This is a genomic window from Neptuniibacter sp. CAU 1671 (assembly GCF_029222905.1).
Lineage (GTDB): Bacteria > Pseudomonadota > Gammaproteobacteria > Pseudomonadales > Balneatricaceae > Neptuniibacter.
Map to the genome: position 1 here is coordinate 1 of NZ_JARHUE010000005.1, position 57,671 is coordinate 57,671.

At 51.9% G+C, this 57,671-nt stretch carries 57 protein-coding genes (1 of these 57 running past the window's edge); 24 read left to right on the plus strand and 33 right to left on the minus strand.

Annotated elements, in window-relative coordinates:
* Positions 1-262 (plus strand): hypothetical protein (locus P2G53_RS09555; RefSeq protein ID WP_275816601.1); only part of this gene is annotated, 262 nt, incomplete at its 5' end.
* A 137-nt stretch (positions 263-399) separates the two neighbouring features.
* On the opposite strand, the gene tyrS is transcribed toward P2G53_RS09555, so the two are convergent.
* Positions 400-1,695: a tyrosine--tRNA ligase gene (tyrS, locus tag P2G53_RS09560; RefSeq protein WP_275816603.1), complete on the minus strand. Its 1,296-nt coding sequence runs from the start codon at positions 1,693-1,695 to the stop codon at positions 400-402.
* A gap of 172 nt (positions 1,696-1,867) precedes the next feature.
* Between tyrS and P2G53_RS09565 the strand changes: the two genes are divergently transcribed.
* Complete coding sequence (locus P2G53_RS09565; RefSeq protein WP_275816605.1) at positions 1,868-3,241, plus strand: peptidoglycan DD-metalloendopeptidase family protein; 1,374 nt, start codon at positions 1,868-1,870, stop codon at positions 3,239-3,241.
* Positions 3,238-4,347, plus strand: a complete 1,110-nt coding sequence (locus P2G53_RS09570) for an anhydro-N-acetylmuramic acid kinase (protein ID WP_275816606.1) — start codon at positions 3,238-3,240, stop codon at positions 4,345-4,347. Before P2G53_RS09565 ends, P2G53_RS09570 begins: the two co-directional genes overlap by 4 nt.
* Here the strand turns inward: P2G53_RS09570 and P2G53_RS09575 are convergent, their stop codons facing one another.
* The 3 genes from P2G53_RS09575 to argC all read right to left on the minus strand — a co-directional run bounded on the left by P2G53_RS09575 (position 4,348) and on the right by argC (position 6,269).
* Complete coding sequence (locus P2G53_RS09575) at positions 4,348-4,725, minus strand: DsrE family protein (RefSeq protein WP_275816608.1); 378 nt, start codon at positions 4,723-4,725, stop codon at positions 4,348-4,350. It lies immediately after the preceding gene.
* Positions 4,726-4,820: 95 nt separating this feature from the next.
* Complete coding sequence (gene erpA / locus P2G53_RS09580) at positions 4,821-5,171, minus strand: iron-sulfur cluster insertion protein ErpA (RefSeq protein ID WP_275816610.1); 351 nt, start codon at positions 5,169-5,171, stop codon at positions 4,821-4,823.
* A 63-nt stretch (positions 5,172-5,234) separates the two neighbouring features.
* The gene (gene argC / locus P2G53_RS09585; RefSeq protein WP_275816612.1) at positions 5,235-6,269 is read right to left on the minus strand and encodes an N-acetyl-gamma-glutamyl-phosphate reductase; all 1,035 of its coding nucleotides are present in this window, start codon (positions 6,267-6,269) and stop codon (positions 5,235-5,237) included.
* 179 nt (positions 6,270-6,448) lie between these two features.
* Between argC and P2G53_RS09590 the strand changes: the two genes are divergently transcribed.
* The 5 genes from P2G53_RS09590 (at position 6,449) to P2G53_RS09610 (ending at position 11,248) form a co-directional block, all read left to right on the plus strand.
* Complete coding sequence (locus tag P2G53_RS09590) at positions 6,449-8,176, plus strand: chloride channel protein (protein WP_275816613.1); 1,728 nt, start codon at positions 6,449-6,451, stop codon at positions 8,174-8,176.
* Positions 8,173-8,802, plus strand: coding sequence for a thiamine phosphate synthase (gene thiE / locus P2G53_RS09595; protein WP_275816615.1), 630 nt, complete (start codon positions 8,173-8,175; stop codon positions 8,800-8,802). Before P2G53_RS09590 ends, thiE begins: the two co-directional genes overlap by 4 nt.
* A 17-nt stretch (positions 8,803-8,819) precedes the next feature.
* On the plus strand, positions 8,820-10,100 hold the full coding sequence (hemL, locus tag P2G53_RS09600) for a glutamate-1-semialdehyde 2,1-aminomutase (RefSeq protein WP_275816617.1): 1,281 nt from the start codon (positions 8,820-8,822) through the stop codon (positions 10,098-10,100).
* 2 nt (positions 10,101-10,102) lie between these two features.
* On the plus strand, positions 10,103-10,693 hold the full coding sequence (locus tag P2G53_RS09605) for a hypothetical protein (protein ID WP_275816619.1): 591 nt from the start codon (positions 10,103-10,105) through the stop codon (positions 10,691-10,693).
* A 72-nt stretch (positions 10,694-10,765) separates the two neighbouring features.
* A complete protein-coding gene (locus P2G53_RS09610) occupies positions 10,766-11,248 on the plus strand; it encodes a CBS domain-containing protein (protein WP_275816621.1) in 483 nt (160 codons plus the stop codon).
* A gap of 5 nt (positions 11,249-11,253) precedes the next feature.
* Here the strand turns inward: P2G53_RS09610 and P2G53_RS09615 are convergent, their stop codons facing one another.
* Both P2G53_RS09615 and mrcB read right to left on the minus strand, forming a co-directional pair.
* The gene (locus P2G53_RS09615; protein WP_275816623.1) at positions 11,254-11,823 is read right to left on the minus strand and encodes a hypothetical protein; all 570 of its coding nucleotides are present in this window, start codon (positions 11,821-11,823) and stop codon (positions 11,254-11,256) included.
* Entirely contained in the window at positions 11,811-14,066 is a 2,256-nt protein-coding gene (gene mrcB / locus P2G53_RS09620; protein WP_275816625.1) for a penicillin-binding protein 1B, read from the minus strand. Before mrcB ends, P2G53_RS09615 begins: the two co-directional genes overlap by 13 nt.
* A 118-nt stretch (positions 14,067-14,184) precedes the next feature.
* Between mrcB and P2G53_RS09625 the strand changes: the two genes are divergently transcribed.
* On the plus strand, positions 14,185-15,732 hold the full coding sequence (locus tag P2G53_RS09625; protein ID WP_275816627.1) for a bifunctional aminoglycoside phosphotransferase/ATP-binding protein: 1,548 nt from the start codon (positions 14,185-14,187) through the stop codon (positions 15,730-15,732).
* A 13-nt stretch (positions 15,733-15,745) separates the two neighbouring features.
* Positions 15,746-16,093, plus strand: coding sequence for a Rieske 2Fe-2S domain-containing protein (locus P2G53_RS09630; protein ID WP_275816629.1), 348 nt, complete (start codon positions 15,746-15,748; stop codon positions 16,091-16,093).
* Here the strand turns inward: P2G53_RS09630 and sfsA are convergent.
* Both sfsA and P2G53_RS09640 read right to left on the minus strand, forming a co-directional pair.
* Positions 16,090-16,797 carry a DNA/RNA nuclease SfsA gene (gene sfsA, locus P2G53_RS09635; protein ID WP_275816631.1) on the minus strand — a complete coding sequence of 236 codons (708 nt, stop codon included), beginning with the start codon at positions 16,795-16,797 and terminating at the stop codon, positions 16,090-16,092. The genes P2G53_RS09630 and sfsA overlap by 4 nt on opposite strands.
* The gene (locus P2G53_RS09640; RefSeq protein ID WP_275816633.1) at positions 16,794-17,960 is read right to left on the minus strand and encodes an aminotransferase class I/II-fold pyridoxal phosphate-dependent enzyme; all 1,167 of its coding nucleotides are present in this window, start codon (positions 17,958-17,960) and stop codon (positions 16,794-16,796) included. Before P2G53_RS09640 ends, sfsA begins: the two co-directional genes overlap by 4 nt.
* Positions 17,961-18,195: 235 nt before the next feature.
* Here P2G53_RS09640 and dksA point away from each other — a divergent pair, with 235 nt between their 5' ends.
* From dksA to P2G53_RS09675, 7 genes are all read left to right on the plus strand, one after another.
* Positions 18,196-18,624 (plus strand): RNA polymerase-binding protein DksA, encoded by a 429-nt coding sequence (gene dksA / locus P2G53_RS09645; RefSeq protein WP_275816635.1) that lies wholly within the window; start codon positions 18,196-18,198, stop codon positions 18,622-18,624.
* Positions 18,625-18,674: 50 nt separating this feature from the next.
* Positions 18,675-19,562, plus strand: a complete 888-nt coding sequence (gluQRS, locus tag P2G53_RS09650) for a tRNA glutamyl-Q(34) synthetase GluQRS (RefSeq protein ID WP_275816637.1) — start codon at positions 18,675-18,677, stop codon at positions 19,560-19,562.
* Positions 19,563-20,127: 565 nt separating this feature from the next.
* Positions 20,128-21,534 (plus strand): polynucleotide adenylyltransferase PcnB, encoded by a 1,407-nt coding sequence (gene pcnB, locus P2G53_RS09655; protein WP_275816639.1) that lies wholly within the window; start codon positions 20,128-20,130, stop codon positions 21,532-21,534.
* On the plus strand, positions 21,527-22,018 hold the full coding sequence (gene folK / locus P2G53_RS09660) for a 2-amino-4-hydroxy-6-hydroxymethyldihydropteridine diphosphokinase (protein ID WP_275816641.1): 492 nt from the start codon (positions 21,527-21,529) through the stop codon (positions 22,016-22,018). Before pcnB ends, folK begins: the two co-directional genes overlap by 8 nt.
* Before the next feature lie 34 nt (positions 22,019-22,052).
* Entirely contained in the window at positions 22,053-22,847 is a 795-nt protein-coding gene (gene panB, locus P2G53_RS09665) for a 3-methyl-2-oxobutanoate hydroxymethyltransferase (RefSeq protein WP_275816643.1), read from the plus strand.
* 9 nt (positions 22,848-22,856) lie between these two features.
* Complete coding sequence (gene panC / locus P2G53_RS09670; protein ID WP_275816645.1) at positions 22,857-23,705, plus strand: pantoate--beta-alanine ligase; 849 nt, start codon at positions 22,857-22,859, stop codon at positions 23,703-23,705.
* Positions 23,706-24,117: 412 nt separating this feature from the next.
* On the plus strand, positions 24,118-25,299 hold the full coding sequence (locus tag P2G53_RS09675; RefSeq protein WP_275816647.1) for an acetyl-CoA C-acetyltransferase: 1,182 nt from the start codon (positions 24,118-24,120) through the stop codon (positions 25,297-25,299).
* Between the two features lie 45 nt (positions 25,300-25,344).
* On the opposite strand, the gene P2G53_RS09680 is transcribed toward P2G53_RS09675, so the two are convergent.
* Entirely contained in the window at positions 25,345-25,740 is a 396-nt protein-coding gene (locus tag P2G53_RS09680; RefSeq protein ID WP_275816649.1) for a hypothetical protein, read from the minus strand.
* Between the two features lie 82 nt (positions 25,741-25,822).
* Positions 25,823-26,659 (minus strand): 6-carboxytetrahydropterin synthase, encoded by an 837-nt coding sequence (locus tag P2G53_RS09685; protein WP_275816652.1) that lies wholly within the window; start codon positions 26,657-26,659, stop codon positions 25,823-25,825.
* Between the two features lie 118 nt (positions 26,660-26,777).
* Between P2G53_RS09685 and rsuA the strand changes: the two genes are divergently transcribed.
* Both rsuA and P2G53_RS09695 read left to right on the plus strand, forming a co-directional pair.
* On the plus strand, positions 26,778-27,473 hold the full coding sequence (rsuA, locus tag P2G53_RS09690; protein WP_275816654.1) for a 16S rRNA pseudouridine(516) synthase RsuA: 696 nt from the start codon (positions 26,778-26,780) through the stop codon (positions 27,471-27,473).
* Positions 27,470-28,510: a methyltransferase gene (locus tag P2G53_RS09695; RefSeq protein WP_275816656.1), complete on the plus strand. Its 1,041-nt coding sequence runs from the start codon at positions 27,470-27,472 to the stop codon at positions 28,508-28,510. The genes rsuA and P2G53_RS09695 overlap by 4 nt, the downstream gene beginning before the upstream one ends.
* Before the next feature lie 62 nt (positions 28,511-28,572).
* Here P2G53_RS09695 and ilvN read toward each other — a convergent pair whose 3' ends face one another.
* Together ilvN and P2G53_RS09705 are read right to left on the minus strand one after the other, a co-directional pair.
* Entirely contained in the window at positions 28,573-29,067 is a 495-nt protein-coding gene (gene ilvN / locus P2G53_RS09700) for an acetolactate synthase small subunit (protein ID WP_275816658.1), read from the minus strand.
* Between the two features lie 2 nt (positions 29,068-29,069).
* On the minus strand, positions 29,070-30,791 hold the full coding sequence (locus P2G53_RS09705; RefSeq protein ID WP_275816660.1) for an acetolactate synthase 3 large subunit: 1,722 nt from the start codon (positions 30,789-30,791) through the stop codon (positions 29,070-29,072).
* A 420-nt stretch (positions 30,792-31,211) separates the two neighbouring features.
* On the opposite strand from P2G53_RS09705, the gene P2G53_RS09710 reads away from it, so the two are divergent.
* Entirely contained in the window at positions 31,212-31,478 is a 267-nt protein-coding gene (locus tag P2G53_RS09710) for a hypothetical protein (RefSeq protein WP_275816662.1), read from the plus strand.
* An 11-nt stretch (positions 31,479-31,489) separates the two neighbouring features.
* Here the strand turns inward: P2G53_RS09710 and P2G53_RS09715 are convergent, their stop codons facing one another.
* The gene (locus P2G53_RS09715) at positions 31,490-32,278 is read right to left on the minus strand and encodes a response regulator (protein WP_275816664.1); all 789 of its coding nucleotides are present in this window, start codon (positions 32,276-32,278) and stop codon (positions 31,490-31,492) included.
* Positions 32,279-32,353: 75 nt separating this feature from the next.
* Positions 32,354-33,046 carry a hypothetical protein gene (locus P2G53_RS09720; protein WP_275816666.1) on the minus strand — a complete coding sequence of 231 codons (693 nt, stop codon included), beginning with the start codon at positions 33,044-33,046 and terminating at the stop codon, positions 32,354-32,356.
* A 371-nt stretch (positions 33,047-33,417) separates the two neighbouring features.
* On the opposite strand from P2G53_RS09720, the gene P2G53_RS09725 reads away from it, so the two are divergent.
* The gene (locus tag P2G53_RS09725; RefSeq protein WP_275816668.1) at positions 33,418-33,675 is read left to right on the plus strand and encodes a hypothetical protein; all 258 of its coding nucleotides are present in this window, start codon (positions 33,418-33,420) and stop codon (positions 33,673-33,675) included.
* A 43-nt stretch (positions 33,676-33,718) separates the two neighbouring features.
* Here the strand turns inward: P2G53_RS09725 and clpB are convergent, their stop codons facing one another.
* From clpB to rluD, 6 genes are all read right to left on the minus strand, one after another.
* On the minus strand, positions 33,719-36,298 hold the full coding sequence (clpB, locus tag P2G53_RS09730; protein WP_275816670.1) for an ATP-dependent chaperone ClpB: 2,580 nt from the start codon (positions 36,296-36,298) through the stop codon (positions 33,719-33,721).
* Positions 36,299-36,439: 141 nt separating this feature from the next.
* Positions 36,440-36,781 carry a hypothetical protein gene (locus tag P2G53_RS09735; RefSeq protein WP_275816672.1) on the minus strand — a complete coding sequence of 114 codons (342 nt, stop codon included), beginning with the start codon at positions 36,779-36,781 and terminating at the stop codon, positions 36,440-36,442.
* Positions 36,778-37,728 (minus strand): ATP/GTP-binding protein, encoded by a 951-nt coding sequence (locus P2G53_RS09740; protein WP_275816674.1) that lies wholly within the window; start codon positions 37,726-37,728, stop codon positions 36,778-36,780. Before P2G53_RS09740 ends, P2G53_RS09735 begins: the two co-directional genes overlap by 4 nt.
* 211 nt (positions 37,729-37,939) lie before the next feature.
* On the minus strand, positions 37,940-38,563 hold the full coding sequence (locus P2G53_RS09745; protein ID WP_275816676.1) for a M15 family metallopeptidase: 624 nt from the start codon (positions 38,561-38,563) through the stop codon (positions 37,940-37,942).
* Positions 38,556-39,308 (minus strand): peptidoglycan editing factor PgeF, encoded by a 753-nt coding sequence (gene pgeF, locus P2G53_RS09750; RefSeq protein ID WP_275816678.1) that lies wholly within the window; start codon positions 39,306-39,308, stop codon positions 38,556-38,558. The genes P2G53_RS09745 and pgeF overlap by 8 nt, the downstream gene beginning before the upstream one ends.
* 4 nt (positions 39,309-39,312) lie before the next feature.
* Positions 39,313-40,275 (minus strand): 23S rRNA pseudouridine(1911/1915/1917) synthase RluD, encoded by a 963-nt coding sequence (gene rluD / locus P2G53_RS09755; protein WP_275816680.1) that lies wholly within the window; start codon positions 40,273-40,275, stop codon positions 39,313-39,315.
* A gap of 120 nt (positions 40,276-40,395) precedes the next feature.
* Between rluD and P2G53_RS09760 the strand changes: the two genes are divergently transcribed.
* Complete coding sequence (locus P2G53_RS09760) at positions 40,396-41,331, plus strand: outer membrane protein assembly factor BamD (protein ID WP_275816682.1); 936 nt, start codon at positions 40,396-40,398, stop codon at positions 41,329-41,331.
* A 41-nt stretch (positions 41,332-41,372) separates the two neighbouring features.
* Here the strand turns inward: P2G53_RS09760 and nadE are convergent, their stop codons facing one another.
* The 6 genes from nadE to P2G53_RS09790 all read right to left on the minus strand — a co-directional run bounded on the left by nadE (position 41,373) and on the right by P2G53_RS09790 (position 47,953).
* Positions 41,373-42,206 (minus strand): ammonia-dependent NAD(+) synthetase, encoded by an 834-nt coding sequence (nadE, locus tag P2G53_RS09765; protein WP_275816684.1) that lies wholly within the window; start codon positions 42,204-42,206, stop codon positions 41,373-41,375.
* Positions 42,207-42,283: 77 nt separating this feature from the next.
* On the minus strand, positions 42,284-43,369 hold the full coding sequence (gene thiO / locus P2G53_RS09770) for a glycine oxidase ThiO (protein WP_275816686.1): 1,086 nt from the start codon (positions 43,367-43,369) through the stop codon (positions 42,284-42,286).
* A 5-nt stretch (positions 43,370-43,374) separates the two neighbouring features.
* The gene (locus P2G53_RS09775) at positions 43,375-45,462 is read right to left on the minus strand and encodes a prepilin-type N-terminal cleavage/methylation domain-containing protein (RefSeq protein ID WP_275816688.1); all 2,088 of its coding nucleotides are present in this window, start codon (positions 45,460-45,462) and stop codon (positions 43,375-43,377) included.
* 10 nt (positions 45,463-45,472) lie between these two features.
* On the minus strand, positions 45,473-46,705 hold the full coding sequence (locus tag P2G53_RS09780) for a pilus assembly PilX N-terminal domain-containing protein (RefSeq protein WP_275816690.1): 1,233 nt from the start codon (positions 46,703-46,705) through the stop codon (positions 45,473-45,475).
* Between the two features lie 73 nt (positions 46,706-46,778).
* Positions 46,779-47,423, minus strand: coding sequence for a prepilin-type N-terminal cleavage/methylation domain-containing protein (locus tag P2G53_RS09785; RefSeq protein ID WP_275816692.1), 645 nt, complete (start codon positions 47,421-47,423; stop codon positions 46,779-46,781).
* Entirely contained in the window at positions 47,417-47,953 is a 537-nt protein-coding gene (locus P2G53_RS09790) for a GspH/FimT family pseudopilin (protein ID WP_275816694.1), read from the minus strand. The genes P2G53_RS09785 and P2G53_RS09790 overlap by 7 nt, the downstream gene beginning before the upstream one ends.
* A 131-nt stretch (positions 47,954-48,084) precedes the next feature.
* Here P2G53_RS09790 and P2G53_RS09795 point away from each other — a divergent pair, with 131 nt between their 5' ends.
* Entirely contained in the window at positions 48,085-48,498 is a 414-nt protein-coding gene (locus P2G53_RS09795) for a type IV pilin protein (protein WP_275816696.1), read from the plus strand.
* A 3-nt stretch (positions 48,499-48,501) separates the two neighbouring features.
* On the opposite strand, the gene P2G53_RS09800 is transcribed toward P2G53_RS09795, so the two are convergent.
* From P2G53_RS09800 to murJ, 5 genes are all read right to left on the minus strand, one after another.
* The gene (locus P2G53_RS09800) at positions 48,502-48,930 is read right to left on the minus strand and encodes a peptidylprolyl isomerase (RefSeq protein WP_275816698.1); all 429 of its coding nucleotides are present in this window, start codon (positions 48,928-48,930) and stop codon (positions 48,502-48,504) included.
* Complete coding sequence (gene lspA, locus P2G53_RS09805) at positions 48,927-49,451, minus strand: signal peptidase II (RefSeq protein WP_275816700.1); 525 nt, start codon at positions 49,449-49,451, stop codon at positions 48,927-48,929. Before lspA ends, P2G53_RS09800 begins: the two co-directional genes overlap by 4 nt.
* A complete protein-coding gene (gene ileS / locus P2G53_RS09810) occupies positions 49,451-52,273 on the minus strand; it encodes an isoleucine--tRNA ligase (RefSeq protein WP_275816702.1) in 2,823 nt (940 codons plus the stop codon). Before ileS ends, lspA begins: the two co-directional genes overlap by 1 nt.
* Positions 52,273-53,223 carry a bifunctional riboflavin kinase/FAD synthetase gene (gene ribF, locus P2G53_RS09815; RefSeq protein ID WP_275816704.1) on the minus strand — a complete coding sequence of 317 codons (951 nt, stop codon included), beginning with the start codon at positions 53,221-53,223 and terminating at the stop codon, positions 52,273-52,275. The genes ileS and ribF overlap by 1 nt, the downstream gene beginning before the upstream one ends.
* Positions 53,224-53,296: 73 nt before the next feature.
* Positions 53,297-54,859 carry a murein biosynthesis integral membrane protein MurJ gene (gene murJ / locus P2G53_RS09820; protein WP_275816705.1) on the minus strand — a complete coding sequence of 521 codons (1,563 nt, stop codon included), beginning with the start codon at positions 54,857-54,859 and terminating at the stop codon, positions 53,297-53,299.
* 163 nt (positions 54,860-55,022) lie between these two features.
* On the opposite strand from murJ, the gene rpsT reads away from it, so the two are divergent.
* Entirely contained in the window at positions 55,023-55,286 is a 264-nt protein-coding gene (gene rpsT, locus P2G53_RS09825; protein WP_275816707.1) for a 30S ribosomal protein S20, read from the plus strand.
* Positions 55,287-55,346: 60 nt separating this feature from the next.
* On the opposite strand, the gene proB is transcribed toward rpsT, so the two are convergent.
* Both proB and cgtA read right to left on the minus strand, forming a co-directional pair.
* A complete protein-coding gene (proB, locus tag P2G53_RS09830; RefSeq protein ID WP_275816709.1) occupies positions 55,347-56,471 on the minus strand; it encodes a glutamate 5-kinase in 1,125 nt (374 codons plus the stop codon).
* A 29-nt stretch (positions 56,472-56,500) separates the two neighbouring features.
* Positions 56,501-57,671 carry the 3' portion of an Obg family GTPase CgtA gene (gene cgtA, locus P2G53_RS09835; RefSeq protein ID WP_275816711.1) on the minus strand. Its footprint extends 23 nt past the window's final position, so 1,171 of the gene's 1,194 nt are visible here — the last part of the coding sequence; its start codon lies beyond the right edge, outside the window; its stop codon occupies positions 56,501-56,503.

The following is a 57,671-nucleotide window of genomic DNA, read 5'->3' on the forward strand; positions in this document are numbered from 1 at the left end:
CTTAAATGAATTCACTTGGTTGCTTGTCTTGATAATGCTTTGCACTATCCCAACAAGCGCCCACACGAATTATCTGATCAAGTTGTTAAAGAGCGGGCTTGAACTTCCGTCCAAGCGAGGCGCATATTCTACTTCCCGCCTCTTCAAAGTCAACCGTTATTTTTATCCAAATCCAGAATTTATCACGACCGGAAAACGTTTGACTTCAACCTCAGTAAAACGAACAAAAAACAAACAATTTCATTCAGTTACTAAGGCCTGACCTGTACTTCAAAAGCCTGCTTAGCAGTGCCCTCGTCAGGTCAGGGAGGCGCATTCTACACCCCACACTTTTTAGGTCAACAGGAAAATCTCAGTTACTTAAAAAAAGGCGCAACGCGCCTTTTTTTAAGTACGGCATCAGAGAGTAAAGAGGTGATGCTTTTTCTTACCCAGCTTCACAAGGAAGTATTTCTGATACTTAGCCTGTGTCTGAGTAAAGATCTCAGCCGCCCGCATATTGTCATCAACACCATAGGCCTGACCGTTAACCAGCACAGCATTGCGTTGCAACGCATCTTTCACCTGCTTACCGCCCGGTGCCAATCCCGCATCAGACAACAGTGTAGTCAGCGGTGTTTCCGCCAGATCAGCGCCTGAAAGGGCAGAACTTGGCAGACCATCCAGCGCCAGCTGCTCATAATCCTGTTCACTCAAACTGGAAGTATCACCCGAGAAAAGCGCTTCAGTAATCCGTTTTGCGGCCGTCAGGCCCGCCTCACCATGCACCAGCCGTGTCACTTCCTCTGCCAGAATCGCCTGAGCCTGAGGACGACCTTCTCGCTCAGCATCCTCACGTTCAATCTGCTGAATCTGCTCAGCAGGCAGGAAGGTAAAGTAATTAAGGAATTTATAGACATCCGCGTCTGCGGTATTCATCCAGAACTGGAAGAAGTTGTAGGGAGAGGTTTTCGCCGGATCCAGCCAGACCGCACCCGCTTCGGTTTTACCAAATTTTGTGCCATCCGCTTTAGTGATTAGCGGAACCGTTAGCCCGAACACCTGCGCACCATTCTGGCGACGCGACAGATCAATACCACCAACAATGTTACCCCATTGATCTGAACCACCAATCTGCAGAGTACAGCCATGGCGACGATTCAATTCAGCGAAGTCCATACCCTGCAGGAGCGCGTAAGAAAATTCGGTAAAAGAGATACCGGCACCATCACGGTTCAAGCGTTGCTGAACTGACTCTTTATTGATCATCGCATTCACAGAGAAATGCTTGCCAATATTGCGCAAGAAATCGAGCACATTCATATCACCCGTCCAATCAAGGTTATTAGCCACGATTGCAGGATTTTCAACGCCCTCGAATTTGAGGAACTGACTGACCTGACTACGAATCTTTTCAACCCAGCCCGATACAATATCAGGTGTATTTAGCTGCCGTTCCGCCGCTTTAAAGCTCGGATCACCAATTAAACCGGTAGCGCCGCCAACCAATGCAATTGGTTTGTGACCCTCATCCTGAAACCGGGTCAACACCAACAGTGGAACCAGATGACCAAGATGCAGACTATCCGCTGTCGGGTCGAAACCGCAGTACAGGGTCACATTGCCATTGGCCAAGTGTTGTTCCAGCTCGTCTTCGCTGGTCATCTGCGCTATCAGCCCTCGGGCTTTTAGATCTTGTAGCAATGTTGCGCTCATGAGGTATTCAGTTTCCGGTAGTAATAATGGGTGAAAAAAGAGGCCATATTCTAGCGGCAGGAACGGATGCAAACAAATATCTACCTATCGAGTTTGACATTCTGATGCCGACAATATTAAAAGGAGATGGCATAATGTCCGGTTATTACACTTGTTACATCAGGAGCAGAGCGTGTTAGATCGCATCAAGCGCTTTAAAGGCAGCTTTCCAACGATTCATCTTATTGCAGCCAGCGCATGTATTTTTATTGTCAGTATTGTTTTGTTATTGGTGCCCTCTGAAGAAGTATCGGCCACGCGAAGCATCACACTGGATATCAGTGAAAGCACGCCATCCGAAACTACGCTCGAATCTTTACCCCCAACGTCCAACATTGCCGATCTGCCCGCTGAAACAGAAGTGATTCAAGCAGAGGCAGAACCGGTTGCTCCTGAAGCTGTACCGGAAAACTGGGTTAAATATCAGGTTTCCAGCGGCGATAACCTAACAACTTTATTCAAAAAAGCCGGTTTGACTGCACGTGATGTCTATAACGTTGCCAGCGCCACCAAGCCGCATAAAACCTTCAGCCGCATGCACCCGGGCGAAACCCTTGCTTTCCTGATTGAAGGCGGCGAGCTGAAAAAACTGCGTTACATCGAATCTCAGCTGGTAAGCACCCTCATCACTGCACAGGATTCTGGGTTCAGCGTAGAAAAAATTGAGCGAGTCCCTGAAGTTCGGCAGCAATTCACGTCCGGTACCATTGTGAACTCGCTGTTTGTGGACGGTGAACGCGCCGGTCTATCCAACAAAAAAATCATGGAGCTGGCCAGTCTGTTTGGCTGGGATGTGGATTTTGTTTTAGATATCCGCGAGGGCGATAGCTTTAGCGTCATGTATGAAGAACACTTCCTGGACGGCGAAAAAATTGATGAAGGCCCTATTCTGGCAGCGCAATTTACCAACCAGGGAAACACGTTCACAGCTCTGCGCTATACCAATTCAGAGGGCGACAGCAATTACTTCACACCGGATGGCTATAGCATGCGCAAAGCCTTTTTGCGCTCACCAGTTGATTTTGCCCGTATCAGTTCGCGCTTTGACCTGAAACGCAAACACCCTGTGCTTAACCGGATTCGTGCGCACAAAGGCGTTGATTATGCGGCAAGCACCGGCACCCCGATTAAATCGGCAGGTGATGGCAAAATCATTTTCCGGGGCGTCAAGGGTGGTTACGGCAACGTTGTGATTGTTCAGCACGGCAGCAACATCACAACACTTTATGCACACATGAAAAGCTTCAAACGGGGGCAGTCCGTTGGCTCTCGCGTAAAGCAGGGTCAGGTGATTGGTTTTGTAGGTTCCAGCGGTTTAGCGACAGGCCCTCACCTGCATTACGAATTCCGCCTCAACGACGTGCATAAAAACCCACTTACCGTAAAACTGCCTCAGGCAGAACCAGTCGCCAAATCCGAGCGTGGATCTTTCGACCTTGCAGCCAACAAGCTGATGGCTCAGCTGGAAACCTATCAGGCCACCCAAGTGGCTCAGCTCAGCCAATGAGCGATCCGGCTGATCTGTACATCGGCCTGATGTCCGGCACCAGCGTAGATGGCATTGATGCTGCGCTGGTGCAGTTTGAACCCAGCTTCAAATTACTATCCGCCCATTGCGGGCAATATCCCGACACACTTCGTGCTGAAATTCTGAATCTCTGCCAACCGGCAGCAAATGAAGTACAGCGTATTGCGCAAATCGACGGTGTCATCGCTGACTGCTTTGCGAATGCTGCATCTGAACTCATTACGAGCAATAACCGACATCTTATAAAAGCCATTGGCAGTCACGGCCAGACCGTCCGGCACCATCCTGAGTTAGGTTATTCAATGCAAATTGGCGACCCCAGTCGGATTGCAGAAAGAACCGGTGTCACAACGGTGGGCCAATTCCGTCAGCGGGATCTGGCAGCGGGTGGTCAGGGCGCACCGCTGGTACCCGCCTTCCATGCCGCTTTATTCAGGAAACCCGACGCTGAACGGTTTATTCTCAATATTGGCGGCATGGCCAACATCACCCACCTGCCTGGCAATCCAAAATCCCCCGTGACCGGTTTTGATACAGGACCAGGGAATGTACTGCTGGATGGCTGGATAGAAAAACACCTGCAACAACCTTTTGATCTGGACGGACAGTGGGCTGCGTCGGGAGACCGAATTGAAACGCTGCTGCAAAGGCTGATGGATGAACCGTTTTTTGCCGCCGCCGCCCCCAAAAGCACCGGCCGGGAACGCTTTAATCTCGCCTGGCTTGAGTCCCAGCTGTCTGATGAATTTTCAACGTCTGCACCGCAGGATGTCCAGGCCACTTTGCTTGCTCTGACGGCAAAGAGCACTGCAGATGCGATAAAAAAACAATCTCAGCAGCCTGACTTTGAAGTTTATATCTGCGGTGGCGGTGCTCGAAATTCTGCACTGATCAACGCCATAAAAGCGGAACTGCCTGAGCATAAAGTTGCTCTGACCAGTGAGTTGGGCCTTGATCCAGACTGGGTTGAAGCCGCTGCTTTTGCCTGGCTGGCCTGGCGCTGCCTCAGCCAGCAAAGCGGCAATCTGCCGGAAGTAACGGGCGCTGAAGGGCCTCGCATTCTGGGCGCAATCTACCCGGCCTGATTAGAAATAGAGATAACCCGCTGCGCGAAGCTGGCGACCGAGCGCCGGCCCATCGGGCACAGTATCGATAAAGGCAGGCAACTCATCACGTGAAACCCCATTGGCCTGCATCCAGATTTCACACACTTTGACATCAATGACGCGTTTATCATCCAGCGCTTTAGCCAGCGAGATCAGATGTGCATTTTTCTCAGCATTGGCATTCAGGAACGCAAATGTTTCATCCCCGTGCAGTATAAATACCACAGGTTCATGCGAGCGAATTGATTCATTGTCCGCCAGCATCGCGGCCCGTTGAAACAATAACTCAAGCTCTGAAGGGGTGTGCTTGACTAAATAGGCCATCAAACCGGGCTGGTCAGGCACAGGAGATTGCAAGGGAGCTGCTGCGAGAGAAGCAGATAGCAGCATGAGCAGAGGCGCCAGCCATTTCAAAGCAACACCTCCACTTATGCCAGACTATACGAAATATCTTAGATAGAAAAAGAAGAACCGCAACCGCACGTCGTGGTGGCGTTGGGGTTGTTAATCACAAACTGCGAGCCCTGAAGCCCTTCCTTGTAGTCAACCTGTGCGCCAGCCAGGTACTGAAAACTCATTGGATCAACCACCAGCGTAACACCGTCGCGTTCAACCACAGTATCATCTTCAGCAGACTGCTCATCAAAGGTAAAGCCATAGGAGAAACCCGCACAGCCACCACCCGTAATAAAAACACGTAGTTTCAGGCTGTCGTTAGCTTCTTCTTCCATCAGCGTTTTCACTTTACGGGCAGCCGCCTCAGTGAAAACCAGTGGTGTGTTTGGATCTTCTGTTTCGATCATTGCTCTATACACATCGGTTACTAGGACTCAATTATCCACTTAACCAACTAAAATAGTCAAGTATTATGGCATCAAGCCTACCAGATTAAGCCCGGCAGTTTCATCCAGATTCAGCATGATGTTCATATTCTGCACAGCCTGACCTGCAGCGCCTTTTACCAGATTATCGATAACAGACAGCACTACCAGCACATCCTCACCCTGAGGCTGATGCAAACTGACACGGCACATATTGGCACCTTTCACACTGCGTGTTTGCGGATGACTGCCGGCAGGCATCACATCAACAAATGGCTCATCTTTATAACGTGACTCAAACAACGCCTGCAGCCCCATATCAACCGGATCTTTCAGCACCGCATAACAGGTTGCATGAATACCGCGGATCATCGGGGTCAGATGAGGCACAAAAGTCAGTCCTACAGGACGACCCGCCGCGTCAGAGAGACCCTGCTTGATCTCGGGCAGATGACGATGACCCGAAGCGCCATAGGCACTGAAACTTTCGCTGGCTTCGCACAACAGAGAGCTGACTTTAGCGGCACGACCCGCACCACTGACACCTGATTTACAATCCGCAATCAGACGACGATGATCCACCAACCCCTGTTCCAGCAGAGGAATAAACGCCAGCTGCGTTGCGGTCGGGTAACAACCCGGGCACGCGATCAGCTGAGCTTCTTTAATAGCCGCGCGGTTCACTTCAGGCAGACCATAAACCGCAAGCTCAGCCATTTCCGGCTCCGTATGCTCCATACCGTACCAGCGCGACCAGGTATCAAGATCCTTGATCCGGAAGTCTGCACCCAGGTCGATCACCTTCACGCCGCGCTTAACCAGTTCGGGCGCCATTTTCATCGCCACGCCATGAGGCGTCGCAAAAAACACCACTGCACACTCAGCCAGTTGATCTATGTCGGGTACCGTAAATTTCAGGTCATGATGGCCGCGTAGGTTCGGATACATGTCTGCAACAGCAACACCTTCTTCAGAACGCGAAGTAATAACCGTCACCTCAACATTCGGATGGTTTGCCAGCAAACGTAACAATTCAACGCCGGTATAGCCCGTACCGCCTACGATACCTACTTTAATCACGATGACCTCATCAACAGGAATTAAACCAGTGTCTATGATACAAAGCCCTCCGCGCCATGACCACAGATTCCACCCTACCAATAGTGTAAGATAACGCTTTAATGTAGCCTTAAACTCAGGTTTCCGGGCCAGCAGTACCAAATGACGTCTGTGACATTACTTATGCCATTGAGTGTGTAATGCAAAAATACGCCGCCTCTCTGAAATCCTTTCGCCACCGTTTATCCTTTGCTGAGGCACTGCCGCAAATGGTTATTCTGGGCGTGCTCTGCGGCGTGCTCTGCGGTTTGGTTCTGGGCCTGTTTCGGATGGCGCTGGAATGGCCACTGGAGCAACTCTTGCCCAATTGCGATCATGAAGGTTTTGAGAGTTTGCCCGCCTGGCTTCGTTTCAGTTTACCGGTGGCAGGCAGCCTGATCCTGCTTGCATTGCTGGCGCCATTGGCACCTCTGGACAGAAAAGTAGGGGTAGCGCACCTGCTGGAGCGCATCTCATATCACCAGGGTCAACTTCCCCTCAAAAATGCGCTATTACAGTTTATCGCCGCACTGATCGCACTACTGACCGGGCACTCTGCCGGCAAAGAGGGTCCCGCTGTTCATCTGGGTGCCGCCAGCGGAAGTCTGCTGGGCCAGAAATTACGCCTGCCGAATAATACCCTGCGCATTCTGGCAGGTTGCGGAACCGCCGCAGGCATCGCCGCGATGTTCAACACGCCACTGGCGGGCGTCATTTTTGCCATGGAAGTTGTGCTGATGGAATATAGCGTGCTCGGCTTCATGCCAGTCATGGCCGCCGCAGCCGCGGCCACTCTGGTGATGCATCTGCTGCTGGGACCGGAGCAGATCATGAGCGTGCCCGCCATGCAGATCCATTCTCTCAACGAAGTGCCGTATGTGCTTTTTCTCGGTGTCGTGATCGGCCTGCTTGCCAGCCTGTTTATCCGTTTAGTGAGTCTGGTCACCCGCTGGTCCAGCCAACCCCGTTTTCATCTTAGCTACCGTCTGATACTCGCCGGTGTTATGACCGGTGCCTGCGCCATCTATGTGCCAGAAATCATGGGCGTTGGTTATGACACCGTCAGTTCGGCGCTTGAAGGTAAGTTGGTACTCACAACCCTGTTGCTCATTTTGCTGGTTAAAGTGCTGATCACACCGGTTATTATTGGGCTGGGCATTCCCGCTGGCCTGATCGGTCCTACGTTTTTTATTGGAGCGATTGCGGGCAGCGCGCTGGGCATTCTGGGCAGCAGTGCAGTAGAGCAGGAAGTAACTCATCAGGGTTTTTATGCGTTGCTGGGCATGGGCAGCATGATGGCTGCCGTACTCAATGCCCCACTGGCTGCACTGATAGCCATCATGGAGTTAACCTCAAACCCCAACATCCTGTTCCCGGCCATGATTGCCATTGTGGTTGCCAATCTGATTGCCCGATATGTGTTTAATCTGCCCTCGGTGTTTATCGCCATGATGCGTGCTCAGGGTATGGATTTCAGGCTCAAACCGGTGCAGCAGGTGCTGAGTCGAAGTGCAGTGAGCAGCCTGATGCATACTGACATCATCCGCGTAGCGAAATCGATCAGCGCTCAGGAAGCAACAGAGCTTCTGACGCGCAACCCGTCCTGGCTTGTGATTGATGAAACCCCGCAGAGCCTGCTGCCCCCTGCAGATTTGGTGGCATACATGCGTGAACACCCGGACGCTGAACGCATTGAATTGCTGGAGATGCCCGCATTACGACTCGACTGCGGCCAACTGGGCATTCAGGCCACGCTGTTAGAGGCACTGGAAAAACTCACTGCCGAAGAAGTGGACGCCCTCTGTATCACTGGTTTTGAAGGCCGCCTGTCCGGCGTACTGACCCGCGACCAACTGGATACTTTTTACCGACAATATACCCGTTTATGAATTCATCTCTTACCGGGCTTTATGCCATTACCGACGCCAGCCTGATGCCCGACCTGGCCACTATGCTGGATTTTGTTGAGCAAAGCCTGCAAGGCGGCGTCAGAATCCTGCAGTATCGGGATAAGAGCAGCGATCAGCCCCAAAGACTCACACAAGCTTTGGCATTAAAAAGCCTGTGCAATCGCTATGGCGTACCCCTGATCATCAATGACGATATTGAACTGGCTTACCAGTCAGCCGCTGACGGTGTGCATCTTGGTCAGTCCGATGGGCAGGTGAGCGCAGCCAGACAACGCCTTGGCAGCAACGCCATAATCGGAGTGACCTGCCATGATCAACTGCCTTTAGCGCAGGATGCCGTTGCCGCAGGGGCTGACTATGTTGCCTTTGGCGCCTTTTTCCCCTCAAAAAGTAAACCCGATGCCAAACCGGCACCACTGGCGTTGCTCCAGCAGGCAAGTACGCTAATCGACCGCCCAATAGTGGCGATTGGCGGCATAAGTGTAGATAATGCCCCGCAGGTTATTGATGCCGGTGCAGATATGATCGCTGTTATCCACGCACTCTATGCCAGTGCGGCGATCTCCCAGACTGCAGAACAGTTTTCCCGGCTTTTTCAGCGTTAAAACACAGAGAGATACCTATGTCCCGATCCGATGAGCTTTTTCAGGCAGCACAGATCCATATCCCGGGTGGCGTGAACTCCCCGGTACGCGCATTCAAAGGTGTGGGCGGGACCCCGGTATTTTTTAACCATGGCGAAGGCGCTTACCTGTTTGACGAAGATGGCAACAAGTACATCGACTACGTCGGCTCATGGGGTCCGATGATCCTTGGACACTGCAATCCTGACGTGATCAACGCGGTTAAGCAGTCGCTCGAAAAAGGTCTGGGATTTGGCGCTCCCACCGAAATCGAAATCACCATGGCCGACAAGGTCTGCGAGATCATGCCGTCGCTGGAAATGGTACGCATGGTGAACTCCGGCACTGAAGCCACCATGAGCGCGATCCGACTGGCGCGTGGTTATACCGGCCGTGACAAGATAGTGAAGTTTGAGGGCTGCTACCACGGCCACTCCGATTCTCTGCTGGTTAAAGCGGGCTCCGGCGCACTGACACTGGGTGAACCTAACTCCCCCGGCGTACCGGCAGCTCTGGCAGAACACACCATCACCCTGAATTACAACGATATCGACAGTGTACGTACGGCCTTTGCCGAAGTGGGCGATCAGGTCGCCTGCATTATCGTCGAACCGGTTGCCGGCAACATGAACTGCATTCCTCCCGTTGCAGGTTTCCTCGAAGGTCTGCGTGAAGTCTGTGATCAGTACGGCTCCGTGCTGATTTTTGATGAGGTGATGACCGGATTCCGTGTCGCTCTGGGCGGTGCCCAGTCAGTCTATAACATCAAACCTGACCTGACGACGCTGGGCAAAGTGATTGGTGGCGGCCTTCCTGTCGGTGCTTTTGGCGGTAAAAAAGAGATCATGCAGCACATTGCTCCGCTAGGTCCGGTGTATCAGGCAGGCACTCTGTCAGGTAACCCACTGGCCATGGCGGCAGGTTTGGCCATGCTTAACGCCATCAGTCAGCCCGGCTTTTATGAGCAGCTTTCCGCCAAAGTAGAATTTCTAACTGAAGGTTTACAGGCTGTCGCCATGTCCCATGGTGTGCCGTTTACCACCAGCCGGGTCGGCGGCATGTTTGGTCTGTTTTTCACTGAGCAGCCGCAGGTAACAAGCTTCAGTGAAACCATGGCTTGTGATGCAGCGCGTTTCTCCAAATTCTTCCACGGCATGCTTGAGCAGGGTGTGTATCTGGCGCCTTCTGCGTTTGAAGCCGGATTTGTTTCAGCTTCGCATACCCAGGAAGATATTGAGCAAACCCTAGCAGCCGCTGATCAGGTGTTTGCAGCTCTGTAATCATGTTGATCCTGATAGCCGAAACGATTCTGTTGGTCTGCGCCCTGCTATTGGCAGGGCAAAGCTATCGGCGTGCTGAACAAAAACAGGAGACTGCCAGTTTTGTTATCAGCCTGTCAGCCGCTTTTCTGGCGGCAGCCAGTCTCGGCGAGCTGACACTGGAAGCAACCACTCAGGACCTGCTCACCTTTCAGCGCATGCTGGATAATCTGGCTTTTTATGCGGCTCTGCCTTTACTCGCCACTGCACTGATTGCGCAGGCCTGGCAGAAAGACTGGAGTCGCGCCGCATGGGGCCGCTGGCTGCTGGCCCTTTTTGCCCTGTTTGAGCTGATGCGCCGTGCAGAGCAGGGTGACCTCTACAGCCAGATCGTGGCTGTAGCATCCGTCATACTGCTACTTGCATCGCTGCCAAAACTGTCCAACATGCAGGCCAGACTCACCGGCTTTATTACCCTCGTTCCACTGAGCCTGGCACTGCTGATCTTCAGCCATGGCAGTTTACTACCGCAATACCAGTCGTTGCCTGGCTACGCTCTGGCACTCGCGACCGCACTGCTGCTGTTAACCTGGCAACAACGACTGCTGCGCTGAACCACCCCTTCCCTCGCCAATCCAGCAGCGACTGCTATGCTGTATGGGTAAGCAGATGTGAGGAGAATAATAATGCGCACGCTGCAGCAGTATACCGCCGGGGAAATCATGACCCGGGAACTTCTGACCGCCTCAGAGCACTGGTCCATTCAAACACTGATCGACTTTTTCAATCGTCATAAAATCTCCGGAGCGCCTGTTTTATCGGCACAACGGGAGTTTGTAGGCGTGGTCAGTCTGAGTGATATCCTGACCTTTGATGGAGTGCCGAGACACTCCATGGAAGAAAACCCAATGACGCAGTACTACTGCAATATGGCAGAGGGCGCCACGCCGGATGAGCTGGGTTTTAAAGATGTGAATCAACACCAAAGTCATCTGGTGAGTGAGATCATGACCCAGGCGCTAATCACGGCACCTGCAGACACCAGCGTGCCGGCATTATCGGCTCTGATGCACAATAAAGGCATCCATCGGGTGTTTATCACCGAAGATGATCAGATCTGCGGTGCGGTCTCTACGCTGGATATCCTGCGATTGGTCGCTGATCTCTGATCCGATCAATATCGACTTGCACGTGTGCGGGCTTCAGCAGCACCTTCACGGTTGCCCGCACCGTTGCGAATATCCGCTATCAACGTCCACAGGCGTTTAAGCATGACACTGTCACCAATCGCCAGATCGGTGCCGCGTAATGCCAGTTGCTCCGCCTGATACCACTGGCGCTCACTGCGCCGAAGATCGGCCAGGCGGAAATAGACTTCAGGATCCCGCGGCGCAATGCGTTGCGCTCGCTCCAGACTACTGGCCGCTTCCCGGGTAGCTCCCTGCCGCTGCTGTTGCGACGCTGTATCCAGCAGGGCCAGCACCGCTGAGTTGCTTTGTCGACCAGGAGCCGCAACGGGCGCTTCAGGCACCTGTTCAATTACCAAGCCACGCTGGGATGGCGTTACGGCAACACCCTGCTCAGGTGGCGCCGGAGCAACCACGTCATTGTCAGAAGCCGTTTTTTCACTGGTACGGTCGATGACCGGCGGGCCACCCAGCGGATTGGGACCCGCACAACCTGCCAATAAACCGAAAAGTGTCAGCGCCAGAACCGCTTTGTATGTCTGTTTTATCTGAACCATTGCCTGAACCAATCCAATGTTCTCTCAACTTGGTTATCTGCACAGGCCGCATGTTCCTGCGGCTGTGTACCCTGAATAAATGGAATCTGTCGTGCGCCTTCACAATACGCCGCAGAGAGCAGACCTGTCCGATCTTCGACCCACTGATAATCGATCTGTTCCGGCCGAACCGCCATAAACGGCAGCGGCTTTTCCTGCTGCATCAGATCAATCCAGGCCTGCAACGCCCCGCCCGACCCGGTGAAAGGCAACTGCGCGTTATTATCCAGCCCCAGCCAGACTACCGCCAGCCGATTCCCGGCAAAACCAGCAAACCAGCTGTCACGCTGGTCATCACTGGTACCGGTTTTACCGGCCACATTCAGTGCCTGAGGCAGACGATTGTAGATGGAACGGGCTGTACCCTCACGCGCCACTTCCTGCATCGCATACTGAATCAGGTGCACCGTTTCCGGCTCTACCACCTGCTTAATCTGGAACGGATAACGCGATAGCTCGGCCCCGTCAGCATCAGTGACCAGACGAATCGCCCGCAAAGGAATACGGAAGCCATTGGCTGCAATGGTCTGATAAAGCTGCGTCACCTCAACCGGCGACATCGCCTCTGCACCCAGCAGCAGCGAAGGGAACGGTTTGGCTTCGCGCTCAAAACCCAGACGCTCCAGCATATCCACTACCCGACTCACGCCCACATCCATCCCGAGGCGCGCCGTGCTCTGGTTATAGGAGTGCGCCAACGCATAGTGCAGCGGCACCATGCCATGACTGGTCCGGTCAAAATTCTGCGGCTGCCATTCGCTGCCGTTTGGCAATTTTACGCTGTAAGGCTCATCGTCCAGCAAGCTGGAAAGCGTATAACCACGCTCAAGGGCTGTCAGGTAAACGGCGGGTTTAACCAGCGAGCCGATGGGACGCATGGCATCCAGCGCCCGGTTAAATCCCTGATAGCGGGCATTGCGGCCACCCACCATTGCCAGTACTTCGCCGGTTTGCGGATCGGTGACCACCATGGCGCCCTGCAATTCGGCCATGCTGCGACCAAAACGTTTCTGCAGCAGCCCGATCCGTCCTGAGAGCGCATTTTCACTGTTTTCCTGTACCACCGGATCAAGACTGGTAAAGACCCGGATCCCTTCAGAACTCAGAACTTCCTGCGGGTACTCCTCACGCAGCTGTCGTTTCACGAGATCCAGATACGCCGGGTAAGCTCCTTTATGCAGACTCCGTTGCTGCACCACACCGAGGCCTTTACGTTCAGCCGAGGTACGTTGCTCCAGCGTAATCACGCCCTGCTCCTGCAGGATTTGCAGCACCAGATCGCGACGTGCCTTGGCTCGTTCCGGGTTTCGTCTCGGATCGTAGTACGAAGGACCTTTGACCAGACCCACCAGCAGGGCGACCTGATGCAGTTCCAGCTCATTGATCGGCTGGGCAAAATAATACTGGCTGGCCAGACCAAAGCCATGCACCGCACGGGCACCGGCCTGCCCCAGATAAACTTCGTTCAGGTAGGCTTCAAGAATCTCATCTTTGTCGTAATGAAAATCCAGCAGCAACGCCATGGGGATTTCCATCAGCTTGCGTGCCAGCGAACGCTCTGAGGTGAGGTAGAAGTTTTTGATCAGCTGCTGGGTCAGCGTACTGCCACCCTGCACAAAACGTCCTGCCTGCAGATTCACCCACATGGCCCGACTGATTCCGCGCAGCGAAATACCGGAATGCTGGTAATAGTTACGGTCCTCAACTTCCACCAGCGCTTCTTTCAGATAGGGCGGCGCATCTTCAAGACGAATCAGGTCACGGTCTTCATTGTCCTGCGGGTAGATACCACCGACCAAAATCGGTTCCAGACGAGTCAGAGAAACAGATTGACCCTGCGCATCCCGAATCGACTGCACACCGTCACCGTTAAATTCCAGCAACAGGGTACGTGACGGTTCTGCACCGTCTGGAAAAACAAAACCACGGGTATAGATTCTGGCCCGGCTACTGGCCCACTCCACCATACCGGGCGCGGTTGCCCGCTGGGTAAAACGATAACCCAGTCCCTTGAGTTCAAGTTTGAGATCATCCCGGTTTAAGGCCTGACCCGGATACAGCTCCAGTGGCCTGGCATACACTTTGGCCGGAAGTGCCCAGCGTTTTCCCTCAAATTTAGCGCGCACCTGAGCGTCGAGGTAGATCATGCCAACACCGGCAATGACCACACCCAGCAGGCTCAATTTCAGAAACAGGGATAACAATCGGCGGGACCATCCCCGCGATTGAGTACTACGGCCTTTGCCGCGGGATGATTTGGATGCTCTCTTTTTTGCCATCGGCTAAGTATAATGCCTTCCTATGCCCGGTGATACAGAACAGATGCAACTGATTGATTCGCTCCGCAATCCCGCAGTATACCCTCATCCGGTATCACGGATTGAAGTGTTCGAAACCCATATATCCTGGATTATTCTGACGGGAGAGTACGCCTATAAGCTGAAAAAGCCCGTCGACTTCGGTTTTCTCGATTTCACAACACTGGAGCAACGAGAATACTTCTGTCATGAAGAACTGAGGCTGAACCAGCGCCTGGCACCCGATATTTATCTTGAAGTGCTGGCGATTGGCGGCACGCCCGATGCGCCTGTCTTTGGCGCCACAGAATCCATCCTCGAATATGCCATCAAAATGCAGCAGTTTGACCCTAAGGAACGGCTTGATCTGTTGCTTGCAGGACACCAGTTCAAACCGGAATGGATCTACAAACTGGCAAAACAGATTGCCAAATTCCACCGCAAAGTTCCGATCATTGCACCCGACAGTCCACTGGGCGAGCCGGAAACCATCTGGGAGGTTGTCTCAGACAATTTCAGCCATATCAGCAACACAGTGAATACCCTCGATGACTGCCACCGGGTTCAGGTGCTGCTGCAGAAAACCGCACAACTGTTTCGCCGGCTGACCCCGCTGATCGAACAGCGCAAACTGGACGGGCATGTCCGGGAGTGTCACGGCGATCTTCATCTGGCCAATATCACGCTGTACAACGGCGAACTCAGACTGTTTGACTGCATTGAGTTCAACCCACGCTTCAGCTGGATAGACACCATCAGCGATCTGGCTTTTCTGCTGATGGATCTGGAAGCCAACGGCGAATTCAGTCTGGCGAACCGTTGCCTGAACCATTACCTGGAGTTACTGGGTGATTATGAAGCGCTGCCATTACTGAATTTTTACAAATCCTATCGCGCCATGGTACGTGCCAAGGTTGCTGTGCTAGGACCGCATCTGGATCTGCCAGGCATGCGCCATTACCTGTCTCTGACAGAACACTATGCTAACCGGCAGCAACCGGTCCTGTATCTGATGCAGGGTCTGTCAGGCAGTGGTAAGAGTTTTCTCAGCGAACTGATGCTGCAACGCAGCCCGCTGATCCGGCTGCGCTCCGATGTCGAACGTAAACGACTGTTCAAGCAACTCAGCAAAAAAGGGGTATCTCTGGACCTGTATGGCCCTCAGATGAACCTGTATACCCTGAACCACCTATTGGAACTGAGCCAGCGCCTTCTGAAAGCCGGTCTGTCTGTTGTTGTCGATGCCACCTTTATCCGTCGTGGCAGCCGTCGCATGTTTATTGAAATGGCCGAGCAATTCAAAGCCAAGGTGCAGATCATCGCCTGTCGCTGCGACGAAGAAACATTGATTCAGCGCCTCACTGACCGACAGCAGGTGGGAAAAGATGCTTCTGATGCAGATGTTAAAGTCATGCAACAGCAACAGATTCATCTGCAGGCACTGACAGAGTCAGAAGAACTGCTGACACGCTATATAAACACCACTGATGCTCAGGCCCTGAATCGCTTTCTGGATCAGTTACCGGCGCTAAAACCGGTACTTGTGACAGATACAGGACTTCAAAACCCATAATCCAGAGGCCGGTATGCACCCTGTATGTGAAATCCGAGATGTCCCCAGCAATGATGCCCGAGGCTTCATCTGTCAGGGCGTTAACCTGATTGTGGTGAATTACCGTGACCGGATTCATGTCTACCACAACAGCTGTCCACATCGCAGCATCCCGCTGGAGTGGCAGCCCAATCAGTTTTTTGATGTAGAAAAGACCTTTCTGCAATGCGCCACCCATGGCGCACTGTTCAAGATCGACACGGGGGAATGCATTGCCGGTCCCTGTGTTGGAGACCAGCTGACACCACTACCCCATTCACTGAAAGCAAACACAATCTGTGTCGACCTGAGTTCGCTGCCGCCAATGAGGACTGTCGACTAATCGAGAATAACGGGTAAACGCTCCACCAGCTGAATCTGTTCCGGGCAAATCCGGGTTCGGTAAGCCAGCACTTCAACACCCGCCTGCACCACCTGGCGCAATAAACGACCATACTCAGGATCAATCTGATCCGCCGGGCGAACCCGTTCAATACCTTCATGCGCCACACAGAACAACAGCACCGCCCGCTCACCGTTGGCAACCCGATGTTGTAATGCCGTCAGGTGTTTTGCACCGCGCGCTGTCACTGCGTCCGGGAAGCTGCCCCAGCCTCTCTCTTCAAGCAAGGTAACATTTTTCACCTCAATCCAGACGCTGCCTTTGTCTGGGTCCTGCAGCAGGAAATCGATCCGGCTGCCTTCACCGTCCGCCACCTCTTTTTTCAGCTCGGCATAATCCGCAAGTTGTTCAATCACACCCCCTGCAATCGCCTCTGCAACCAGATTATTGGCCCGCCCGGTATTGATACAGGCCAGATATTGCTGATCAACTTCTACCAGCTCCCAGGTCAACGGGTATTTGCGTTTAGGGTTACCACTGTCCCAGACCCACACACGGCTGCCCGGTTCAGCGCAGTGGCGCATTGACCCCGTATTGGGGCAGTGCGCAGTGACATGCGTGCCATCCGACAGTTCGATGTCCGCCAGAAACCGTTTATAACGCCTGATAAGACGCCCTTCTTGCAGGGGATATGGAAATTTCATGTTTGCCCAAAACGACGTTTCAGACGCTCAAGCGCAAGGTCTATACGCTCCAGTCCGGTGGTATATGAAAAACGAATAAACGACTGGCTGCGATAGCTGCCAAAATCCAAACCCGGGGTACAGGCAATATGTTCCTCTTCCAGCAACTGCCAACAGAACTGATAGGTATCATCGGTCAGATGTGAGGCATCAGCATATACATAGAATGCGCCCGCCGGTAACAAAGGCACCTCAAAACCGAGGGCCTTCAGCCCTTCGACTAACCGGTCACGGCGAGCTTGGTAGGCCGCTTTACGGGTTTCTAGAATTGCCAGGGTTTCATCATCAAACGCAGCCAGAGCAGCGTACTGGGACAGGGTCGGTGGCGAGATCATCAGATTCTGGGCCAGTTTTTCAAGGGAGGGCACACTCGCTTCAGGTGCCACAATCCAGCCCAGACGCCACCCCGTCATACCAAAATACTTGGAGAAGCTGTTCACCACATACGCGGAGTCATCACATTGCAGCACACTGTAACTCGGCGTTTCATAACTCAGGCCGTGGTAAATTTCGTCAACAATCAGCGAACCACCCCGGGCTCTGACTTTTCCCGCAAGTTCAGCCAGCGTTTCGGGGTCCAGCTCCGCTCCGGTCGGGTTGGCCGGAGAGGCCAGCAAAACACCCGCGGTGCTCTCCTCCCAATGTTCCTCTAACAGCTGCGCATTCAACTGGTAGTGCTGCTCAGCAGCGGTGGGCACCATCTGTGGCTCGGCATTTAAAAACCTCAACAGTTGACGGTTACAGGGATAACCTGGGTCGGCAATCATAAACTGCTGACCCGCATCCGTGAGCAAGGCAAACAACATCAGCAGGCCACTCGATCCGCCTGTTGTCACAATGATACGTTCCGGCGAAATATTCAGCCCATAACTACGCCGGTACCACTGAGCTATTTTTTCCCGTAACGGCCAGATCCCCGCTGCCGGAGTGTATTTAATCCCACCCTGCTCCAGCAGTTTCATGGCCGCCCGACGAATCGGCTCCGCAGTTGGGAAATCAGGCTCTCCGGCCTCCATATGCACCACATCAAAACCTGCAGCATCCAGTTCCGCTGCACGTTTGAGCAGATCCATAGCTTTAAAGGATTCAATGCGCTGAGAGCGCTGCGAAAAAACTGGATTCATAGGAAAAGTCCGGCTGACAATCTTCGCCGCAGTATACTGTTTTCGGCAACAGATACCGACTGCGGATCATTCCGCTTCAATCAGAGCATGTTTAACGTGAATTAGGACTAGCCTAATGCACGGGCATCTGTTAATTTCGCAGCCTTCATGCCGTTTGAATAGATTGCATTAATCAATAAAGGAGTCGATACGGCTTTAAATTTCAGAGTCGTATCGGAAAGAGCGAGGCGTGCATATGCCAAATAAAAGCGATTCTTTCACACATTTTGAGCCTTACCCGATTATTGAGGGTGAGGAGTACATGAACGAAAAGCAGAAAGACCATTTCCGCAAAATTCTGTTGGCCTGGAAACAGGAACTGATGGAAGAAGTGGACAGCACCATTCATCACCTGCGGGAAGAACCTTCTAACTTTGCTGACCCAAGTGACCGGGCAAGCCAGGAAGAAGAATTCAGTCTGGAACTGCGCACCCGTGACCGCGAACGTAAGTTGATTAAAAAGATCAACGAATCGCTCGAGTTCATTGACGAGGACGAATACGGCTACTGCGATGCATGCGGTATCGAAATCGGCATCCGTCGTCTTGAAGCACGGCCAACTGCGTCACTCTGCATCGACTGCAAAACGCTGGCTGAAATCAAAGAAAAGCAGCTCGGCGGCTAATTCCAGAGGGAAGTCTGTAGCAATCAGTTACAGACTTCCAACTTCCCGTTATGACGGCCGTGAATTACGTCGGACGTTTTGCTCCCTCCCCTACCGGCGCTCTGCATTTTGGCTCCCTGCTGGCGGCTTTAGCCAGTTTTCTTGATGCCCGTGCACAACAGGGCGAATGGCTATTGCGCATAGAGAATCTTGATCCTGCCCGCGAGCAACCCGAAGCGAAAGCTCAATTTCCATTTGTTCTGGAAGCATTTGGCATGTTCTGGGATGGACCGATTGTCTATCAAAGTGACCGCCTAGCCTTCTACGAAGAAGCGCTCTGCAAGCTAAGTTCACATCACCTGACGTATCCCTGCAGCTGTTCACGCAAAGAGATCCAGACCAGAACCCACAGCGGACTGTATGATCGCCACTGCCTGCTGCATGGCCCGACGCCGCATAAAAGAGCAGGTTACCGTCTGCAGTGCAGCTCTGGCGGCATCTGCTTTACCGACCGCATTCAAGGCACCCGCTGTTTTGATCTGTCACAAGAGAGCGGTGACTTTATTTTAAAACGCCGTGACGGCTTATTCGCGTATCAGTTAGCCGTTGTTGTAGATGATCATTTACAGGGTATTACGCATGTCGTACGCGGCAGCGATCTGCTGACTGAAACACCCCGCCAGATTCAGTTACAACGTTATTTGGGTTACCAAACACCTGACTATGCCCATATCCCAATAGCAAGCAATGCAACAGGCCAGAAACTCAGCAAACAAACAGCGGCAACCGCACTGGATACAAAGCGGCCCGAGAGCCAACTCATCCGAGCACTGCAGCATCTGGACCAGGCTCCACCACCCGAACTGATGAGCGAAAAGACCTCTGACATAATCAACTGGGCGATCCGGAATTGGCGGCCGCAACAGATCCAAAGAACTGAAAGAAAAGCAGTTTTTTGAGCCATTTTGTTGTTTTTATGCACCGCAAAAAAATAACTTTTTTTTCGCAAATAAATACCTAATCCGAAAGTTAACCCTTTGGATTAATAAATTTTATTCAACTAAAACAATAGATTACCGACTTTAGTCATATAGACTTCAAGATAAAACCTAAAGCCTTACTACTGTGCTTTGCAACATGAAAAAATATACGACTAAAGTTGTTTGCTACCCTCGGAAAACTCCTGTTATAGTGGCCTCCGAAAACAACAAGAAGCATGCTTTGAAACATGCACCATAATAAAAATAAAAATAGGTTGTATGCGTAAAAGCCCCGCCTCGAATAAAAATAAAAATGAGGCTTGAATAGCAGATCGTAGAGCAGCACAGCGAACTATAGCTCTACAATAAAAATAAAAAGTGGGAAATAACGTTGTCCCCTGATGTGCGATCTGCTCCCCATCCCCCCCTTCTGTAACTTCTATCCACCCGACTTATTAGCTTAAGGTTTTACTTATACCGTATCGGTATCGGTGTTATCATGCGCAGCCTGAAACCCTGAGCGACTGCAGTTTTATTCAAATCAATGGGCAGACCACTTATCCAAACAATTATCTCCCGTCTTCGCGGACTACTGGGTTCTTCTCAGCAGAATACGCCCGTAACAGCGGACGCTATCGACTTTGGCAAACGCCTTATCCCGGAAACTGAACATCGTATTCCCCGCCGTTTGCTGGATGATAACGCCCTGAAAGTTGCCTATCGTCTGCAGGACAGTGGCTTTGAGGGTTATCTGGTTGGCGGTTGCATCCGAGACTTGTTACTGAACAAGTCTCCCAAAGACTTTGATGTCGCTACCGATGCTCATCCGGAGCAGGCCGCTGAACTGTTTCGCCGTTCGCGTCTGATTGGCCGCCGATTCAAGCTGGTTCATGTCCGCTTTGGCCGAGACCTGATTGAGGTCGCCACCTTCCGCACCAGCCACGACAACCTGTCTGAAGAAGAAAATCAGGACGCCAAACAATGTGACAGCGGCATGATCCTGCGTGACAACGTCTATGGCACCATGGAAGATGACGCGTTGCGACGTGATTTTACGGTCAACGCTCTCTATTACTGCCCTAAAGACCATTGTGTTTATGACTTTGCCAATGGCTATCAGGACCTGCAGCAGAAAAGACTCCGCATTATTGGCAATCCCGATGCGCGCTACCGGGAAGACCCGGTGCGCATGTTACGTGCCGCCCGCTTTGCCGGCAAACTTGGCTTCACCATTGAACCGGCCAGTGAAAAACCGATTTTTGAACTGGGTCACCTGCTAGGCAAGATCGCGCCTGCTCGCCTGTTTGATGAAACACTAAAATTGTTTCAATCAGGTCACGCGGTCGAGTCTTATCAGGAACTTCGCCGACTCCAGCTGTTTGAATACCTGTTTCCACAGTTGGAGCAGCTACTCAAACAAAACGACCCAAATTTGCCGGTTGATACACTGGTTCTGAATGCACTGAGCAACACTGACCGTCGACTGGCTCAGAACAAAAGCGTAACTCCTGCATTCCTGTTTGCCGCACTGCTGTGGTATCCAACCCAGTTGCGCATGGAAAAACTGATCCGCGAACAGAATATGCCTCAGCTACCGGCATTACATGAAGCGGCCAACCAGGTTCTATCTGCCCAGGTTCGCTCTACTGCCATTCCCCGTCGTTTCTCTACTCCGTTGCGTGAGATCTGGGAACTGCAATTACGCCTGAGCCGACAGAGTGAAAAAGCGGCCGCCCGCACCTTTGAGCATCCTCGTTTCAGAGCGGCCTATGATCTTCTGTTACTGCGTGAAAACAGCGGCGAACCACTAAACGGCCTGAGCCAGTGGTGGACCGACTACCAAACAGCCAACCCGGAACAGCGTCATTCCATGAGCCAGGAACCGGAAAAAGCAACGCGTCCCAAGCGACGTCGTCGCAGACGGCCGAGCAACAGCCCGGCAAATGACTGAATCCGTACTCTGTTACATTGGTCTGGGAAGCAACCTTGACCAGCCGGTCCAGCACGTACAGTGCGCCCTCGAAGAATTAGCTCTGCTACCGAATACGGTCCTCCTGCAACACTCATCCCTGTACAGTTCAACGCCAGTAGGACCTCAGGATCAACCGGATTTCATCAATGCGGTAGCTGCTCTTTCAACAAGACTGAGCCCGGATGCATTGCTTGATGAATTGCAAGCATTGGAGCAGGCCCACCAGAGAGTCAGAGAGCGCCACTGGGGGCCACGTACGCTTGATCTTGATTTACTGCTGTACGGCAATGAGGTGATCGATACAGATCGCCTGAAAGTACCCCATCCCTATATGACAGAGCGCAATTTTGTACTCTATCCACTTGCAGAAATCGCACCCATGTGTGAAATTCCCGGCGCAGACACACTGACCACGCTTCTGTCTGGTTGCACGCTGGGCAGCCTAACCAAGTTGCAGGTATAATTCGCGAACACTCTGCCAACAGGACGCTGAACCCATGAGCACCACCACACTGCACACCCTGTCGACAATGAAACAGCAAGGTCAGAAATTTGCCGTTCTGACTGCCTATGACGCCTGTTTTGCCCAACTGGTCAGTGAAGCCGGAATCGAGGTCATTCTGGTCGGCGACTCTCTGGGGATGGTTTTGCAAGGACAGGACAGCACCCTGCCAGTCACCGTCGCAGAGATGGCTTATCACACCGCATCAGTGGCGCGCGGCAATAAGGGCAGCCTGATCATGAGCGATCTGCCTTTTATGAGTTACGGCACGCCTGAGCAGGCCATGCAGAGCGCCGCCCAGCTGATGCAGGCGGGTGCCAACATGGTCAAACTTGAGGGCGGCGCATGGCTCGCCGAGACTGTCACCCTTCTGGCTGAACGCGGCGTGCCTGTCTGTGCTCATCTGGGTCTGACGCCTCAAATGGTCAACCAACTGGGCGGCTATCGCGTTCAGGGCCGTGATAAAGCATCAGCACAGCAAATGATCAAAGACGCCTGCCTGCTGGAAGAAGCCGGCGCCAGCGTTTTACTACTTGAGTGTGTTCCTGCGCTGCTGGCCAAAGAGATTACCCTGGCCGTGGATATTCCTGTCATTGGCATTGGTGCCGGACCGGACACCGACGCTCAGGTATTGGTAATGCATGACATGCTCGGCATTACACCCGGTCGGCCGCCACGCTTTGTAAAAAATTTCATGGCCGAAAGCGGCGACATCGCCAGCGCATTTTCAGCCTACGCCACTGCTGTCAAAGATGGCAGCTTTCCCGCGGCAGAACACTGTTTCGAGTAACCTGTTGTTATGAAAACCCTGCACAGTATCCAGGCACTGCGCGATGAGCTTGCTGTTTATCGCCGGGCAGGCAAAAAAATTGGTTTGGTGCCCACCATGGGCAACCTGCACGAAGGTCACCTGCAACTGATCGATCTCGCCAAACAACATGCGGATATCGTCGTAGCCACAATCTTTGTTAATCCGCTGCAGTTTGGTGCCGGTGAAGACCTGGATAAATACCCGCGCACCCTGGCGGATGATCAGGATAAATTGACTCGTCAGGGCTGTGATTTCCTGTTTGCGCCGACTGAAGACGAAATGTATCCCAACGGCCGCTCAGCCCAGACTCAGGTGTCCGTTCCGGCCATTTCTGATCTGCACTGTGGCGCCAGTCGACCCGGGCACTTTACCGGTGTCGCCACAGTCGTCTGCAAACTGTTTGGCATTGCTCAACCGGATGTGGCTGTATTTGGTGAAAAGGATTATCAGCAGTTGATGGTGATTCGCCAGATGGCCGCCGACCTGTGTATTCCTGTCAACATCGTTGGTGCTCCCATTGCCCGTAACGCCGACGGGCTGGCCCTGAGCTCTCGCAATGGCTATCTGAGCGACGATGAAAAAGCCCGCGCTATCGCACTCAGAGCGACCCTGAATCAGACTGCTCAGGCACTCAAAGCCGGCGAGAAAGATTTCGCCCGGTTGCAGGAAACGGCACAGCAACAACTGGAAACTCAGGGTTTCCGCAGAGATTATTACATGATCTGCCGTCAGACCGATCTGCAGCCTGCTACCGCCACTGACAACAAGCTGGTGATTCTGGCCGCGGCGCACATGGGTCCGGCCCGTTTAATTGATAATCTCGAAGTCAGTTTCTGACACACCTTATACCCTGCAAAACCTGCTGCATTTGTGCTGCGCCAAAAGTACATAACCGCCGCTACCAGCGGCGGTGACTCAGTTTTACTCTTAAGTGGTCTTTTCCACACCCTGCCAACCTGTTACTTTTAAATTCAGGGTGATTACGGTGCATCTGTGACACAGGTCAGTTACCTGCATACCGCTACGGTTGACAAAATCCGGAGCAATACGCAGACTGCAAATTCGTAAGCACTGCAGCGCACAAAATAAATTCAATTCCAGCCGCAGCGGTTTACCCAAAAAGCATTTTTAACCCGGTGGGGGTGCAGATTAATCCGGTCCAAGAGATGCTTTTTAGCTCACTATCCGAGTCATCCAAGAGAATTCACTCTGCGTGAACATATACACTCAAGCTTAAGAGGCATTAAGAATGCGTGATGTAGTTATTGTAGCTGCCGGTCGTACAGCTGTTGGTACCTTTGGTGGATCCCTGTCTCAAATCCCCGCTTCTGATCTAGGCGCTACCGTGATTAAAGGTCTGCTGGAGAAAACCGGAATCGATCCTAACCAGGTAGATGAAGTTATCATGGGTCAGGTGCTGACTGCTGGCTGCGGCCAGAACCCAGCGCGCCAGGCGTGTCTGAATGCCGGCCTGCCAAAAGAAGTGTCTGCCATTACCATCAACAAAGTCTGTGGTTCTGGCCTTAAAGCTGTTCAGATGGCAGCTCAGGCGATTCGCTGCGGCGACGCTGACATTATTGTTGCCGGTGGCCAGGAGAACATGAGCCTGTCCCCGCACGTACTGCCTAATTCCCGTAACGGTTCCCGCATGGGTGACTGGAAAATGGTTGATACCATGATCAAAGACGGCCTGTGGGATGCGTTCAATGATTACCACATGGGTATCACCACCGAAAACATCGTTGAAAAGTACGGTTTCACCCGTGAAGAGCAGGATGCATTTGCTGCAGCCTCTCAGAACAAAGCCGAAGCAGCGGTCACTTCTGGCCGTTTTAAAGACGAAATCATCCCGGTCACGATTCCTCAGCGCAAAGGCGACCCGATCGTTTTTGATACCGATGAGCAGCCTCGTTTTGGCTGTACCGCTGAAGCGCTGGGCAAACTGCGTCCAGCATTCAAGAAAGACGGTACAGTAACTGCCGGTAACTCTTCTACCATCAACGATGGTGCTGCAGCCGTGATCGTGTGCTCTGCAGAAAAAGCGGCTGAACTGGGTCTGCCAGTGCTGGCCAAGATTGCAGGTTACGCTTCTGCGGGTGTTGATCCATCCATCATGGGTACCGGACCTATCTGCGCTACGCAGAAAGCACTGGCTAAAGCAGGCTGGGCAGTTGAAGACCTTGAACTGGTTGAAGCCAACGAAGCATTTGCCGCTCAGGCTATGTCCGTGAATAAAGATCTGGGCTGGAACACTGATATCGTAAACGTAAACGGCGGTGCAATTGCTCTGGGTCACCCAATTGGTGCTTCAGGTTGCCGTGTATTCGTTAGCCTGCTGCACGAAATGGCCAAACGCGATGCCAAAAAAGGCCTGGCAACACTGTGTATCGGTGGCGGCATGGGTACTGCGCTGGCAGTTGAACGCAGCTAAGACCCGTTACAGATAAAAAAACCGCAGCTTTCGCTGCGGTTTTTTTTACTTTCCAAAAATGGATTTGGGTAACAATGCACTAAACCCCGGTAATGACTGCCAGGGCATAAACATTAATTTGAACATCGTTTCCATCTGCTGTGCCATCTGTGCCTGCCACTGGTCAGCCACATCATAAAACAGCTGCTCATCGGCCTCTGCGCTGAAGCTTTCATGGGTTAAGTGCCCCTCGGCAAACACAAAACGTTCACCCTTAAGCTGACTTTTATCCCTAGAGAGGCTGATCTCAAGTGTCTGACATTCAAAACTCAGCCAGGGAGAGGCGGGCATTCGGCTAATCGTTGCTGGCGAAGCAGACGGCAACGCCGGCAGGATCTCAACTTCAGGTTCAGAGGTGGTCGATTGAAGTTTGGGCAAAACAGGCCGGGCAAATCGAGACATAACACTGACCTCACTAATTAATAGTTAAGTACAGCCTAGCTCAGATTCTCAATATTTTGCACCGCAAAAATTTTCACGTTGATCAGGCTTGAGCAATCGCGCCTTTGCCAATCCCCTCATAAGCCCGTACCAGGACCTGAGATGCTGGATGTTCAGCCTTGGTTTTAACGGCAAGATGTTCTGCAATTCGCTCAACAGTACTTTCAGAATCAATCAGGTAGCAGACACGCGCAGGCAGAGACAACTCAAATTCCCCCTGCGGTGCTCGGTAACGGTAGGTATGTTGCGTCTGGTCTGAGGCCACAAGATGGTCAGTGGTGCCAATATAAATATCACGCAGTTGCAGCGACCAGAAATTTTCCAGTTCAGGTGAACGTTCACCATCCAGGTAGACTTTGATTTTTGAGCGGTGGCCATGTGCGATACGCTGACAATTTCCGTCATGTTGCTGCAGGCCGTGGCTGTAGTGGTAAAAGTCACCCTCGATCTGTTCCGGCACAAAACGAATGGTCAGGCCTTGCACTTCGGACGGGAACAATGCCAGTAGCTGATCTTGGCACCATTCAGCCAGTGACTGCTCGGTAATTTCAGCCGTCTCTATCAGCGTGATCGCCTGCTCAGGTGAACGGCAATAAAACCGCTCTCCCGATGGGTACTGCCACTCCACCTCTGTTTGGCCAGCGGCCTGACGACAGGTCAAATTCTGCATGCCGGTTGGCACCACCAGCGCGTGGTCTACAACACGGTCCAGCCATTGTTTTACCTGTTTTTTGACGATACCAAAATCACAGATCATGCCCTGAGCGTTAAGACTGCCGTCCAGCTCCAGCAAAACCATCCAGGATTCACCCAGCAAACCCCGTTCCGGGTGCAGGTAGGAAAAATCCACATGAGTAAGGTTATCGACAAAAAGTTTCACAACAGGCTCCGTTTCAGGGGAGGCGTATCTTAGCGTAAAACGACTGTACAAAAAACGTCATTCTCGGCATGCCTGTGCCGCTTGGGTATAATAGGCGTTTTCTGATGAAACTCAGCCCATGCGTCTCGATAAATACCTGTCCCACGCTACTGGTTTGTCCCGCAAGGATATCCAACGCCTGTTAAAAAAAGGTGCCGTGACCGTCAACGATGAAATTATTCGTAGCGGCGCCGTCCAGATTGATTCCGAGCAGGATGAAATTTGTTTTGAAGACCAGCCCATCGACGCGCCAGCAACACGCTACCTGATGCTCAATAAGCCCGAGGGGTTTGTCTGCGCCAATGATGACTCAACCCATCCAACCGTTTTGAGTCTGATTGATCTGCCTCGCGCAGAGGAGCTGATCATTTGCGGCCGACTGGACATCGACACCACAGGGCTGGTGCTGATTACCAGTGACGGTCAATGGGCACATCGCATCACCTCACCTAAACACAAAACAGGGAAGTGTTACGAAGTCACCACCGCGGACCCCATTCCTGAAAGCGCGATCCGAAAATTTGAACGCGGCATGATGTTGCAGAATGATAAGCAACGCACCCAGCCAGCAGAACTGCGCCTGCTTAGCGAGCATCAGGCCGAAGTGATTCTGACCGAAGGCCGCTACCATCAGGTAAAGCGCATGTTTGCAGCGCTCGGCAACCGGGTCACTCAACTGCACCGCCGCAGCATCGGTCCGGTCACACTGGACCCGGAGCTTGCCCCGGGCGAATACCGCATGCTGACCGATGAAGAAGTGGAGCGCCTCGGATGAGCGATCCGGCCTTTGAACGCCTGCGGCCCTATTTGGAACAGCCTCAGGGGCAGACCCTCTGGGTGGCAGATGAAAACCTGCTGACAACCCGGATTAATCCCTCCCCGTTACTCAAAGCGATCACGAATCGCTATGATCTGGCTGAAAATCTGAAGCGACAGGACTGGTCAGCCCTGTATTCTGATTACGATTTTTCAGTGCATACTGATGCTTCATTTGATCGGGTCATCTACCGTATATCCAAAGAAAAACCGGTGGTGCACCACCTGATCAATCAGGCTTTTCGCGCGCTTAAACCCGGTGGTCAGCTCCTGCTGGCCGGGGCGAAAACCGAAGGCATTAAAACCTATTTCAGCAAAGCCAAAGCCCTGTTTGGTGAAGGGGATTGTTCAAAAACAGCCGGCGATATCTGGTTTGCGCAACTAACCAAAACCTCAACTGATATGTCTGCCCTGCTGGATGATCAAAACTATACCCGGATCAGAGCCGTTGCCGCCGATGAGCAGTTTGAATATTTCAGCAAACCGGGCGTTTTCGGCTGGGACAAAATTGATAAAGGCAGCGCTTACCTGATCGAGCATCTTGATCAGTTTCTGATGACCCTGATCGAGCCACCCCGCAGCGCGTTGGATTTAGGCTGTGGTTATGGCTATCTCAGCCTGAACCTGAGTCATCTGGACATTCCGGTCACCGCCACCGACAACAATGCCGCCGCCATCAAAGCCTGCGAATACAATTTTAACCGGTATCCGATTGATGCCCAGGCAGTGGCAGATAACTGCGCTGAGCAGATTGCCAAAAAATTTGACCTGATTGTCTGCAACCCGCCTTTCCATGCCGGCTTCTCGGTTGACGGCGACCTGACGGATCGGTTTTTAAAGGCCGCCCATGACCACCTTGAATCAAGAGGCATTGCCTGTTTTGTCACCAACCTGCATATTCCACTGGAACGTAAAGCCGCCCGATGGTTTAAACAGGCCGAAGTGATTGCTGCCAATGGCCACTTCAAACTGATCAGACTTAGCCATGGCAATTGACCGGTAACTCGCAGACACAAAAAAGCCGCTCCGAAGAGCGGCTTTTTTAGTGCTTTACGCCATCAAAGCGTCAGTACTTTCTCACCACGCGCAATACCGGAAACACCGGAACGCACCACTTCCATGATATTGGAAGTGCCCAGCGCTTCGATGAAGGCATCCAGCTTGCTGCTGGCACCCACCAACTGCACTGTAAAGGTGTTAGGTGTGACATCAATGATAGTGCCGCGGAAAATATCCGCAGTCCGCTTGATCTCTGCCCGCACGGTGCCATTGTTGGCCTTCATCTTAATCATCATCAGCTCACGCTCCAGATGATCACCTTCGGTCAGATCCACCACCTTCACCACATCAATCAGTTTATTCAACTGCTTGGTGATCTGTTCAATGACATGATCATCACCAATGGTGGTGACGGTCAGTCTGGACAGGGTTTCATCTTCCGTCGGCGCTACAGTCAGCGTTTCAATGTTGAAGTTACGCTGAGAGAACAGACCCACAACCCGGGACAGTGCGCCCGGTTCGTTTTCCATCAATACAGAAATAATATGACGCATGATCAGGTTCTCTCCGTTTTGCTCAGCCACATGTCACGCATGGAACCACGCGGTACCTGCATCGGATAAACGTGTTCAAACGGATCTACGGCGATATCCATAAACACCATGCGATCTTTCATGGCAAATGCCTTACGCATCGCCTCTTCCAGCTCGCTGTATTTCTCAACCTTGATGCCCACATGACCATAGGCTTCAACCAGCTTGATGAAATCAGGCAGCGACTTCATGTAAGACTGAGAGTGGCGGGATTCATAGTTCATATCCTGCCACTGACGCACCATACCCAGAGACTGGTTGTTCAGACAGATAACTTTTACCGGCAGGTTGTACTGACTGATGGTGGACAGTTCCTGAATGTTCATCTGGATACTGCCTTCACCGGTCACACATACCACTTCCTCATCCGGGAAGTTCATCTTGATGCCCATCGCTGCTGGCAGACCAAAGCCCATGGTGCCCAGTCCACCGGAGTTGATCCAGCGGTTTGGCTTATTGAACTTGTAGTACTGTGCGGCGAACATCTGATGCTGACCTACATCGGAACAGACATACGCATCACCGTTGGTGACCTTGCTCAGCATTTCGATAACATGCTGTGGTTTCATCAGCTCGGAATCATCTGTGCGATAACGTCCACCGTGGCGACCACGCCAGTCGTCAATCTGCTCCCACCAGGCTTTAAGCACTGCAGCTTCAGGCAGTTTTTTCGCAGCCTGAACCTGTTCCAGCATCTCTTTCAGCACCGCCTTGGCCGGACCTACAATCGGCACATCCGCTTTGATGGTCTTAGAGATGGACGCCGGATCAATGTCCACGTGCACGATCTTCGCCGTTGGGCAGAATTTATCGGTGGCATTGGTAACACGGTCATCAAAACGTGCACCTACAGCCAGAATCAGATCGCTATGGTGCATCGCCATATTGGCTTCATAGCTGCCGTGCATACCCAGCATACCGATAAACTGTTTATCGGTGCCTGGGTAACCACCCAGACCCATCAGGGTATTGGTGACCGGGTAACCCAGAACACGTGCCAGTTCGGTCAGCTCTTCACTGGCATCACCCATGATGACACCACCACCGGCGTAGATAACCGGACGCTTGGCTGCCAGCAAAAGATCAACCGCTTTTTTGATCTGACCAGAGTGACCCTTGGTGATCGGGTTGTAGGAACGCAGTTTGACGCTTTTTGGAAATTCGTATTCAAAACGTTCGGTCGGGGTAGTCATATCTTTCGGGATATCCACGACAACGGGACCCGGACGACCACTCTCTGCGATGTAGAACGCTTTTTTGATCACCTCAGGAATCTCTTCCGGACGGGTGATACTGAAACTGTGTTTAACGATGGGCCGGGAGATACCGATCATATCGGTTTCCTGGAACGCATCTTCACCGATCAGGTGCGACATGACCTGACCTGTAATGACCACCATCGGAATGGAATCCATGTATGCAGTCGCAACGCCGGTAACGGCATTGGTCGCACCCGGACCGGACGTTACCAGTGCAACGCCTGCTTTGCCGGTAGCACGGGCATAAGCATCAGCCATGTGAGTGGCAGCCTGCTCATGACGAACCAGGATATGTTCGACTTCTTCCTGCTGGAACAATGCATCATAGACATGCAGCAAAGCACCGCCGGGATAGCCATATACGTATTTAACGCCTTGATCGCGCAGGGCACGTACCACCATTTCTGCGCCTGAAAGTAATTCCACCTGTGTCACCCTCTAACGACGCCAGTATTTGGTTACTGACGAAATTAACAGTTTTTGTTTCTGTAACGTTGAACGCGCCTGAACCAGACAAATTGTTGAATCTCTAGCGGTCTCACTCAGAACCAATCAGGGGTAGAGCTGCAGGTTCACGTTCGGGTGTGTGTCGGAGCCAGGGATCGCCCAGCCGACAGACCTATTGAGAAACAACCCTCAGAAAGTTGCTTCCCTGAGCTTCGGGATTTCCTACACGCTCAAGGTCTCAAAAAATTGAGGCGGCAATTGTCGCACAGGCAGATTGCTTGAGCAACCCGGCAGACTCGATCTTCGCCAATTTACCGCAATACCCGGCTAATGATGGACTGTGCACTACGAAGCTGAAGGGTTATAGTGAAATCAAACCCGTTGTATAAGGATTGGAACATGAACATCGGCGAAATTAAAAATCCGGAACGCGTGATTAACGAGCTGATCGGTTTTATCCGCAAGGTGCTGGTCGAGCCTGAAATCTGTGACACCGCCAAGCAGATAGCCCGGGAACATCTCAATGATGAAAATGCAGACGTAGTGATTGCCGAGCTGCTCTCATCCACCACCAATGTAAAGATCCCACCAAAACACAGCGATGCCGACAAGCTGTTTCTGAAACTGCTTAAAGATGTGATCAAGGATGAGAAGGCACTCTACTGAGTGCCTTTTTTTCAGGCTTTTTTCTGTTTCTGCAGGGTCGCAATAAACCGGGTCAACTGCTCCAGTTTTTCCGGATCGGTGTCTGCAAACTGCACATCCACACCAATAAACTGGGTATCAATACGTAATTCGTTGGCGTTCAGGCCGCTGATAAAACCGTTTAACTGAACCACTTTCCCGGGCGCAAATTCGATATCCAGTACCACCTGTTCCAGCAACGCGGGAACACCGTCTTCCCGTTTCAACGCAAGACGTGCGTGCTGCAGAGTTACATCTTTCAACGCGCACTTGAGCAATCCAACTGCGACACGTAACTGCACCAGACCCAGCGGTTTTTTCTGGGGTTTAACCTGCCCGGCCGCGGACTTGCCTGCAGCCAGCATCTGAGCGGCCTTGCGGCGTGACTCAGCACTGGTCTCAATCCGCTTGCCCGCAAATTTGGTGATTTTTTCCACCAGGGATGCATCTTCAAACGGCTTGCCCATGTAATCGTTTACACCGGCCTGAATCGCTTTTAATACATAATCACGTTCACCACGGCTGGTGATCATGACAAAAGGGACATCCCGATACTGTGGTTGTTGTCGGGCCCACTGCAATACTTCAAGGCCGGACATACCCGGCATTTCCCAATCACACAGAATCAGATCGTAGGTGAGTTTGGTCATAAGGTTACGGGCAACCTCGCCATCCTCCGCAGCATCCACCTGATAGTCAGGAAAATGGTTTTTAACAATACGGCTGACATGCTCACGAATTAAACGAGCATCATCGACTACCAGTACTTTTATTTCTGCCATAGCGCCACTCAACGTCTTGTGGGTTAGGTCCGCATCTTCAAATGCATCCGAGTTAGTATCGGCAATTCAGCAACACTAATAAATCTTTGGAATTCTGATTTCGGGCAACCGCTGCTTTAATGCAGACATGACTCGATTCAATGTCGCAAAATCCCTGAAGACCAACACGGTATCGCCATCACCATAATAGGGACCCAGCATCGCAGGAATACTGCTGCCTGGCTGGAACAAACTGCTGTTGGTCATACCGGTACATTCGAAAAACCCGGGCTGGCTGGCAAATACCAGTTTATGGCCATTCCAGGTCGGAGCTCCGCTGGCCTGAGTGGTCAAACAGATACGGGCCTGTTTTATCACCAACGCATACAGAGTGCCCTGTGGCGTATTTTCCATTTGAAAAGCATTCGCCACAGAACTCTGCGTCGCACTGGTTGTGATATACCCCCAGTCCTTTCCCCCACTCTGTTGGTATACCTGGACCAGACGTGGTGCAGCACCGGTGTTCACTTCCCCCGCGTAGGTATAACTGCTTGCCAGCCGTTCACTGTTGACCGCTCGATAGAAAGCAGTTTGTCGCAAAGTGGTTAATAAGGGCTGTGCATAGTCAAGCTGCAGATCCAAACCAGCCTGCACCAACACCATTTCAACAGGCGTTACTTTAAGTGCTTTCTTTTCTTCAACCGGTGGCTGAACAGATTTTGGCTGTCCTGCACATCCGGCAAGAACAACCACCAGCAGGGTGATCAGTGCCCTGAATGTCTGTCGCATTGCTATCCCTCATTCCCTGTCATTTCCCTAGGTTTGGTAAGCATATTACATGGTTTTCTGACTTGAAACCTGTGACCAGCACCTAACCGATGCAACGAAGAACCACTAACAATCAATATCGCCTATTGAAATCACAAATACGTGAAATGATTTCAATTTAAAGCCCAAAACACCCCTCCATAAAACACCAATTAAATCGTTATTTTTCAGACACTTATATCACATCAACCGCACACCGAAATATCCCCGAAAAAAAATAATAAAAGCCTTTTATTTCAACAACTTAAAATCAAAAAAAGAGTTGAATTTATCACCGTTTATTTTATACTAATCAATATAGTTTATTTAAACATCTAAATAGGATTTAGATTATGCAAGAGAAAGAAATAAGGCTTCTTTTTCGGGCGGGTGTATTTCGTTCCTGCAAGGCATCACCAATCTCGATGTCACGCGGCTGGACGTTGAAATTCCACACGCATAATGACGAAATCATCACACTGGACCTGCAGCGTTCACGGGAAGAACGAGAGTTCAAAAGCCTGGATGGTGCGGCAGCAGTGGCGCGCAGAATTGGATTTGAATGGCTGCATGTGCAGCTGGGTGATATGGAGTGGCGCGAGAAGGCATAAAAAAACCCGCCATTAAGCGGGTTTTAGAGAAGTGTGTCGGCGTTTAGTGGAAAGTAAACTCTCCCGCTTCAACGTCAACCGCGATTTCAGCGCCGGGCGCATACTGGCCAGCCAGAATCTGCTGAGCCAGCGGGTTTTCTATCCACTGTTGGATGGCCCGCTTCAAAGGCCGTGCACCGTAGATGGGTTCGAAACCGACATCAACCAGTTTATCCATTGCGGTACGGGTCAGCGTCAGTGTCAGGTCACGCTCAGCAAGCCGCTTGCGTAGACGTGCCAGCTGGATATCGGCAATAGCGGCCACCTGTTCCTTGCGCAGGCTGTGGAACACCACAACCTCATCGATGCGGTTAATCACTTCAGGTCTGAAGTGCATACCCACCGCTTCCATAACCGCATTTCGCATCTGCTGATAATCATCGTCATCACTGAAGTTCTGGATCAGATCAGACCCCAGATTCGAGGTCATCACCACGATGGTATTTCTGAAATCCACCGTACGCCCCTGACCATCTGTCAGACGACCATCTTCCAATACCTGCAGCAGAATATTGAAAACATCCGGATGCGCTTTCTCCACCTCATCCAGCAGCAGTACCGAATAGGGTTTACGTCGCACAGCTTCTGTCAGGTACCCACCTTCCTCATAACCTACATAGCCCGGAGGCGCACCGATCAGACGGGCAACGGAGTGTTTTTCCATAAACTCGGACATATCGATGCGTACCATCGCTTCCTCGGTATCGAACAGGAAGCTGGCCAGGGCCTTACAGAGTTCGGTTTTACCCACACCGGTTGGCCCCAGAAACAGAAACGAACCATTAGGCCGGTTTGGATCAGCCAGACCCGCACGTGACCGACGCACAGCATTGGACACCGCCACGACAGCCTCATCCTGACCGATAACACGCTGATGCAGTGCCTGTTCCATCCGCAGCAGTTTTTCGCGTTCACCTTCCAGCATCTTGCTCACAGGGATACCGGTCCAGCGGGAAACCACTTCTGCAACTTCCTCTTCGGTCACCTTGTTACGCAGTAGCTTGTGGGTCACTTCGCCCTGTTGTTCCGCTTCAGCGACGGCTGTCAGCTGCTTTTCCAGCTCCGGAATCACGCCATACTGCAGTTCAGACATGCGGGTCAGATCACCGGCACGGCTGGCCTGTTCCATCTCTACACGGGCCTGGTCCAGTTTCTCTTTCACCTTCTGAGAGCCCTGCAGCGCTATTTTCTCAGCTTTCCAGACCTCATCCAGATCAGCAAACTCTCTCTCAAGACGGCTGATCGTGCCCTCAAGCTCCTGCAGGCGCTGTTTTGCAGCGGCATCCTGCTCTTTCTTCAGGGCTTCACGTTCCATCTTCAACTGGATCAGACGGCGTTCCAGGCGGTCCATATCCTCCGGTTTGGAGTCCATCTCCATCCGGATGCGGGATGCGGCTTCGTCGATCAGGTCGATCGCCTTATCGGGCAGCTGGCGGTCAGTGATGTAACGCTGTGAAAGCTTGGCGGCGGCAATAATGGCAGAGTCGGTAATGTCCACCCCATGGTGAACCTCATACCGCTCTTTAAGGCCGCGCAGAATCGCCACAGTGGACTCCTCGTCCGGCTCATCCACCAGCACCTTCTGGAAACGACGCTCAAGTGCGGCATCTTTCTCCACATACTGGCGGTATTCATCCAATGTGGTGGCGCCGACACAGTGCAGCTCACCACGGGCCAGCGCCGGTTTAAGCATGTTGCCTGCATCCATCGCGCCTTCGCCTTTACCGGCGCCGACCATGGTGTGCAGCTCATCGATAAACAGGATCACCTGACCTTCCTGCTTGGCCAGTTCATTCAGCACCGCTTTAAGGCGCTCCTCAAACTCACCACGGAATTTAGCACCGGCAATCAGCGCGCCCATATCCAGCGATAACACCTTTTTGCGCTTCAGCCCTTCCGGTACCTCACCGTTAACAATACGTTGCGCAAGACCTTCTACGATCGCCGTTTTACCGACACCCGGTTCACCAATCAGGACCGGATTGTTTTTGGTACGACGTTGCAACACCTGAATGGTCCGGCGAATCTCATCATCACGACCAATCACCGGGTCAAGCTTGCCCGACTCAGCACGCTCAGTAAGGTCTATACAGTACTTACCCAATGCCTGACGGTTATCCTCGGCATTCGGGTCATTGACGCTGTCGCCACCACGCATCTGATTAATGACCTGCTCCAGTTTGGCTTTGGTCACACCGGCATCCCGCAGCAGTTTACCGGCATCCGATTTATCGTCTACCAGTGCCAGCAGCACCAGTTCACTGGCAATAAACTGATCCCCGCGCTGCTGGGAAAGCTTATCGATCAGGTTAAAGATGCGGGCACAATCCTGTGAAAAGCGAACCTCGCCGTCCGGATTACTCACCCGCGGCAGCGCTTCCAGTTTGCTCTGTAGCTGCTGGCGCAGAGACGCAACATTGGCACCCGCCTGTTGCAAAACCTGCCCAGCAGTGCCCTGACGCTGTTCCAGCAGGGCACTCAGCAGATGGATCGGTTCGATATAGTTATGGTCACGCCCAACGGCCAGCGACTGGGCATCGGCCAGGGCTTCCTGAAGTTTGGCGGTAAATTTATCGGGGCGCATATTTCCTCCACACCCAAGTCCCTTAACGGGATTAGATCAACTGAATGACTCAGGTATGGGGGTGAAGTCAGTCAGCTTCAAGCGCCGACTGACTAAAAATTAGACAAAACTGATATATATCAATTTTTAATACGAGTCTGATTAAGCGGACTCTGTCGCCGCTCTGAGGCCTTTCTGGCTGCATTTCACCACTTCTCTCAGCAGCTGAATATTGCTGTGTTTAGGTGAGAGACATACCAGAATCCAGCCCTGTGGCATGAGAAAACCACTCAGGCGCATATGCCCGATTTCAAGGTGAGACTCATTGTGGTTCGCGCCTACACGTGAGGCGTTATGGAAGATATAGGTGAACGCCTGACGCGCAATGGTCTGATAGTTTCGATCATTGGCCTCAAAGGTTGAAGCCTCAACCTCTTTATTGCGCAGAAAACACGCAGCCTGAATCAAACCCGGTTGATGTAACTGTTTAAGGGCAGCGATCATTCGTTACTCCACTGTAGCAGGTCAGCCGCTTGCTGTTTCAGGACATTCAGGGTCAGATTGGGTTCAGAACACAACCCTAGCGCGTGCTGGGTATCTACAAACACAGACAGGGTTTCCTCACCCTCGCCGCACAATACCAGATTATCAATCGACCCCATGAACGCGGCTTTTTTCTCCAGGGCGGAGATTAGATTTGCCATGGAGCAGAGCAACTCCTTCTTGATTTCACTCTTGATGGTCGAATCAACGATTTTTCGTTCGGCATCAAGATACATCGCGGAGGTAATGCCCCGGGTATTTACCGCAGCCTGCAGCAACGGCACCTGATTGAGCGCAGCGGGCTCTTCATCCTCTTGCGGTAACTCAGGCTGCTTACTGTCGAGACGGGCACCAATGCCTTCCCAATCCAATCCAGCGACTTCAGTCCCCACCAGCTCCTGTAATACACCAAGCACAGAGGAAGGGACACGCGCATCAATAAACATCACCGTGGTAAACACGCCCATATCCTTGAGAACACGCTGATAATGCTGAAGATCTGGCTCAGCACGCAGGTCGGAGTGGGTCACCGCAATGATCATGCGACGACGGACAATAAAGTCCCGAAACTCTTCTAAGTAGAATTTGATATCCCGGAAGGGGTCTTTGCGGGTGTTATCCACAAGCAGGATCATGCCGATGGCGTCATGCGCCAGATCGCTCATCATCAGCTCCCACATAAACTTGAAGCGTTCCTGACCCGGCGTACCGTAAAGGTGCATGCGTGCGGTGTCATCAAGCTCCAGCACACCATAGTCCATCGCGATGGTGGTGGTTCGCTTGCGACGAATCGCAGAATCACTGACATTGGCGTCTGTATCGACGGTATCAATGTCGCTCAGAGATCGAATGGCGGTTGTTTTGCCCGAGGCAACCGACCCGGTAAACAACACCTTAAAATCTTTCATTTACAGCTCCCTGACGGTGTAAAACAGACATGCAAAGAGTCGCGTAAACCCAACACTATGAAAATCTTAAACCGCGCACCGCATGATCAACAAGCCAAGCCTGTTAATTCTCACCGATTTTTATCTGTCTTTATGATCTGGCCATAGATCCTGATAAGTATCGGCCAAAGCATCGTCAGCTCAAGTGCAACGCTTCCAGATTCTTGCACGATCAGGCAATTGGGATATCAAAATAGGTGTCGGGATAGGGTTCATCTGCCAGAGTAAAGTGCCACCATTCATGATGAAAAGGCACAAAACCGTGACGTTCCATCACTTCCCGGAGCAATAACCGGTTGGCTCTTGCCTGCGGACTCACCTCGGAACTGTCAATCCATGACCGGGTCCCAAAAAAATCGAACTGGCTACCCATATCCAACTCTGTCGATTGATCAAGGCTTACCAAAGTCAAATCGACTGTACTGCCTCGACTGTGACTGGAACGCGCCAGCAGATAACCCTGGGTAAACAACTCTTCGGCCTTCAGGCCGGGATAATACTCAGCCGCCAGCTTTGGGTCGGTTGTCCCCTGCGCCCAGCGTAAAAATTGATTCACCGCCCTTTGCGGACGATACGCATCGAATACTTTCAACCCCAACCCGGCGGATTTCAGATCTCGCTGCACACTGAGCAAGACCTGCGCAGCGGGTGGCGTCAACCAGGCCATGTTCGCGGCATAACCTTCAATGGGTGCACCGACAAAATTATCTGAAGTGGCATATTTAAGATCAACAACAAGGTCGGGAATCAGACCCTGGAGGTTGATAAACAGCTCAGAAAGTATGTACTTACTCACAATCTACAACCTGCCTTTCTTCAATCCATATCAGACTGGCCATCCGGCCGGTCTGACCATCACGACGATAGGAATAAAAACGCTCCGGGTCGTTATAGGTACAGTATTGACCACCAAAAACATGTTCTACACCCGCCTGGGTTAATTTCAGGCGCGCCAGATGATAGAGATCCGCTAGGTATTTGCCGTGCTGATCCTGCTCACTGAAGCCCTCTGCAAACTGATCACCCAGCCCAACAAACGCCTCTCTGACTTCAGCTCCAACCTCAAAAGCGTCAGGGCCAATTGCAGGACCAAGCCAGGCCAGAACCCTGTCACCTGGGGAGAATATTTTTAGCGTTGCTTCAAGCACACCTTGTTGCAGACCACGCCAACCGGCATGCGCTACCGCCACTTTTGAGCCGTCTGCATTGGTAAAGAAAACCGGCAGACAATCAGCCGTCATCACAATACAGGCGAGACAAGCTTCATCTGTCCAGCAGGCGTCCGCCTGAGGAACCGCTCCGTTATCCGCTGCTTTTACAACATCAACGCCATGCACCTGATTGAGCCACTGCGGCGACCTGGTCAGTCCCAATGTCTGTATCAGATCGCTCCGGTTTTGCGCTACCGACGTAGGCTGATCATCCACATGATCTCCAAGGTTCAGACCGGCATAGGGTGACTCACTCACGCCACCCGCGCGGGTGGTGGTGAGTGCTTTAATGTGTGTCGGAGCATCCCAGTCCGGCAGTATAAATTCCATGGCCTTATGTCTCAGCCTGTTCCTTATCGGCTTTAAGAAGTGCTAACAGGTGCTGCATGTCCTCTGGCAGGTCAATCTCCCAGGAGACCAGCTCGCCTGTTTCAGGGTGCCAGAGTTCCAGTTTTTTCGCATGCAATGCCTGGCGATTAAAATCTCTCAGTCCTTCCTGTAACTCTTCGCTGATACCCCTCGGCAATCTAAACCGACCACCATAAAGCGGGTCACCCACCAGCGGGTAGTGAATATGTGACATATGGACACGGATCTGATGGGTACGGCCTGTTTCCAGTTTCAGTCGAATATGGGTGTGTGCCCGGAATTTCTCCAGTACGCGATAATGGGTAATAGCCTCTTTGCCGACTCCCACCACCGCCATTTTCTGACGATTTTTAGAGTGACGCCCCATAGGCTCATCCACCGTGCCGCCACCAGTCATGACCTTATGCACAATCGCTTCATATTCACGGCCCATATCCCGTTCCTGAAGCTGAGACACCAGTTCTGTCTGCGCCGGAATCGTTTTTGCTACCACCATTAAGCCGGTGGTATCCATATCCAGCCGGTGAATAATACCGGCCCTGGGCACCTGCCCAATCTCCGGACAATGGTGTAAAAGCGCGTTTAACAACGTGCCGTCATGGTGACCCGCTGCCGGGTGAACAACCAGACCCGCAGGCTTATTGATCACCAGAATCGCATCATCTTCGTAGACAATTTCAAGCGGAATATCCTGTGCCTGATGGTGCTCTATCATTTCCAGCGTGGCATTCAGGGACAATATTTCGCCACCCACCAGCTTGTCTCGCGGGCGGCGCACTGCGCCATCAACTTTCAGGGAGCCGTCTTTGATCCACCCCTGCAGGCGTGAACGCGAATATTCGGGGAACAATTTTGATACTGCCTGATCCAAACGCTGACCAATCAGGTCATCCGTTACAGAGGCAGATAGATTTATTTGGTCGGTCATTTATACCTGTCAGATATTTCAGGAGGCTTTGGCTTACAGAACGGTTGTGTTTAAATAGGCCGTTAAATTCTTTGCCAGTATACCTCATATCCGGCTAGGGACCGCATCAGGATCAACAACATGCCATTAACCAGAATAATTTCAATATTGCTGTTCAGCTTTGCCCTCTCTGCCTGTTCGTGGTTCAAGGACAAATTACCGGAGCCTGATATTCCGGAACAGCAGTTGTATGAAGAGGCCCTTCAGGCCATGGATCTTAATGACTGGGATCTGGCGCTGGAAAAGCTTCAGCTACTTGAAGCGCGTTATCCGTTCGGCCGTTTTTCTGAGCAGGCCCAGCTTGAACTGATCTATGCCTACTTCAATAACTATGAACCTGAAGCTGCCCGTGCTGCGGCTGACCGTTTTATCCGCCTGCACCCAAACCATGACAACATTGATTATGCCTACTACCTGAAAGGCCTGACAGCCTTCGAGCAGGACCGTTCATGGGTCGCCAGTTATCTGCCGGTAGACGAAAGCAAACGCGATCCGGGCGCAGCACTGGAGTCCTTTGAGAGCTTTAACCAGTTGGTCACCCGTTATCCGGACAGTCAGTTTTCACCCGATGCGCAAAAGCGCATGGTTTACCTGAAAAACCGTCTGGCGGCCTATGAAGTACACGTGGCACGTTACTACATCAAACGTGGCGCCTATGTAGCGGCGGTTAACCGTGGCCGATATGTAGTCGAAAATATGCAGGAAACGCCTGCACTTGCTGATGCACTAGGCGTTCAGGTTGAAGCCTATACACTTCTGGGTCGTCAGCAACTGGCTGCTGACACACTCGCTGTGCTGCAGGAAAACTTCCCCGACTATCAGTACACGCCGGCGTACAAAGCAGAAAAAAGTTTGCTGGATGCTGCGACCTTTGATCTGTTTAGCAGTGCCGAAGAACCACCACCGCCTGTGTTAGTAACAGAATCGATTCCGGCGCCGGAGCGAAGCCTGTTCAGCAAACTTACATTTGGTTTGTTTGATGATGACGAGGAAAAGCCTTCATCTTCAGCTGAATAACAAAAAAGGCACCTAAAGGTGCCTTTTTTAATCTCTATAGATCAATCATAGAGTGTCGGTATCGGTTGTCGTTTGTGTTGGGTGCGCATAAAGATGTCGATAATTTTCTGCTCGACCTCGGCCCCGACCGTTTTACCTTCAAGAAAATCATCAATCTGGTTGTAGGTTAAGCCCAGGGCATGCTCATCCGCTTTCTGCGGCGCAAGGCATTCCAGGTCTGCAGTAGGAATTTTATCTACAACTGCTTCTGGTGCGCCCAGCGTATGCGCCAATAAACGCACCTGACGCTTACTCAATCCAAACAGTGGTGCCAGATCGCAGGCGCCATCACCCCACTTGGTGTAAAAGCCGGTGACGTTTTCCGCCGAGTGATCTGTTCCTAAAACCAACCCACCCAGAATACCGGCAACTTCATACTGCGCCACCATGCGGGCTCTGGCTTTCACATTGCCCTTGGCAAAATCTATGGCAGCTTCGTGAGCAGATAACAATCCGGTTTGATCCAGCGCCGATAACACCTGCTGATGGATACCATCAACACCCGGCTGCACATTCACCACCACCGTCTGACTTGGATCGATAAAGCGGAGGGACGCTTGTGCATCTTCCTCATCTTTCTGCGAAGCATAGGGTAAACGCACAGCCACAAAGGTATAGGCCGCATCATCGGTTTCAGCCCGGAGCTGTTCTACAGCCAGCTGGGCCAGACGACCACAGGTCGACGAGTCCACACCCCCACTGATTCCCAGCACCAAATGTTTCTGGCCACTGGCGAGCAAAGTGGTTTTGATAAAATCAACACGGCGCTGAATTTCAAATTGCGGATCAATCTCTGACAATACCCGCATTTCACGGATGATATCCTGAGCCTGCATAGCAATGCCTCACAAAGTTACACCAATACCTGCCATTGTAAGCAACCCAGCCTATGGGGCAACCATACAACCCAAACTCAGACGTTTTTTAGCTGATACGGCGTGGGATCAACAATGGGTTGGCGCTGTAAGACCAGATCGGCCAGCAGACGTGTTGATGCGGGAGCAAGCACCAGCCCGTTGCGGAACTGCCCGGCATTGACGAACAGGTTCTGATATCCCGGCACATTACCGATAAAGGGAATGCCATCTGGAGATCCAGGTCTCAGACCAGACCAGTGATGTTCCACAGGATAATTAGCCAGCGCGGGAACGATCTCCAGAGCCGAGGCATAAAGCGCTTTTGCAGCCTCTTCCGTCGTGCGCTTTACAAAACCAATACGCTCAAGTGTGCTGCCAACCAGAACGCGGCCATCATTGCGGGGGATCACATAACGGTCCCCACGTAGAACAACGCGGTCAATCACACCCGGTTCAGCCTTGAATAGCATCATCTGGCCGTGCACGGGTTCAACCGGCAGAGAGATATCCAGACCACCGAGTAACTCCCCGCTCCATGCACCAGCTGCCACAACATAGGTATCCGCTTCATAAACACCATCAGCAGTGCGAACCCCAGTAATAGAACCGTTCTCGCTCAAAAAGCCTGCAACCGATTGATGCTCAAGTAACCTAACCCGCTCATTTAATACCAGACTCTGGCGTAGCGACTGACCTAACCGCGGATTACGGATACTACAGACCTCAGGCATCCAGAGTGCCTGTTCGATCCCTGGGGCCAAATGGGGTTCAGTACGATACAGAAAATCAGCATCTACCTGCCGAAGTGGCCGATGAAACTCAGCAGCCCAACGTAGCGCTTCCGTCTCGTCCTGAACATCCACCATCAGCATGCCTTTCTGCCGCAATTCAGGATCGATACCTGTTTCTTCCTTAAGCTCTGCTGCCAGATGGATATAACTGCTTTGCGACCAGGTCGCGAGCTGAGTGACGGCAGACGGGTAACGCCAGGGATACAGAGGGGAGACAATACCGCCACCCGCCCAGGTCGCTTCCCGGGCACAGGCGTTTTTATCAATTAAGGTGACAGAACAGCCAGCAGACGCCAGCTCTCTGGCGGTGAGCATCCCGATGATGCCACCGCCGATAACAATATAAGACATGAATACTATGGCTTACCTAAGGTGAACGTGACCCCTGAAGTACCTGAACTTACAGCGGAACAGGTACCATCGGACGTTGCATCACAGCTATCACCCAATACAAAAGTACCACCTGACTGAGTCACCTGAATGGTATAGTTTGCAGGATGCGCAACCTCACAACTGAAGCTCATCTGGGTGCCCGTATTCAGACCATAACTACACCCAACCGCAGCAGGTGTTGTGGTTACAGATACATCAGTGCCGAAGTTGATATCAGAAAATTTGACCGGGCTATTACCCGAATAGCCCTTCTGGATGGTACCAGAGATATAACAGGTCGCCCCACAGAGATTCACGTTGACCGCCAGGCTACCTGATATTTCATTAGGGCTTGGCACAATTTTATTATCACTGCCTTTATAATCACTGGGGTTGGCGTATTCATTACCCAGCAAGCCAGTATTATCCGTGCGCATATAGGCGGTTACGGATGTTGACGCACTCAGCGCGGTTTCACCTGTAACCAAACCGCGGCTAAAGGTGCCGTAATAATCAGTTGCAGGATCATCCACGTTATCAATGATTTCACTCGTCACAGAAGCGACGCCAGAGGATGCAGATCCCCAAGTACTCAGCAGCGTGGTATTTACTTCATTAAAGGGGATGTACTGCAACCAGGACTGCCCAGCTACAGAGGCCGCACTGAGGCTGGACAAATAAGTCAGCAGTGCCGTGTCATGACTAAAGTCATCGATATAAATGGTGCGTGAAAGAGCCTGAGTAGAATCCCCTGTCGCGGTTGTAATCTCAGGTGCTGGAGAGATGGTGGGCGCCGATACAGCCGACCAGACGGACAGACTGGCAACGGTATCCCTCAGCTCGTAATGAACTCGGTTTTTGATATATGTAATGTAACTGGCCAGACTGGATGACGCACCACTGGAAAGGTAATTTTCAGGGAATGCATTGACTTCTATAGCCTTCCAGTCGGGTACCAGTCGATAGATGCCATCAATGCGCTTAAAGCGGCAGGCTTCAACGTAATCATCACCTGCACTATCAGCTATACCTCCCAAAACAATAGCAGATCCGGAGACAGTAAATTTATAGTGCGCATGATCGCCCAGAGTACCAAATGCTCCAGAGGCGGCGCTAGCACCTGTTTTAAACGTAATACCAGTAGTGTTGTTTACTGAGTCATGGTGTCCTGCACAGCAGCGGTCGCAATAATCAGATTGCGTCCGCCCCCCGCTGAGAGACAGTGCGGTTCCCGTAGCAGCTGACACGTAGTCGCCATAATGTTCTTCAAAACCCTCAGTGGCATTGATAAAGGTTCGGTATGCAGGGGTACGAATCAGTGCACTGCCCGCTGACATTTCACAGAAACAGTTAACCGTGACATAGTCCTCCTGCACCAGCTGAATATCAGAGGTGTCATAGGTGATGGTTTCGATTCGCACCACGGTACTTTCATTTTTAGACTCAACTTCTGGTAGCGGCTTGGTGGTTTCCTTGAACTTGCCATCACCCACATCAACCGCGATAACATCAGGCGCTTCACCCGGCGTGTAGTTCACATCCGGTGTGCCGCCGCCAATATTTGCTGCCCCCAGATTTGCGAGCACTGCGGAGTTATCACTAATCGCTGCAATAATGGTTGAAAGAGACACACTGCCCGCCGTAGGGGTATCCCAACTGACGGTAACCGCGACATCCTTAAACCGTTTGTTAACCGCGCCGCTGCTGAAGGCACTGACCACCCCGCCGGACACAAAATAATCCACTACATCCCAGCTGACGTTATAACTCAGGGTCGACATGCCTGACGAAACCGTTACCGTAGAGGGTGCAGTGGTCACAATATCTGTAAATGCTGTTTCTGCAGACGCAGATGTCGCTTCCAGACGCTCAAAACCGCGCAGGTCTTCCAATGCGTTTTCAGCCAGGGTCATGGCGATTGCCCGGCGTTCTGAATCAGAAATCGTTTTCAGCATCACGCCGGACAGCTGAATAATGCCCAGTACACCAATCACTGCCACAACAAGGGCAATCAACACCTCTAAGAGCGTAAAGCCGCGGAAAAAAACAGGTGATATTTGTCGCTTATCCATTTTTGTCACCTTAATCAAAATCTGTCCAACTGCCAGCCCGTCGTCCAACTCCATAACGAACGGAACCGGCATTATTCGCAAGACGCTCAAGAATATTCTGCGCGTACACCAACGTAAAACTACCGGTCGGCAGGTTAACTTCACTGTTGACCAGAATCACACCATACACCGTAGGCGAGCCGTTAATGGTGATGTCATTATCTTCAACACCGACTGCCGTCGGATCCGGGTACACATCCGAAAACGCAAACATAATGCCAAAAAAAGTACTGTTGGAGTTCATGGTTAGATCACCATGCACCACTAAGATGATCGGCTTATCGTAGCTGGCAACCTGGCTATTGGCCGGAATACTGCAACTTTCCGGTACCCAATACAGCGGCAGTTGACCTGCTTTATCGCCACCTTCATAAAAAGGATCTCCGGCAGCAGCACCCAGGGCTTTAAAATCATCACAACTAATCAAAGTGGCAAATTCATCCCGAAACGACTGCCAGGGCGTATCATCACTGGCTCCACAAGCCGTGGTAACACAGATTCCAAAGACATTTTCAAACACATCGGGCACAGCAGACTCAGACGTCTCGACGATATCGAGACATTCAGAGGGGTCAGATACATCGCCCGCTTCACAGAGGGTATTGTCTGCCTGCTGACAACGGCAATCATTACACAAGATAAAACCATCAGACTGCTCTGATTTGGTTTGCGCCGCATTACCGCCTTCATACAGAAATTCATCCATATTACAGGTTTGCCAGGATGCTACACCCGTAGTGGTTGAGGTTTCGACCCAAGCTGAAACCGGTACCCCGGTACCACCACCATTGGGGTTTCCAACAATTGAGAAGGTACCACCCGGCGGGAAGTTACCATTACTCATCAACGGTGGCAGCTCTCCAAAATCGACAATAGGGAAACGGCCATACCCTTCTTTAACCGTGGCACTGCCCGTCAGATCGACTGAGCCACCACTGGCTGTAATCGTCAGCAGGTCACTGGCAATATCACCCCGTACAGACACGCTGACACCGTTTTCCAAACCAATCACATTGACAGTGCCATCCGCCCAGGAATCGCCCTGATCAAGATACATCATGGAACCGTAATCAAGACCTGCCTGAGCGTGGTGCAATGCTTCTTTCGCCCGGTTTGAGTTGGCAGAGGTACGGGTCTCAAGCAGACTCACTTTAACCAGGTATATGGTGGTAATTGTCACAATCGCCAGCAGCAAAACCGTCACAAGTAGAGTAACTGCACCTTGTTGCTTTTTTGGACAGGGAATAGATGTTTTCTCCATAAAACCGGCCCTTTACCTAGAGTTCATTTCTGATACGCACGGTGTCTCTCAGCGTGCTGGTAACATTAGTATCCAATAACGACTGTCCCTGTAACGTTATGGTTACGACTTTGAGGGTTGATGCTGCAAATGATGCAGAGGTATCGGGCTCTATTTCAAACGACAGCCCGAGAATAGTTGATGTATTTTCATCATTCAGGCGAGACCAACCGCCCGGTATTGTTGTTGTGCAGTTAGGTGAAACCAGGGCAGATGATGTGAGCAGAAAAGTCCTGATATCATTACTTTCCAGTCTATAACCAATTAGCTCTTCCGCTGTTGAGCTGGCATCACCATCGTAATCATAGCTCAGCAGAATACAGTTGCCCGCACCTGAGGTCACGTTAAACACGTTCACGGCCGTGCCCCCACTGATAGCGGTAGCGTGCGGGTTACTGGCCGGATTATCTCCGGCCCAATATCCTGCGCGACGAATATCACGGATCATCATATCCATGATAACGCGCATATCCTGATTCAGGCGGGCTGTTTTAATGGCCTGACCATGAATCCCCAGGGACGAAGTGAACATTGAGATAACCAGGCCCATGACAATAAACGACAAAACCAAGCCAATCATGAGTTCAATCAGGGTAAGGCCTGACTGTTTTTGTCTTAACATGCGTCATACCCCCAGGAACTACCCTTGGTGGCACAAATTTTTGCCCTGCCAAGCCGACTCAGCACAACATTAAGGGTCATGCCACCGGCGTCAGAAGAGAAATAAACAGTACCAATGGGATTCATCGTGCCTCGAACAGGGTCAAATGTAATTGTTGACCCCGTTGCCAACGATGCAGACATGGATACTCCCGGGAAACGGCTGCTATCAACGGTATAAGTCACTCCACCTAACGTACACCCCGCGACTGAAGCCCCTCCACAAATACAAGAAGCTGACGATGTATCATCTAATCCATAACACCACTCAGTATCATCCATTGCCAAATAGACAGGGGTGTTTTGTTTGATCGATTCAGCTCTCGCATACTGCACATCCGACAGAAATGCCTGTGCAGCTCCGGATACACGCTGATTATCTATCGACTGAAACAGGCTCGGCATACCCACGGCGATTACAATCAACAGAACAACAACCGTTATGATCAGCTCAATAAAGGTAAAGCCTGTCTGAGATTTCCTTTTCTGCATGCACACTCCAAGGGACACATTAGATCATTAACGTGTTATCGGAAGATAAAACAAAAGCTAAAGTAACCTAGACTTGGCCGCTAAGTTCTCTGATACTTAAGTTCATTAAAGATAGCAGTGGCGAAGATAAAATGAAACGGACAACATCTGGCTTCAGCCTTATAGAATTGATGATTGTGGTTGCAGTGGTGGCTATTTTAGCTGCTGTTGCGTACCCGGCTTATCGCGACTACGTGCTAGAGGCCCGACGCGCCGATGCACAGGCCGATTTACTGGATGCCCAACTGCTACAAGAGCGTTACAGAGGCTACAACAATCAATACGCTGCTAACTCTACTGCTCTGAGCACCGCAGGCCTGAGTATGATTTCGGAAAATGACTACTACACCTATTCTACTACGGGCTCTACCAGCACTTTCACCGTCACCGCCACGGCAAAGGCAGGGGAATCTCAAACTGAAGATAAAGAAGGTGGTGTGAGCTGCTCACCAATGACTATCAATCAATCCAGCAACGTCACGCCAGCAGCTTGCTGGAAAAACTGATACTTAGTTTACACTGACGATTTTTACATCAAACTGAAGGCTTTTACCTGACAGTGGATGATTAAAATCCACCTCAACCTTCTCGTCTGAAATCGACTTAATGACACCCGGCAGTTCACCACTAGCGGGGTCACTAAAAGAAACCACCAGACCTTCTTCAATATCCATATCAGCAAACTGGCTACGCGGAACGCGATGAATATTGCTGGGGTTCGGCATACCAAAGCCGTTTTCCGGCAAGATTTTCAGGCTATGCTCTGTGCCTTCCTCAAGGCCAAACAGCGCCTTCTCGAAACCTTCCAGCATATTGCCATCGCCAATGGTAAATGTGGCAGGCGTAGCACCAAAATTAGAGTCAACGATTTCGCCTGTTTCCAGTTTAATGGCAAAAAACAGAGTGACAGTTTTACCGGGACCAATCAGCTTACTCATGCTGTTTTCTCACTTTTTGTACGCCGACGCTCCATAAAGAGCGTATCAAAAATCAGAACTGCAGCCCCTAACGTGATGGCGCTGTCAGCAAGGTTAAATGCTGGGAAATACCGGTTCTGGTAATGCACTGAAATAAAGTCGATGACATACCCCAGCACAACTCGGTCATAAAGATTGCCCAGAGCACCGCCAAGGATCAGGGACAAAGCCATGCCTACCCACCAAAGTCCACGCTGCGTTCGCTTCAGCCAGATAATCAGCACAATACTGACCACCAGGGCAATTAATACAAACAACCAACGCTGCCAGCCACCGGCGTCAGACAAAAAGCTAAACGCCGCACCGTAGTTATAGAGCAGCGTCAGATCAAACACCGGCAGCACAGGCAGCGGATCACCGTAACTAAGGACGGTAACCGCCAGCTGTTTAGTCAGATAGTCCAGCCCAATGACAAGAACCGTCAGCCAGAGCCAGATCAAACAGCCTTTCTCTGGCTGAGATTGTTTCTGAGCATCAGACATCAGGCGAACTTCCGCGTTTCCCCTGCACCATGCACGTTATCCACACAGCGGCCACACAGTTCAGGATCTGTTGCATTGCTGCCCACATCAGCACGGTAGTGCCAGCAGCGAGGACATTTATGGGCTGCACTTTTCACAATACTGAGTTGCAGGCCGTTCAGATCTGTTGCTTCTGCATTTTTCGCCTCTGCCAGCGGTTTAACAGCTGCCTTCGACGTAATCAGCACAAACCGCAGTTCATCTTCCAGTGCCGACAGAGTATTCAACAGGTCATCTGCACAGTAGAGCGTGACTTCAGCTTCAAGACTGCCGCCTACTTCTCCGGCATTACGTTTTGCTTCCAGCTGCTTATTCACTGCGTCCTTAACCGCCATAATTTCAGCCCAGAAGTCCGCGCCCAGCGTACTGGTTTCTGGCAATTTTTCGAGTTGTGCGTACCAGCCATCCAGCTGCACAGATTCAGCACGCTCACCTGCCAGATTTTGCCAGATCTCATCTGCAGTAAAGCTGCAGATAGGAGCGATCCAACGGGTCAGGGCTTCAACGATATGATGTAGTGCGGTCTGGGCTGAACGACGGGCATGTGAATCAGTCGCCGCGGTGTATTGGCGATCCTTGATGATATCCAGATAGAAACCGCCCAGGTCCAGAGAGCAGAAATGGGAAATTTTCTGGAAAATCTGCAGAAACTCGTACTGCTCGTAGTGATTAAGCAACTCATCCTGCAAACGGGCTGCGCGATCAACGGCCCAGGCATCCAGCGCCACCATTTCGGCGACTGGCACAGAGTGACTGTCAGGCTCAAAACCGTTCAAATTAGCCAACAGGAAGCGCGCCGTGTTACGGATACGGCGATAGGCATCAGCCGCACGTTTCAGAATATCATCGGAAATGGTCATTTCACCGCGATAATCCGTTGAAGCCACCCACAACCGCAGAATATCCGCGCCATATTTGTTCATAACTTCCTGCGGCGCGATCACATTACCCACAGACTTGGACATTTTGCGCCCCTGACCATCCACGGTGAATCCGTGGGTCAGAACCTGTTTATATGGCGCACAGCCCTTAATCGCGATCCCCGTCTTGAGTGAAGACTGGAACCAGCCGCGATGCTGATCAGAACCTTCCAGATAGAGGTCTGCCGGGAACGTCAGTTCATCACGCTTATCCAGTACCGAATAATGGGTCACACCTGAATCAAACCAGACATCCAGCGTATCGGTCACTTTTTCGTATTGATTCGCTTCATCACCCAGCACATCAGACGGGTCCAGATCAAACCAGGCATCGATACCATCTTCCTCGATACGCAGGGCAACCTGCTCAATCAGGGCAGGCGTTTCAGGGTGAAGCTGCTGTGTTTCTTTATGGATAAACAGCGTGATCGGCACACCCCAGGTACGCTGACGGGAGACACACCAGTCAGGACTCTGCTCAACCATCGCTTCAATACGGTTCTGACCCCAGGCGGGGAACCACTGTACGCCCTTGATGGCCGACAGAGCATCAGCCTTGAGGCCTTTTTCTTCCATACTGATAAACCACTGCGGTGTCGCGCGGTAAATCAAGGGTGTTTTAGTACGCCAGCAATGCGGGTAGCTGTGCTGAAACTTATGCAGTTTGACCAGCGCATGTTTCTCTTGCAGAAGCGCAACGACTTTATCGTCCACCTTGTAGACATGCTCGCCCGCGAAAACACCCGCTTCTTCAGTAAAGACACCGTCTCCGGCCACCAAGTTAAGTGTGCCGATGTTGTATTTTCGACCGACTTCAAAGTCTTCCACACCATGATCCGGCGCGGTGTGAACAGCACCGGTACCGGCATCCAGTGTGACGTGATCACCCAGAATGATCGGCACCTGTTTGCCTGCAAACGGATGCTCAAGCTGCACATTCTCCAGAGCCTGACCCAGACAACGGCCTACCACCTGATAAGACTCGATACCGTAGCGGCCCATCACATCGTCCAGCAGGCCTGCAGCAATCACCAGACGCTCTGGACCATTGCCCAGATCAACCTGAACCAGCACGTACTCAAGCTCTGCATTCAGGGATACAGCCTGGTTAGATGGCAGCGTCCAGGGGGTTGTGGTCCAGATCACCACAGAGGCGACACCCTCACCACCGCCATTTTCAGACGCAAACAAAGCGAGGAAAGCGGCCTGATCTGCGGCGGCAAATTTCACATCAATAGCGGTGGACGTTTTGTCCTGATATTCAACTTCGGCCTCAGCCAGTGCCGAGCCACCAACCACACTCCAGTAAACCGGCTTAAAGCCTTTCACCAGGTGACCATTCTCAACAATTTTACCCAAGGCACGAACGATGTTGGCTTCTGTTTCGAAGTTCATGGTCAGGTAAGGATTATCCCAGTCCCCCAACACCCCGAGGCGAATAAAATCGGCTTTCTGACCTTCAACCTGTTTGCGGGCATAAACACGACACTTCTGGCGAAACTCTTTAAAGCTCACCTTAGTACCAGCTTTACCTACCTTGGTTTCAACCTTGTGTTCAATTGGCAAACCATGGCAGTCCCAGCCTGGGACATAAGGCGCATCAAAGCCGCTCAGAGTACGCGACTTGATGATGATATCTTTCAGAATTTTGTTAACGGCATGACCGATATGAATATCGCCGTTGGCATACGGCGGGCCATCGTGAAGAATAAACTTTTCACGACCGGCACTGACTTCACGGATTTTCTGGTACAAACCTGACTGCTGCCACTGCTTCAACATCTCCGGCTCACGCTGCGCCAGGTTGCCACGCATCGGGAACGCCGTTTCAGGCAGGTTAAGTGTCGTTTTGTAATCGGTCATTATCTGGTTTCCGTTTCGCACTCGACCGCCAAAATACGTCGAGCCTGTTCAATATCATCAAAAATCTGTTGTTTCAGCGCATCAAGGCCTGAAAATTTCTGTTCCGGACGAATAAATTGCCTGAATTCCACGCTTAGCAATTCACGGTAGATCTGTTTATCAAAATCAAACAGATGCACTTCCAATACCGGCTGATGGCTGCCTCCCACTGTCGGTCTAATTCCGACATTAGCAACACCCCGCAGGCATTCGTTTTGTTCAGTCCACGCCCAGACTGCATATACCCCCTGCAATGGACAGGGGTAACGGTGCATTCGCACATTGGCCGTTGGCACACCGAGCTGACGACCCAGCTTTTGCCCATGCATCACCCGCCCAGAAACTCGGTAAGGACGGCCTAACAGGCGTTCAGCAAGGGCAAAGTCATGCTGTATCAGCGCATCACGAATGCGGGAGCTGCTGATACGCTCATGGTCTTTAAGACAGGTGTCTGTATTCACGACCGTAAAGCCGTATTTGTCGCCCGCCGCTTTAAGCATGGCGTAATCGCCACCCCGGTCACAGCCGAAACGAAAGTCATCGCCTACAACAAAATGTTTTACATCCAGCCCCTGCAGTAACAACGTTTCGACAAAGGCATCTGCGGACAGTGAGCGCAGGCGTTCGTTGAAGGTCAGGCAAAGCATGCGATCAATGCCTTGCGCCTCTAACAGTCGGAATTTCTCAGTAAAACGCGTCAGACGCGGTGGCGCGTCCTCACCGGCGAAAAACTCACGCGGTTGTGGTTCAAACACAATCACAACAGAGGGCAATCCGAGTTCAGCGGCTTTGTTTTTCACCTGCTGCAGGACACGACGATGACCCAGGTGGACCCCGTCAAAGTTGCCAATAGTTGCTACACAGCCCCGGTGCTCTCCACGCAGGTTGTGCAGTCCTCGGATCAGTTCCATCTCACAAAATGCCAGCCAAAACGAACGCGCAATTATAGACCAGTTAAGTCTCCAGATGTACTTTCAAGGCGATTTAATGCTGCCTCAGGTGGTGCAACCGTAAACCACAGGTCACAAGCACCAACAGGTAGAGCAAAACTCCCGTTCCAACCAGCCAGGTCATGTTCAGCACACGCTGCCAGACATCCATCTCAAACCATTCTGTTGCCGGGGCGACCTGCCATAATACCCAGCCAGCCAATGCCAGATTTGCCAGTAACAAACGCAACAAGTGTGCGCCCCAGCCAGCACTCCAGGTCAAAATGCCCAGTTTACGCAATCCCAGCAGCAGCAATCCGGCATTCAAAAACGCCGACAGGGAGGTGGCCGCCGCCAGACCCACATGCTGCAAAGGACCAATTAACAGCAGGTTCAGCGCCATATTCGCCGCAACAGCCTGCAAACCTATTTTGACCGGCGTTTTGGTGTCCTGTCGTGAGAAGTAACCCGTTGCCAGCACCTTGATCAGCATAAACGCCACCAAACCACAGGCATAAGCACGCAAACTCATGCCTGCCATCCAGACATCCCGCTCCTGCATCGCCCCGTAATGAAACAGGGTGATCAACAGCGGCTCTGCCAGACACAGCAACGCCAGCGCAGCCGGTACGCCAATCAACAACACCAACTGCAGCGCCCAGTTAAGCGTGTCCGAAAACGCCTGAGGCGATTGTGCCGCATGTTTACGGGAGAGACTCGGTAAAATCACAGTCGCAATGGCAATGCCGAATACCCCTAGCGGCAGCTCAGACAGCCGATCGGAATAATAGAGCCAGGACACGCTACCCGTCTGGAGAAATGAAGCAAGCACGGTATCCAGCAACAGACTGATCTGTGTGACCGAAACCCCAAACAGCGCAGGCAACATCAGTTTCATAATGCGCCTGACGCCCTCATCACCCCACCCCCATATAGGGCGCGGCAACAACGCAAGACGGGCCAGGAAAGGCAGCTGAAAGATTAACTGAGTTACCCCCGCAATCATCACGCCCCAGGCCAACGCCAGTACCGGCGGATCAAACAGCGGACTTAGAAATATCGCTGCGCCAATAAGCGAAGCATTCAGAAACACCGGGGTAACCGCTGGCACAGCAAATCGACCATAGCTATTAAGAATTGAGCCAGCGAACGCAGTCAACGAGATCAGGAGCAGATAGGGAAAGGTCAATCGAAGCATATCCACAGCCAGGGCAAACTTCTGGCTGTCGTTCAGGTAGAAACCAGGGGCAAACAAAGCCGTTATCACAGGCGCCGCAGTGACCGCCACCACAGTGACCATAATCAGGATACCGCCTAAGGTGCCTGCAACCCGATCAATCAACGCTTTTACTGCATTGAGGTCTCTCTGAGTCCGATATTCCGAAAGCACAGGTACAAAGGCCTGAGCAAAAGCCCCTTCAGCAAACAACCGACGCAGGAAATTGGGTATTTTGAAAGCCACAAAAAAGGCATCAGCACTGCTGCCAGCACCAAAATAACCTGCTACCACAACATCACGTGCCAGCCCCATGATTCGGGACAGCATGGTCATTAAACCAACCACTGCGCTGGAGCGGAGCAGCCCGGCCTCACGATCCTTCGGTTTGTCTGTCTGCATCACTGTCCCCGGTAGACTCCATAAGCAGCTGGAATATTACTGAGTAACGAATAAAATTTCCCCAGTTTTATTGACACTTTGCTCGCAAATATGAATAATTCCGCCTCTAATTTTCGGCGTTCGCGCCGTTTTTTGATTAACTCTTATTTTAAGGAGCCGGACTGTGGCAAATTCCGCAGGATCTCGTAAACGTGCTCGCCAGGCAGAGAAGCGTCGCCAGCATAACGCTAGCCTGCGTTCCATGGTACGTACCTACACCAAGAAAGTCGTAGCAGCTATCGACAGTGGCGATAAAGCAGCCGCTGAAGCCGCTCTGAAAACTGCTCAGCCTGTGCTGGATAGCTCTGTTAACAAGGGCATCTACCACAAAAACAAAGTGGCTCGCATCAAGAGCCGCCTGAGTGCACGCATCGTTGCTCTGGGTTAATTAATAACCCTGGCAATAAAAAAACCGGCAAATGCCGGTTTTTTTGTGTCTGAAATTTATTCAGGCCAGTACCAGATTATCCCTGTGCACCAATTCTGCTTCACCCATAAAACCCAACACTGATTCGATCTCACGACTGGGTTTACCAATGATTCGCTGCGCATCCTCATAGCCATAATTCGCCAGACCACGCGCGATGATTCGACCAAACTCGTCCACCAGCATTACCATCTCACCCCGGGAAAAGTCACCCGAGACACTGCGCACTCCGGCTGGCAACAGACTGGTACCGCGTTCGCGCAGGGCACGCACAGCACCCTCATCAAGAACTAATGTACCCCGGGCCTGAAGATGACCGGCTATCCACTGCTTACGCGCAGCTACCGGGCCTTTTTCTGGCACCAACAGTGTACCGACAGACTCAGCAGCACGAATACGCAGCAACACATCAGGCTCACGCCCACTGGCAATCACCGTGACCGCGCCCGAACGCGCTGCCAACTTAGCTGCACGCACTTTAGTTGCCATGCCGCCCTGGCCTAATTTACCGCCACCACCGGCCATTGATTCAAGCGCCGCATCTTCTGCACGCGCCTCACTGATCAACTCAGCAGCCGGATTATAGCGGGGATCGGCGGTGTAAAGACCTTTCTGGTCAGTCAGCAGGATCAGCGCATCCGCTTCCACCAGATTCGCCACCAGCGCACCCAAGGTATCGTTGTCACCGAAACGGATCTCTTTCGTTACCACCGTGTCGTTTTCATTCACCACCGGCACGACACCCAGTGACAATAGCGTACGGAGGGTCGCCTGGGCATTCAGATAACGTTTGCGGTTGGCATGGTCTTCATGCGTCAGAAGAATCTGGGCGGTATGGGTATTGTGCCGTTTAAAGTTGGTTTCATACGCCTGCACCAGACCCATCTGACCAACCGCTGCTGCAGCCTGCAGCTTGTAGATTTCATGCGGTCGCTCACGCCAGCCCAGACGGGTCATCCCTTCTGCCACAGAGCCGGAAGAGACCAGCACCACTTCAATGCCCGCCTGCTTAAGAGCAGCAATCTGATCCACCCAGCGTCCAATGGCATCCAGATCCAACCCCTGACCATCATTGGTCAGCAAGGCACTACCAATCTTTACCACCCACCGCTGGCTACTTGCCAGTTTTTCGCGACCGTTGGCCACAGTTCTTCCTCAATCAAAAGACCTGATAATTAACGCACATATTCCACTTCGACATCATAATCATCATCGTCGAAGTCATCATCATCCAGATCATCTTCATCCGAACGACGCTTGGAGCCGCGCAGCTGCTCAATCCGCTCACGTGCTTCAATATCAATCTGCTGACGTTCCGCCTCTTCCTGCTCAAGCAGTTCAGGTGTCTCTTCAATAGCAATCAGGCGCTGATCCAGAAAGGCCTGAATATCGCGCATCATCGCTTCAGTGCCTTCCTGACCCAGCGCCGAGATGCGGTAAACCGGCCCTTCCCATTGCAAGGCATCCAGAACGGACTGACAACGAGCCTCCCGCTCTTCTTCAGGCACCATATCCAGTTTATTCAGCACCAGCCAGCGCGGACGACTCGCCAGCGTAGGGCTGAATTTCTGCAGCTCCGCTACCACTACAGCAGCCGCTTCTGCAGGCGTTTGCTCATCCCAGGGTGCCATATCCACCAGATGCAGCAAAATACGGTTGCGCGCCAGATGCTTGAGGAAACGAATCCCCAGACCCGCACCCTCAGCCGCACCTTCGATAATGCCGGGGATATCTGCAATTACAAAACTACGGTGCCGCTCAGTACGCACCACACCCAGATTTGGCACCAGAGTGGTAAAGGGATAATTGGCAACCTTGGGCCGCGCGGCAGAAACTGCACGGATCAGGGTTGATTTACCCGCATTAGGCAGACCCAGCAAACCTACATCCGCCAGCACCTTAAGCTCCAGCTTCAGGTTACGGGTTTCACCCAGCGAACCCTTAGTGGTCTGCCTTGGCGCCCGGTTGATACTGCTTTTGTAACGGGTATTGCCCAAACCGTGAAAACCACCCTGGGCGATTTTTTCGACCTGTCCGGCCTTTGTCAGATCCGCCAAAACTTCGTCGGTATCAGTATCAATAATGGTGGTACCGACCGGCACTTTCAGCACCAGATCTTCACCTTTTGAGCCCGTACAGTTGCGACCCATACCCTGCTGACCGTTCTGCGCCTTATAAAAGCGGGTAAAACGATAATCAATCAGCGTGTTCAGGTTTTCTTCGGCTTCGAAATAGACCGAGCCACCATCGCCGCCGTCACCACCATCAGGGCCACCCTTAGGTATAAATTTCTCACGTCGAAAGCTCATGCAGCCATTGCCGCCCTTGCCGGCTTCGACTGTAATC

What these genes read in the sequence shown, in the direction of transcription:
- tyrS (WP_275816603.1), bottom strand. Translation starts at nt 1,695, where the DNA reads ATGAGCGCAACATTGCTACAAGATCTAAAAGCCCGAGGGCTGATAGCG.
- P2G53_RS09570 (WP_275816606.1), top strand. Translation starts at nt 3,238, where the DNA reads ATGAGCGATCCGGCTGATCTGTACATCGGCCTGATGTCCGGCACCAGC.
- erpA (WP_275816610.1), bottom strand. Translation starts at nt 5,171, where the DNA reads ATGATCGAAACAGAAGATCCAAACACACCACTGGTTTTCACTGAGGCG.
- P2G53_RS09590 (WP_275816613.1), top strand. Translation starts at nt 6,449, where the DNA reads ATGCAAAAATACGCCGCCTCTCTGAAATCCTTTCGCCACCGTTTATCC.
- thiE (WP_275816615.1), top strand. Translation starts at nt 8,173, where the DNA reads ATGAATTCATCTCTTACCGGGCTTTATGCCATTACCGACGCCAGCCTG.
- hemL (WP_275816617.1), top strand. Translation starts at nt 8,820, where the DNA reads ATGTCCCGATCCGATGAGCTTTTTCAGGCAGCACAGATCCATATCCCG.
- P2G53_RS09605 (WP_275816619.1), top strand. Translation starts at nt 10,103, where the DNA reads ATGTTGATCCTGATAGCCGAAACGATTCTGTTGGTCTGCGCCCTGCTA.
- P2G53_RS09610 (WP_275816621.1), top strand. Translation starts at nt 10,766, where the DNA reads ATGCGCACGCTGCAGCAGTATACCGCCGGGGAAATCATGACCCGGGAA.
- P2G53_RS09615 (WP_275816623.1), bottom strand. Translation starts at nt 11,823, where the DNA reads ATGGTTCAGATAAAACAGACATACAAAGCGGTTCTGGCGCTGACACTT.
- P2G53_RS09625 (WP_275816627.1), top strand. Translation starts at nt 14,185, where the DNA reads ATGCAACTGATTGATTCGCTCCGCAATCCCGCAGTATACCCTCATCCG.
- P2G53_RS09630 (WP_275816629.1), top strand. Translation starts at nt 15,746, where the DNA reads ATGCACCCTGTATGTGAAATCCGAGATGTCCCCAGCAATGATGCCCGA.
- sfsA (WP_275816631.1), bottom strand. Translation starts at nt 16,797, where the DNA reads ATGAAATTTCCATATCCCCTGCAAGAAGGGCGTCTTATCAGGCGTTAT.
- P2G53_RS09640 (WP_275816633.1), bottom strand. Translation starts at nt 17,960, where the DNA reads ATGAATCCAGTTTTTTCGCAGCGCTCTCAGCGCATTGAATCCTTTAAA.
- dksA (WP_275816635.1), top strand. Translation starts at nt 18,196, where the DNA reads ATGCCAAATAAAAGCGATTCTTTCACACATTTTGAGCCTTACCCGATT.
- gluQRS (WP_275816637.1), top strand. Translation starts at nt 18,675, where the DNA reads ATGACGGCCGTGAATTACGTCGGACGTTTTGCTCCCTCCCCTACCGGC.
- pcnB (WP_275816639.1), top strand. Translation starts at nt 20,128, where the DNA reads ATGGGCAGACCACTTATCCAAACAATTATCTCCCGTCTTCGCGGACTA.
- folK (WP_275816641.1), top strand. Translation starts at nt 21,527, where the DNA reads ATGACTGAATCCGTACTCTGTTACATTGGTCTGGGAAGCAACCTTGAC.
- panB (WP_275816643.1), top strand. Translation starts at nt 22,053, where the DNA reads ATGAGCACCACCACACTGCACACCCTGTCGACAATGAAACAGCAAGGT.
- panC (WP_275816645.1), top strand. Translation starts at nt 22,857, where the DNA reads ATGAAAACCCTGCACAGTATCCAGGCACTGCGCGATGAGCTTGCTGTT.
- P2G53_RS09675 (WP_275816647.1), top strand. Translation starts at nt 24,118, where the DNA reads ATGCGTGATGTAGTTATTGTAGCTGCCGGTCGTACAGCTGTTGGTACC.
- P2G53_RS09680 (WP_275816649.1), bottom strand. Translation starts at nt 25,740, where the DNA reads ATGTCTCGATTTGCCCGGCCTGTTTTGCCCAAACTTCAATCGACCACC.
- rsuA (WP_275816654.1), top strand. Translation starts at nt 26,778, where the DNA reads ATGCGTCTCGATAAATACCTGTCCCACGCTACTGGTTTGTCCCGCAAG.
- P2G53_RS09695 (WP_275816656.1), top strand. Translation starts at nt 27,470, where the DNA reads ATGAGCGATCCGGCCTTTGAACGCCTGCGGCCCTATTTGGAACAGCCT.
- ilvN (WP_275816658.1), bottom strand. Translation starts at nt 29,067, where the DNA reads ATGCGTCATATTATTTCTGTATTGATGGAAAACGAACCGGGCGCACTG.
- P2G53_RS09710 (WP_275816662.1), top strand. Translation starts at nt 31,212, where the DNA reads ATGAACATCGGCGAAATTAAAAATCCGGAACGCGTGATTAACGAGCTG.
- P2G53_RS09715 (WP_275816664.1), bottom strand. Translation starts at nt 32,278, where the DNA reads ATGGCAGAAATAAAAGTACTGGTAGTCGATGATGCTCGTTTAATTCGT.
- P2G53_RS09720 (WP_275816666.1), bottom strand. Translation starts at nt 33,046, where the DNA reads ATGCGACAGACATTCAGGGCACTGATCACCCTGCTGGTGGTTGTTCTT.
- P2G53_RS09725 (WP_275816668.1), top strand. Translation starts at nt 33,418, where the DNA reads ATGCAAGAGAAAGAAATAAGGCTTCTTTTTCGGGCGGGTGTATTTCGT.
- clpB (WP_275816670.1), bottom strand. Translation starts at nt 36,298, where the DNA reads ATGCGCCCCGATAAATTTACCGCCAAACTTCAGGAAGCCCTGGCCGAT.
- P2G53_RS09735 (WP_275816672.1), bottom strand. Translation starts at nt 36,781, where the DNA reads ATGATCGCTGCCCTTAAACAGTTACATCAACCGGGTTTGATTCAGGCT.
- P2G53_RS09740 (WP_275816674.1), bottom strand. Translation starts at nt 37,728, where the DNA reads ATGAAAGATTTTAAGGTGTTGTTTACCGGGTCGGTTGCCTCGGGCAAA.
- pgeF (WP_275816678.1), bottom strand. Translation starts at nt 39,308, where the DNA reads ATGGAATTTATACTGCCGGACTGGGATGCTCCGACACACATTAAAGCA.
- rluD (WP_275816680.1), bottom strand. Translation starts at nt 40,275, where the DNA reads ATGACCGACCAAATAAATCTATCTGCCTCTGTAACGGATGACCTGATT.
- P2G53_RS09760 (WP_275816682.1), top strand. Translation starts at nt 40,396, where the DNA reads ATGCCATTAACCAGAATAATTTCAATATTGCTGTTCAGCTTTGCCCTC.
- nadE (WP_275816684.1), bottom strand. Translation starts at nt 42,206, where the DNA reads ATGCAGGCTCAGGATATCATCCGTGAAATGCGGGTATTGTCAGAGATT.
- thiO (WP_275816686.1), bottom strand. Translation starts at nt 43,369, where the DNA reads ATGTCTTATATTGTTATCGGCGGTGGCATCATCGGGATGCTCACCGCC.
- P2G53_RS09775 (WP_275816688.1), bottom strand. Translation starts at nt 45,462, where the DNA reads ATGGATAAGCGACAAATATCACCTGTTTTTTTCCGCGGCTTTACGCTC.
- P2G53_RS09785 (WP_275816692.1), bottom strand. Translation starts at nt 47,423, where the DNA reads ATGTTAAGACAAAAACAGTCAGGCCTTACCCTGATTGAACTCATGATT.
- P2G53_RS09790 (WP_275816694.1), bottom strand. Translation starts at nt 47,953, where the DNA reads ATGCAGAAAAGGAAATCTCAGACAGGCTTTACCTTTATTGAGCTGATC.
- P2G53_RS09795 (WP_275816696.1), top strand. Translation starts at nt 48,085, where the DNA reads ATGAAACGGACAACATCTGGCTTCAGCCTTATAGAATTGATGATTGTG.
- P2G53_RS09800 (WP_275816698.1), bottom strand. Translation starts at nt 48,930, where the DNA reads ATGAGTAAGCTGATTGGTCCCGGTAAAACTGTCACTCTGTTTTTTGCC.
- lspA (WP_275816700.1), bottom strand. Translation starts at nt 49,451, where the DNA reads ATGTCTGATGCTCAGAAACAATCTCAGCCAGAGAAAGGCTGTTTGATC.
- ileS (WP_275816702.1), bottom strand. Translation starts at nt 52,273, where the DNA reads ATGACCGATTACAAAACGACACTTAACCTGCCTGAAACGGCGTTCCCG.
- ribF (WP_275816704.1), bottom strand. Translation starts at nt 53,223, where the DNA reads ATGGAACTGATCCGAGGACTGCACAACCTGCGTGGAGAGCACCGGGGC.
- murJ (WP_275816705.1), bottom strand. Translation starts at nt 54,859, where the DNA reads ATGCAGACAGACAAACCGAAGGATCGTGAGGCCGGGCTGCTCCGCTCC.